The organism is Pelomonas sp. Root405 (genome assembly GCF_001425165.1).
Classification (GTDB): Bacteria; Pseudomonadota; Gammaproteobacteria; order Burkholderiales; family Burkholderiaceae_C; genus Pelomonas.
This window is the reverse complement of sequence record NZ_LMDU01000017.1, coordinates 57,672-113,390: the sequence shown is the minus strand read 5'-3', so window position 1 is coordinate 113,390 and position 55,719 is coordinate 57,672. Positions and strand designations below refer to the sequence as shown.

General features: G+C 67.8%; 53 protein-coding genes (2 of these 53 running past the window's edge). 43 read left to right on the top strand and 10 right to left on the bottom strand.

Going from position 1 to position 55,719, the window contains the following annotated elements; genetic code table 11:
- The 13 genes from ppsR to ASC81_RS24830 all read left to right on the top strand — a co-directional run.
- A protein-coding gene (gene ppsR, locus ASC81_RS24890; RefSeq protein ID WP_082536817.1) for a transcriptional regulator PpsR crosses the window boundary here: on the top strand, positions 1-749 show its 3' portion. 724 nt of this gene lie to the left of the window's left edge; only the last 749 of its 1,473 coding nucleotides appear in the window; the start codon falls outside the window, past its left edge; it ends in the stop codon at positions 747-749.
- A gap of 73 nt (positions 750-822) precedes the next feature.
- On the top strand, positions 823-1,701 hold the full coding sequence (chlG, locus tag ASC81_RS24885; RefSeq protein ID WP_082536816.1) for a chlorophyll synthase ChlG: 879 nt from the start codon (positions 823-825) through the stop codon (positions 1,699-1,701).
- Positions 1,698-4,199, top strand: a complete 2,502-nt coding sequence (locus ASC81_RS28025; RefSeq protein ID WP_235533776.1) for a geranylgeranyl diphosphate reductase — start codon at positions 1,698-1,700, stop codon at positions 4,197-4,199. Before chlG ends, ASC81_RS28025 begins: the two co-directional genes overlap by 4 nt.
- Positions 4,199-4,510, top strand: a complete 312-nt coding sequence (locus tag ASC81_RS24875; RefSeq protein ID WP_156392419.1) for a hypothetical protein — start codon at positions 4,199-4,201, stop codon at positions 4,508-4,510. Before ASC81_RS28025 ends, ASC81_RS24875 begins: the two co-directional genes overlap by 1 nt.
- Positions 4,507-4,809 (top strand): high-potential iron-sulfur protein, encoded by a 303-nt coding sequence (locus ASC81_RS24870; protein ID WP_056273662.1) that lies wholly within the window; start codon positions 4,507-4,509, stop codon positions 4,807-4,809. The genes ASC81_RS24875 and ASC81_RS24870 overlap by 4 nt, the downstream gene beginning before the upstream one ends.
- Before the next feature lie 20 nt (positions 4,810-4,829).
- Positions 4,830-6,119 carry a DUF3422 family protein gene (locus tag ASC81_RS24865; protein WP_056273659.1) on the top strand — a complete coding sequence of 430 codons (1,290 nt, stop codon included), beginning with the start codon at positions 4,830-4,832 and terminating at the stop codon, positions 6,117-6,119.
- 7 nt (positions 6,120-6,126) lie between these two features.
- A complete protein-coding gene (gene bchI, locus ASC81_RS24860) occupies positions 6,127-7,146 on the top strand; it encodes a magnesium chelatase ATPase subunit I (RefSeq protein WP_056273657.1) in 1,020 nt (339 codons plus the stop codon).
- 109 nt (positions 7,147-7,255) lie between these two features.
- On the top strand, positions 7,256-9,025 hold the full coding sequence (locus tag ASC81_RS24855) for a magnesium chelatase subunit D (protein WP_056273653.1): 1,770 nt from the start codon (positions 7,256-7,258) through the stop codon (positions 9,023-9,025).
- A gap of 52 nt (positions 9,026-9,077) precedes the next feature.
- On the top strand, positions 9,078-9,221 hold the full coding sequence (locus ASC81_RS28020; protein WP_235533774.1) for a hypothetical protein: 144 nt from the start codon (positions 9,078-9,080) through the stop codon (positions 9,219-9,221).
- A 369-nt stretch (positions 9,222-9,590) separates the two neighbouring features.
- Positions 9,591-9,917 carry a helix-turn-helix domain-containing protein gene (locus tag ASC81_RS24845; protein ID WP_056273651.1) on the top strand — a complete coding sequence of 109 codons (327 nt, stop codon included), beginning with the start codon at positions 9,591-9,593 and terminating at the stop codon, positions 9,915-9,917.
- Positions 9,910-11,163, top strand: a complete 1,254-nt coding sequence (locus ASC81_RS24840; protein WP_235533772.1) for a type II toxin-antitoxin system HipA family toxin — start codon at positions 9,910-9,912, stop codon at positions 11,161-11,163. Before ASC81_RS24845 ends, ASC81_RS24840 begins: the two co-directional genes overlap by 8 nt.
- Before the next feature lie 106 nt (positions 11,164-11,269).
- Positions 11,270-11,572, top strand: coding sequence for a hypothetical protein (locus ASC81_RS24835; protein ID WP_056273649.1), 303 nt, complete (start codon positions 11,270-11,272; stop codon positions 11,570-11,572).
- 190 nt (positions 11,573-11,762) lie between these two features.
- Complete coding sequence (locus ASC81_RS24830) at positions 11,763-12,092, top strand: SEC-C metal-binding domain-containing protein (protein ID WP_082536814.1); 330 nt, start codon at positions 11,763-11,765, stop codon at positions 12,090-12,092.
- Here ASC81_RS24830 and bchO read toward each other — a convergent pair.
- The gene (bchO, locus tag ASC81_RS24825; RefSeq protein WP_082536813.1) at positions 12,055-12,954 is read right to left on the bottom strand and encodes an alpha/beta fold hydrolase BchO; all 900 of its coding nucleotides are present in this window, start codon (positions 12,952-12,954) and stop codon (positions 12,055-12,057) included. The genes ASC81_RS24830 and bchO overlap by 38 nt on opposite strands.
- A gap of 47 nt (positions 12,955-13,001) precedes the next feature.
- On the opposite strand from bchO, the gene ASC81_RS24820 reads away from it, so the two are divergent.
- The 5 genes from ASC81_RS24820 to ASC81_RS24805 are packed head-to-tail and all read left to right on the top strand — an operon-like array spanning position 13,002 to position 17,508.
- Positions 13,002-14,582: a phytoene desaturase gene (locus ASC81_RS24820; RefSeq protein ID WP_056273639.1), complete on the top strand. Its 1,581-nt coding sequence runs from the start codon at positions 13,002-13,004 to the stop codon at positions 14,580-14,582.
- Positions 14,566-15,603, top strand: coding sequence for a phytoene/squalene synthase family protein (locus ASC81_RS24815; protein WP_056273636.1), 1,038 nt, complete (start codon positions 14,566-14,568; stop codon positions 15,601-15,603). Before ASC81_RS24820 ends, ASC81_RS24815 begins: the two co-directional genes overlap by 17 nt.
- Positions 15,600-16,895 (top strand): glutamyl-tRNA reductase, encoded by a 1,296-nt coding sequence (hemA, locus tag ASC81_RS24810; protein WP_056273635.1) that lies wholly within the window; start codon positions 15,600-15,602, stop codon positions 16,893-16,895. The genes ASC81_RS24815 and hemA overlap by 4 nt, the downstream gene beginning before the upstream one ends.
- Positions 16,896-16,899: 4 nt before the next feature.
- The gene (locus tag ASC81_RS28115; RefSeq protein WP_255354461.1) at positions 16,900-17,031 is read left to right on the top strand and encodes a hypothetical protein; all 132 of its coding nucleotides are present in this window, start codon (positions 16,900-16,902) and stop codon (positions 17,029-17,031) included.
- Between the two features lie 27 nt (positions 17,032-17,058).
- Positions 17,059-17,508 carry a BLUF domain-containing protein gene (locus ASC81_RS24805; protein WP_082536812.1) on the top strand — a complete coding sequence of 150 codons (450 nt, stop codon included), beginning with the start codon at positions 17,059-17,061 and terminating at the stop codon, positions 17,506-17,508.
- Between the two features lie 4 nt (positions 17,509-17,512).
- On the opposite strand, the gene ASC81_RS24800 is transcribed toward ASC81_RS24805, so the two are convergent.
- From ASC81_RS24800 to crtD, 3 genes are read right to left on the bottom strand one after another with little or no spacing between them, the layout of a single operon-like run.
- The gene (locus ASC81_RS24800) at positions 17,513-18,505 is read right to left on the bottom strand and encodes an NAD(P)H-binding protein (protein ID WP_056273629.1); all 993 of its coding nucleotides are present in this window, start codon (positions 18,503-18,505) and stop codon (positions 17,513-17,515) included.
- Positions 18,505-19,359 carry a carotenoid 1,2-hydratase gene (locus ASC81_RS24795; protein ID WP_235533770.1) on the bottom strand — a complete coding sequence of 285 codons (855 nt, stop codon included), beginning with the start codon at positions 19,357-19,359 and terminating at the stop codon, positions 18,505-18,507. Before ASC81_RS24795 ends, ASC81_RS24800 begins: the two co-directional genes overlap by 1 nt.
- 59 nt (positions 19,360-19,418) lie before the next feature.
- Complete coding sequence (gene crtD / locus ASC81_RS24790) at positions 19,419-21,035, bottom strand: 1-hydroxycarotenoid 3,4-desaturase CrtD (protein WP_056273626.1); 1,617 nt, start codon at positions 21,033-21,035, stop codon at positions 19,419-19,421.
- 89 nt (positions 21,036-21,124) lie between these two features.
- On the opposite strand from crtD, the gene ASC81_RS24785 reads away from it, so the two are divergent.
- The 14 genes from ASC81_RS24785 to ASC81_RS24720 all read left to right on the top strand — a co-directional run bounded on the left by ASC81_RS24785 (position 21,125) and on the right by ASC81_RS24720 (position 35,901).
- Positions 21,125-22,003, top strand: a complete 879-nt coding sequence (locus ASC81_RS24785; RefSeq protein WP_056273621.1) for a polyprenyl synthetase family protein — start codon at positions 21,125-21,127, stop codon at positions 22,001-22,003.
- A gap of 2 nt (positions 22,004-22,005) precedes the next feature.
- Positions 22,006-23,169, top strand: coding sequence for a methyltransferase (locus ASC81_RS24780; protein WP_056273619.1), 1,164 nt, complete (start codon positions 22,006-22,008; stop codon positions 23,167-23,169).
- A 105-nt stretch (positions 23,170-23,274) separates the two neighbouring features.
- Positions 23,275-24,228, top strand: coding sequence for a chlorophyll synthesis pathway protein BchC (bchC, locus tag ASC81_RS24775; protein ID WP_056273616.1), 954 nt, complete (start codon positions 23,275-23,277; stop codon positions 24,226-24,228).
- Positions 24,225-25,244: a chlorophyllide a reductase iron protein subunit X gene (locus ASC81_RS24770; RefSeq protein ID WP_056273614.1), complete on the top strand. Its 1,020-nt coding sequence runs from the start codon at positions 24,225-24,227 to the stop codon at positions 25,242-25,244. The genes bchC and ASC81_RS24770 overlap by 4 nt, the downstream gene beginning before the upstream one ends.
- Before the next feature lie 7 nt (positions 25,245-25,251).
- The gene (bchY, locus tag ASC81_RS24765; protein ID WP_082536811.1) at positions 25,252-26,742 is read left to right on the top strand and encodes a chlorophyllide a reductase subunit Y; all 1,491 of its coding nucleotides are present in this window, start codon (positions 25,252-25,254) and stop codon (positions 26,740-26,742) included.
- On the top strand, positions 26,742-28,226 hold the full coding sequence (gene bchZ, locus ASC81_RS24760) for a chlorophyllide a reductase subunit Z (RefSeq protein ID WP_056273608.1): 1,485 nt from the start codon (positions 26,742-26,744) through the stop codon (positions 28,224-28,226). The genes bchY and bchZ overlap by 1 nt, the downstream gene beginning before the upstream one ends.
- Positions 28,227-28,343: 117 nt before the next feature.
- The gene (gene pufB, locus ASC81_RS24755) at positions 28,344-28,493 is read left to right on the top strand and encodes a light-harvesting antenna LH1, beta subunit (RefSeq protein ID WP_056273605.1); all 150 of its coding nucleotides are present in this window, start codon (positions 28,344-28,346) and stop codon (positions 28,491-28,493) included.
- A gap of 23 nt (positions 28,494-28,516) precedes the next feature.
- Positions 28,517-28,741 (top strand): hypothetical protein, encoded by a 225-nt coding sequence (locus ASC81_RS24750; protein WP_056273602.1) that lies wholly within the window; start codon positions 28,517-28,519, stop codon positions 28,739-28,741.
- Between the two features lie 11 nt (positions 28,742-28,752).
- Positions 28,753-28,938 (top strand): light-harvesting antenna LH1, alpha subunit, encoded by a 186-nt coding sequence (gene pufA / locus ASC81_RS24745; RefSeq protein WP_056273600.1) that lies wholly within the window; start codon positions 28,753-28,755, stop codon positions 28,936-28,938.
- A gap of 106 nt (positions 28,939-29,044) precedes the next feature.
- On the top strand, positions 29,045-29,869 hold the full coding sequence (pufL, locus tag ASC81_RS24740) for a photosynthetic reaction center subunit L (RefSeq protein WP_056273597.1): 825 nt from the start codon (positions 29,045-29,047) through the stop codon (positions 29,867-29,869).
- Positions 29,870-29,881: 12 nt separating this feature from the next.
- Complete coding sequence (pufM, locus tag ASC81_RS24735) at positions 29,882-30,862, top strand: photosynthetic reaction center subunit M (protein WP_056273593.1); 981 nt, start codon at positions 29,882-29,884, stop codon at positions 30,860-30,862.
- A 187-nt stretch (positions 30,863-31,049) separates the two neighbouring features.
- Positions 31,050-32,150: a photosynthetic reaction center cytochrome PufC gene (pufC, locus tag ASC81_RS24730; RefSeq protein ID WP_082536810.1), complete on the top strand. Its 1,101-nt coding sequence runs from the start codon at positions 31,050-31,052 to the stop codon at positions 32,148-32,150.
- Positions 32,151-32,281: 131 nt separating this feature from the next.
- Positions 32,282-33,730, top strand: coding sequence for a PAS domain-containing protein (locus ASC81_RS24725; protein ID WP_056273590.1), 1,449 nt, complete (start codon positions 32,282-32,284; stop codon positions 33,728-33,730).
- Between the two features lie 35 nt (positions 33,731-33,765).
- Entirely contained in the window at positions 33,766-35,901 is a 2,136-nt protein-coding gene (locus ASC81_RS24720) for a GAF domain-containing protein (RefSeq protein ID WP_056273588.1), read from the top strand.
- Here ASC81_RS24720 and ASC81_RS24715 read toward each other — a convergent pair.
- The gene (locus ASC81_RS24715) at positions 35,898-36,539 is read right to left on the bottom strand and encodes a heme oxygenase (biliverdin-producing) (protein WP_056273585.1); all 642 of its coding nucleotides are present in this window, start codon (positions 36,537-36,539) and stop codon (positions 35,898-35,900) included. The two genes, ASC81_RS24720 and ASC81_RS24715, sit on opposite strands and share 4 nt — an antisense overlap.
- A gap of 312 nt (positions 36,540-36,851) precedes the next feature.
- Positions 36,852-37,586, bottom strand: coding sequence for a glycerophosphodiester phosphodiesterase (gene ugpQ / locus ASC81_RS24710; RefSeq protein WP_056273582.1), 735 nt, complete (start codon positions 37,584-37,586; stop codon positions 36,852-36,854).
- Between the two features lie 50 nt (positions 37,587-37,636).
- Here ugpQ and ASC81_RS24705 point away from each other — a divergent pair, with 50 nt between their 5' ends.
- The 3 genes from ASC81_RS24705 to ASC81_RS24695 are packed head-to-tail and all read left to right on the top strand — an operon-like array spanning position 37,637 to position 42,314.
- Positions 37,637-41,506, top strand: a complete 3,870-nt coding sequence (locus ASC81_RS24705; RefSeq protein ID WP_056273579.1) for a DUF3683 domain-containing protein — start codon at positions 37,637-37,639, stop codon at positions 41,504-41,506.
- The gene (locus ASC81_RS24700) at positions 41,503-41,865 is read left to right on the top strand and encodes a 2OG-Fe(II) oxygenase (RefSeq protein ID WP_056273577.1); all 363 of its coding nucleotides are present in this window, start codon (positions 41,503-41,505) and stop codon (positions 41,863-41,865) included. The genes ASC81_RS24705 and ASC81_RS24700 overlap by 4 nt, the downstream gene beginning before the upstream one ends.
- 5 nt (positions 41,866-41,870) lie before the next feature.
- Positions 41,871-42,314, top strand: a complete 444-nt coding sequence (locus ASC81_RS24695; protein ID WP_056273575.1) for an HIT family protein — start codon at positions 41,871-41,873, stop codon at positions 42,312-42,314.
- On the opposite strand, the gene ASC81_RS24690 is transcribed toward ASC81_RS24695, so the two are convergent.
- Positions 42,304-42,807 (bottom strand): hypothetical protein, encoded by a 504-nt coding sequence (locus tag ASC81_RS24690; protein ID WP_056273573.1) that lies wholly within the window; start codon positions 42,805-42,807, stop codon positions 42,304-42,306. The two genes, ASC81_RS24695 and ASC81_RS24690, sit on opposite strands and share 11 nt — an antisense overlap.
- Positions 42,808-43,246: 439 nt before the next feature.
- On the opposite strand from ASC81_RS24690, the gene ASC81_RS24685 reads away from it, so the two are divergent.
- Positions 43,247-45,067 carry a S8 family peptidase gene (locus tag ASC81_RS24685; RefSeq protein ID WP_056273952.1) on the top strand — a complete coding sequence of 607 codons (1,821 nt, stop codon included), beginning with the start codon at positions 43,247-43,249 and terminating at the stop codon, positions 45,065-45,067.
- An 88-nt stretch (positions 45,068-45,155) separates the two neighbouring features.
- Here the strand turns inward: ASC81_RS24685 and ASC81_RS27275 are convergent, their stop codons facing one another.
- The 3 genes from ASC81_RS27275 to ASC81_RS24675 form a co-directional block, all read right to left on the bottom strand.
- Positions 45,156-45,767, bottom strand: coding sequence for a hypothetical protein (locus ASC81_RS27275; RefSeq protein WP_156392418.1), 612 nt, complete (start codon positions 45,765-45,767; stop codon positions 45,156-45,158).
- Between the two features lie 442 nt (positions 45,768-46,209).
- Complete coding sequence (locus tag ASC81_RS24680; protein ID WP_162245963.1) at positions 46,210-46,869, bottom strand: PEP-CTERM sorting domain-containing protein; 660 nt, start codon at positions 46,867-46,869, stop codon at positions 46,210-46,212.
- A gap of 165 nt (positions 46,870-47,034) precedes the next feature.
- Positions 47,035-49,074 (bottom strand): M13 family metallopeptidase, encoded by a 2,040-nt coding sequence (locus tag ASC81_RS24675; RefSeq protein WP_056273569.1) that lies wholly within the window; start codon positions 49,072-49,074, stop codon positions 47,035-47,037.
- A 104-nt stretch (positions 49,075-49,178) separates the two neighbouring features.
- Here ASC81_RS24675 and pstS point away from each other — a divergent pair, with 104 nt between their 5' ends.
- From pstS to ASC81_RS24640, 7 genes are all read left to right on the top strand, one after another.
- Positions 49,179-50,225, top strand: coding sequence for a phosphate ABC transporter substrate-binding protein PstS (pstS, locus tag ASC81_RS24670; RefSeq protein ID WP_056273566.1), 1,047 nt, complete (start codon positions 49,179-49,181; stop codon positions 50,223-50,225).
- Positions 50,226-50,248: 23 nt separating this feature from the next.
- The gene (locus ASC81_RS24665) at positions 50,249-50,641 is read left to right on the top strand and encodes a gamma-butyrobetaine hydroxylase-like domain-containing protein (RefSeq protein ID WP_056273564.1); all 393 of its coding nucleotides are present in this window, start codon (positions 50,249-50,251) and stop codon (positions 50,639-50,641) included.
- A gap of 5 nt (positions 50,642-50,646) precedes the next feature.
- Positions 50,647-51,378, top strand: a complete 732-nt coding sequence (gene ubiE / locus ASC81_RS24660; RefSeq protein ID WP_056273559.1) for a bifunctional demethylmenaquinone methyltransferase/2-methoxy-6-polyprenyl-1,4-benzoquinol methylase UbiE — start codon at positions 50,647-50,649, stop codon at positions 51,376-51,378.
- 225 nt (positions 51,379-51,603) lie between these two features.
- Positions 51,604-52,602, top strand: coding sequence for an EpsD family peptidyl-prolyl cis-trans isomerase (locus ASC81_RS24655; RefSeq protein WP_056273556.1), 999 nt, complete (start codon positions 51,604-51,606; stop codon positions 52,600-52,602).
- Positions 52,603-52,607: 5 nt separating this feature from the next.
- Positions 52,608-53,438: a polysaccharide export protein EpsE gene (epsE, locus tag ASC81_RS24650; RefSeq protein ID WP_235533766.1), complete on the top strand. Its 831-nt coding sequence runs from the start codon at positions 52,608-52,610 to the stop codon at positions 53,436-53,438.
- 16 nt (positions 53,439-53,454) lie between these two features.
- On the top strand, positions 53,455-54,882 hold the full coding sequence (gene epsF, locus ASC81_RS24645) for a chain length determinant protein EpsF (protein WP_056273554.1): 1,428 nt from the start codon (positions 53,455-53,457) through the stop codon (positions 54,880-54,882).
- A gap of 23 nt (positions 54,883-54,905) precedes the next feature.
- Positions 54,906-55,719: the 5' portion of a polysaccharide biosynthesis tyrosine autokinase gene (locus ASC81_RS24640; RefSeq protein ID WP_235533765.1), read on the top strand. 62 nt of this gene lie beyond the right edge of the window; only the first 814 of its 876 coding nucleotides appear in the window; it begins with the start codon at positions 54,906-54,908; its stop codon lies beyond the right edge, outside the window.

Here is a 55,719-nt window from a genome sequence, read left to right as displayed (position 1 = left end):
ACATGCTGGTTCGCTTGGCCAATGGCCATACCGAGCTGAAGCTGGCCGCAACCGTCTTCAAGCAGGACAGCACCACCTCGCTGCTGGTACGCCTGTCGCCCACGGGTGCGCTGATCGTCGGCCCCGCTGCGAGCAATGCGCCGAACGTGCCGTCGCTGCTCGATGTCGTCAACGCGATGCCTGACGCCTTTGTGTTGACCGACATGCAAGGCCGCGTCCTTAGTGCCAACCAAGCCTTCAGCGACATGCTGCAGTTGGGCGTGGGCGAGTCTGTCGTCGGCCAGTCACTGGATCGCTGGCTGGGTCGCTCCTCGGTGGACCTGAATGTGCTGATCGGCAACCTGCGCCAGCACGGTGTTCTGCGGCTGTTCCCGACCACCTTGCGTAACGGCTACGGCGAGCCGGGCGCGGTCGAGATCTCGGCGGTGGCCGTGCCCGACGGCCCGCAGGCCTGCCTGGGTTTCTCCATCCGCGATGTCGCACGCCGCCTGCCGGCGGATGGGCGTTCCAGCCGTCAGCTGCCCCGCTCGGCCGAGCAGCTCACCGGCTTGGTGGGGCGCCTGCCGCTCAAGGACATCGTCGGCGAGACGACGGACCTGATCGAGCGCCTGTGCATCGAGGCGGCCCTGGAGCTGACCCGCGATAACCGGGCCTCTGCTGCCGAAATGCTCGGGCTGTCGCGGCAAAGCCTCTATGTGAAGCTGCGTCGTTACGGCATCCAGGACATGGGACCGGCCGGCGCCGAGTAGCGTCAGCGGGCCGTTCCTCCGGCCTGTGTAAATCTAGATTGACATTTGACTGCGTCAGCTCAGAATAGGCTGCATGCAGCGCCCCGCTCTTTCGGCTGTCGCCGAACTGCTCAAGCCCATCACCTGGTTTCCGCCGATGTGGGCCTTTGCCTGCGGGGTCGTGGCGTCGGGCATGCCCGTCGAAGGGCGCTGGCCGCTGATCGTCGCCGGTGTGTTGCTGGCCGGGCCTTTCGTCTGTGCCACCAGTCAGGCCGTCAACGATTGGTTCGACCGCCATGTCGACGCGATAAACGAACCGCAGCGCCCAATCCCATCTGGCCGCATGCCTGGCCATTGGGGCCTGTACATCGCGATCCTCTGGACGCTGCTGTCGTTGCTGCTGGCTTGGCAACTCGGCACGGCGGGCTTTCTGGCCGGCGTGGTCGGCCTTCTGCTGGCGTGGGCCTATAGCGCGCCGCCGCTGCGCCTCAAGCGCAATGGCTGGTGGGGCAACGCCGCCTGTGGCCTGTGCTACGAAGGCCTGGCCTGGATCACCGGCGCGGCCGTGATGGCCATGGGCACCTGGCCCGATGCCCGCTCGCTGACGCTGGCGCTGCTCTACAGCCTGGGCGCGCACGGCATCATGACCCTCAACGACTTCAAATCCATCAAGGGTGACCGGCAGATGGGAATCGACTCCCTGCCCGTCATGCTCGGCGCCTCGCGGGCCGCCTGGGTGGCCTCCCTGGTCATGGCCGCGCCTCAGGTGTTGGTGGCCCTGCTGCTCTGGCAGTGGGGGCAGGGCTGGCACGGGCTGGCCGTCGTCGGCCTGCTGGGTGTGCAGTTGCTGATGATGAAGCGCTTCGTCGCCAGCCCGTTGGAGCGCGCCGTCTGGTACAGCGGAGCCGGCGTTCCGCTGTACGTGTCGGGGATGCTGGTGAGCGCCTTTGCGCTGCGCGGGGTGGTGTCATGAGCAGCAGCTCATTCGGCTGGGCCAGCATCCTTCGCCTTGGCCTCGTTCAGGCCAGCCTCGGCGCCGTCGTCGTGCTGACCACGTCGACGTTGAACCGCGTGATGGTCGTGGAGATGGCGCTGCCGGCGCTGCTGCCGGGCCTGCTGCTGGCCCTGCACTACGTCGTGCAGGTCAGTCGTCCGCGCATGGGGCATGGCTCGGACCTGGGCCGGCGCCGCACGCCCTGGATCATGGGCGGCATGGTCACGCTCGCCGCAGGTGGCTGGCTGGCGGCGCTGGCCACGGTGTGGATGGGCAGCAGCACCGCCGGCGGCATCGCGCTGGCGGTGCTGGCCTACACGCTGATCGGCTTAGGCGTGGCCGCAAGCGGCACCTCGCTGCTGGCGTTGCTGGCCAAGCGCGCGCCGGCCGACAGGCGCGCAGCGGCGGCCACGACAGTCTGGATCATGATGATTGCCGGCTTCGTCGTGACGGCGGGCGTGGCTGGCAGCCTGCTCGACCCGTTCTCGGCCGAGCGGCTGCTGTGGGTCGCGGGCGGCGTGGCGGTGTCGGCCGTGTTGCTGACCGCGCTGGCGCTGATCGGCCTGGAAGGGGCGGCGCAACCGTCACCCCAGCCAGCCGTCGCCCTGTCCTTCAAGCAAGCCCTGCAGGACGCCTGGGCCGAGCCGCGCGCGCGGCGCTTCACCATCTTCGTCTTCGTGTCCATGCTGGCCTTCAGCATGCAGGACCTGATCCTGGAGCCCTTCGCTGGCCTGGTGTTCGGCCTGACCCCTGGCGCCACCACCAAGCTGTCCGGCACACAGCATGGCGGCGCGCTGGTCGGCATGCTGCTGGCCGCCGCGGCCGGCAGCCGCTGGGCGGGTCGGCAGTGGGGCTCGCTGCGCAGTTGGACTGTCTGGGGCTGTGCGGCCTCGGCGCTGGCGCTGGGCGGGCTGGTGTGTGCCAGCCTGGTGGGCCCGACCTGGCCGCTTCAGGCAAATGTCTTTGCGCTGGGCCTGGCGACCGGTGCGTTTTCCATCGCGGCCATCGGTTCCATGATGGGCCTGGCCGGTGCCGGTGACGCGCCGGAAGGCGGCCACGAGGGCGTGCGCATGGGCCTGTGGGGCGCGGCGCAGGCGATGGCTTTTGCGCTGGGTGGTGTGCTGGGCACCGCAGCCAGTGACCTGACGCGCTGGCTGCTGGCCGACGCCGGCATGGCCTATGCGCTGGTCTTCCTGCTCGACGCGGCGCTGTTCTTGTGGGCTGCCCGCCTGGCCGCGCGCGTGGAGCCTGAGCCAGGTCCGCGCGCATCAACTTGGGAGAGCGGTATGAACCTCAGCCAGCCGGTGGACTTTGATGCGGTGGTCGTCGGCGGTGGTCCTGCCGGCGCGACGGCGGCCGATGACCTGGCGCTGCAGGGCCTGCGCGTGTTGCTGCTCGACCGCGCCGGCCGCATCAAGCCCTGCGGCGGCGCGATTCCGCCGCGGTTGATAGCGGACTTCGCCATCCCCGAGCACATGCTGGTCGCGCGCGCCACAGCGGCGCGCATGATTTCCCCACGCGCGGTCGAGGTGGACATCCCCATCGAAGGCGGCTTCGTCGGCATGGTGGACCGCGAGCACTTCGACGAATGGCTCAGAGAGCGCGCCGCCTCGCATGGCGCCGTGCGCCGCACCGGCAGCTTCGAGCGCGTGGCCCGCGATCCGGACGGCATCAGCGTTCTGCACTACAGCGCCGACGGCGGGTCGCAAAGCGTGCGCGCCCGCGCCGTCATCGGCGCCGACGGCGCACGCTCGCAGGTGGCGCAGCAGTGCGTGCCCGGCGCAGACCAGGGCCGCTTCGTGTTCGCGTATCACGAGATCGTCGCCGTCCCCGACGTGGCGCCAGCCGGCTACCTTGGCAGCCGCTGCGAGGTGCATTACCGCGGCGAGCTGTCGCCCGACTTCTATGGCTGGGTGTTCCCGCATGGCGCCAGCGTCAGCATCGGCACCGGCAGCGCCGACAAGGGCTTCTCGCTGCGCCGCGGCGTGATGCAGTTGCGCGCCGCTGCCGGCCTGGCACATGCACGAACGCTCCGACGCGAGGGCGCGCCCATTCCGATGAAGCCGCTGCCGCGCTGGGACAACGGCCGCGACGTCGTGCTGGCCGGCGATGCCGCCGGTGTCGTCGCACCGGCGTCGGGCGAGGGCATCTACTACGCCATGCTCGGCGGCCGCCTGGCTGCCGAGGCGGTGCAGCAGCTGCTGCAGACCGGCGATGTGAAGTCGCTCGCCCTGGCCCGCAAACGCTTCATGCGTGAGCACGGCCGGGTGTTCTGGATCCTCGGCCTGATGCAGCGCTTCTGGTACAGCAGCGACAAGCGCCGCGAGCGCTTCGTCAGCATCTGCCGCGACCGCGACGTGCAGCAGCTCACTTTCGACGCCTACATGCACAAGCGCCTGGTGCGCGCGCGGCCCATGGCGCATGCGCGCATCTTCTTCAAGGACGTGGCCCACCTGCTCGGGTTGGCTCGCGTGTGATGGCCGACCTGATCGACGCCCAACTGCTGCTGTACCTGGTGGACCTGGTGCTGGCGGTCAGCCTGATCGAATTGCTCTGGCTTTGCCTGCGACGTCCTACGGGGCTGGCGAATCTGGCGCCCAATCTGCTCGCCGGGCTGAGCCTGACCCTGGCGCTGCGTCTGAGCCTTGTGGGTTCAGCGAGCGCCTTGATCGTGCTCTGCCTGACCGCCGCCGGCCTGTCCCATCTGCTGGACCTGCTGGCACGCCGACGCCACCCTGACGTCTTTTCAGCCATCCCGCCCACCGGGCAAGGAAAGCCAACACCATGAATTCACGCCGCCGTTTCATCCGCCTGATTCCCGCTGCAGGCGCCGGCTTGCTGGCCACCAGCGCCTGGTCCCAGGCCATGGTGGACGAGAAAGACCCGATGGCCGTCTCGCTCGGCTACGTGGCCGACGCCACCAAGGTCAACAAGGCCAAGTACCCCAAGTACGCGGCCGGCCAGCTGTGCGGCAACTGTGCGCTGTACCAGGGCAAGGCCGGCTCGGCCGCCGGGCCGTGTGCGCTCTTCCAGGGCAAGCAGGTGGCGGCCAAGGGCTGGTGCAGCGCCTACGCGAAGAAGCCTTGAGTGGCTGACAGCATCGCCGCATGAGGCTGCTGCCGGCCGATCTCCCCGAGCGAGCGGCCCTGTCGCTGGAGGTGCATGCGCGCCCCTCCGAGCCGCTGGCGGCGCCCGGCCGCGCAAGCTATGTGGCGGTGCTTGTCGACGCCGATGAGCGCGAGCGTGAGCTGGCGCATCTGGCCCGCCTGTGCCGCGCCCACGGCCAGCCTGCGCCGCCGCCGGATGCCGTGCATTGGAGCGGCCACATCGGCGACGTGCGGCTCAAGTGGGAGCGGCATGGCGAGTTCTCCAGCTACACGCTGCTGATGCCCGGGCGCGCTACCGTTCCCTTCGGCGACCCCCCGGCTGTTCATCTGCCACCCGGCTGGCTGGCCGCGGTGCCGGGCATGACGGCTTATGCCGGGCATGCCGAACTGTTGCAGGCCGAGGAGGCGCCCGAGGCGCTGTCCGAACTGCAGCAGGGTTTCTTCGGCGGGCGCCCCGTTGTGGGCAGCGCGGTCGGCGATGGGGCAGGCCTGGCCTATTCCGACTTCCTGATCCAGCCCGACGGCTTTGGCCGCCTGCTGCTGGTGGACCAGGGCTTCACGCCGCTGATGGCCGGCCGCATGTTGCAGCGCCTGTTCGAGATCGAGGCCTACCGCACGATGGCCTTGCTGGCCTTTCCGGTGGCGCGCCGGCTGTCGCCGCGCCTGCTGGCCATCGAGCGCGCGCTCGCCGGCCTGACCGACGACATTGCCCGCGACGGCGGCCGCGACGAGACCCTGCTGCACGAGCTGACGCGCCTGGCCGCGGAGATCGAGAGCGGCCTGTCGGCCAGCCAGTTCCGCTTCGGCGCCTGCCGCGCCTACGCCGAGCTGGTGCGCACTCGCATCGCCGAGCTGCGCGAGCGCCGGCTGCACGGTCTGCAGACTGTCGACGAGTTCATGTCGCGCCGCTTCGCGCCGGCCGTGGCCACCTGCGCGACCGTGTCGCAACGCATGCGCGACCTGTCCGAACGCGTCGCCCAGGCCAGTCATCTGCTGTCGACCCGCGTGGACATCGCTCGTGAGCACCAGAACCATGCGCTGCTGGCCTCGATGGATCGGCGGGCCAAGGTGCAGCTGCGGCTGCAGCAGACGGTCGAGGGCCTGTCCGTTGCCGCCATCGTCTACTACATGGCCGGCGTCGTGGGCTACCTCGCCAAGGGCGGGCAATCGCTGGGCGCCCCGCTCGACGTGGACCTGTTCGTGGGCCTGAGCGTGCCAGTGCTGGCGCTGCTGGCATTCCGGGCGGTTCGCCGTGCCCGGCGGCGTGCAAGTGACCAAGAGGCCGTCTGAGACTGCGATGAGCACACCGTTCCCCTTCTCGGCAATAGTCGGCCAGGACGAGATGAAGCTGTCCATCCTGATCGCCGCGGTGGAGCCGGCGATCGGCGGCCTGCTGGTGCTGGGCGACCGCGGCACCGGCAAGTCCACCGCTGTGCGCGGCCTGGCGGCGCTGCTGCCGAAGATGCGCGCCGTGCAGGGCTGTCGCTACCACTGCGACCCGGCGTCCTCATCTGCGTGCGAGGACTGCGCGCGGCTGAAGGCCGCCGGCCGTATTAAGACCGAGGACCTGCCGGTGCCCGTGGTGGACCTGCCGCTGGGCGCGAGCGAGGACCGCGTGCTCGGCGCGCTGGACCTGGAGCGCGCGCTCTCGCAAGGCATCAAGGTCTTCGAGCCCGGTCTGCTGGCGCGCGCCCACCGCGGTTTTCTCTACATCGATGAAGTCAACCTGCTGGAGGACCACCTCGTCGACCTGCTCATCGACGTGGCTGCGTCCGGCGAGAACGTCATCGAGCGCGAGGGCCTCAGCGTGCGCCACCCCGCGCGCTTCGTGCTCGTGGGCAGCGGCAACCCGGAGGAGGGCGAGCTGCGGCCACAGTTGCTGGACCGCTTCGGCCTGTCGGTTGAAGTGCGCACGCCCAGCGACATCGCCCAGCGCGTGGAGGTCGTGCGCCGCCGCGATGCCTTCGAGCGTGACCCCGTCGCCTTCACCACGACCTGGGCGAAGCAGGACGCCAAGGTCCGCCGCCAGATCCTGCAAGCCCGCGACCGGCTGACCGACCTGCGCGTGGGTGACGTCATCCTGCACCGCGCCGCCGAACTCTGCGTGGCCGTGGGCAGCGACGGCCTGCGCGGCGAGCTGACGCTCATGCGCGCCGCTCGCGCGCTCGCGGCGCTGCAGGCCGCGGCCGAGGTCACGCTCGACCACCTGCGCCAGATCGCCGTGCCTGCCTTGCGCCACCGGCTGCGCCGCAACCCGCTGGACGACACCGGTTCCGGCGAGCGCATCGAGCGTGCGGTCGCTGAGCTGTGGGCATGAAAGCGCATGGGTTCGTAGGTTGGGGTGAGCCCCGCGAACTCCGACGCCGACTGCATCGCTCGAAGTTGGGGTTCGCAAGGCTCACCCCAACCTACCCCGGCCACGCTGCATGACCGCCGCCGACCCCGCCACCCAGGCCACATGGTTGCTGGCGGTCGACCCAGCGGGCCTGGGCGGCCTGTGCCTGCGCGGCCCGGCCGGCCCGGCGCGCGACGCGCTGCTGGCCACCTTGCGCCTTGCGCTGCCTGCCGATACCCCCTGGCGCCGCCTGCCGCTGCAGGTCGACGATGAACGCCTGCTCGGCGGCCTTGACCTCGGCCTGAGCCTGGCCGCCGGCCGGCCCGTGGCGCAGGCCGGCTTGCTGGCCGAGGCCGCTGGCGGCGTGCTGGTGCTGCCCATGGCGGAGCGCGTCGATGCCGGGCTGGCGGCCAAGCTCGCGTCCGCGTTGGAACAGGGCTCGTCCCGCTTCTGCGTCGTGGCGCTGGACGAAGGCCAGTCGGCCGAGGAGCAGTTGCCGCATAGTCTGCTGGAGCGGCTGGCGTTGATCGCGAGCCCCGCAGCGCCCGACCTTGCGGCGGGCTTCGACCGGCTGGGCGAGGGTCAGGGCTTGCCGTTTGATCTGGTCGAAGCGCGGCAGCGGCTGGCCCGCATCCCTTACGACGACGCCACCGTGCAGGCGCTTTGCGGCACGGCCGCCGCGTTGGGTTTGCGGTCGCTGCGCGCGCCGTGGCAGGCCTGGCGCGCGGCTTGCGCGTCGGCGGCCATCGCGGGGCGAGATGAAGTGACGCAGGCCGATGCCGAACTGGCCGCGCGGCTGGTGCTGGCGCCGCGTGCGCGCGCCTTGCCGCAGTCGTCGGCGGAAGACGAGTCTGCACCCGAACCTGAGTCGTCCGCGCCGCCCGAGCTGAACCCGCTGGAGCCACAGCCCGAGGCCGAATCTGGCGACGCGCCACCGCCCGACCCGAGCGCCGGGGCGCAGCAGGCCAAGGCGGTGCAAGAGCAGATGATCGCCGCCACCCAGGCCGCCATTCCGCCCGGCTTGCTGGACAGCCTGGCCGGCACGTCCACCCAAGGCGGCGCAGGCGCCGGCCGGCGCGGTGCCGCCGCCCGCCCGGCGCAAAGCGGCCGGCCGCTGGCCTCGCGTCGCGGCAGCCTGCGCGCCAGCGCCCGGTTGGACCTGCTCGCCACGATGCGCGCCGCCATCCCCTGGCAGCGCCTCCGTCTGTTGGAGCGGGAGCAGCGAGGCCTCGGCCCGGCGCCGGCCCGCCTGCTGCTGTGTCGCGACGATTTCCACATCAAGCGCTACCGCCGCCCCGACGAGACGACCACCGTCTTCGTCGTCGACGCCTCCGGCTCCCAGGCGCTCAACCGCCTGGCCGAGGCCAAGGGCGCGGTGGAACTGCTGCTGGCCGACTGCTACGTGCGGCGCGACCGCGTGGCGTTGATCGCCTTTCGCGGCGATGGCGCCGAGGTGTTGCTGCCGCCCACCCGCTCGCTGGTCCACGCACGGCGTTCGCTCTCGGGCCTGCCGGGTGGCGGCGGTACGCCCTTGGCAGCGGGCATCGAAGCCGCATGGCTGCTCGGCAGCAGTCTGCAGTCGCGCGAAGGCGGCCGGGCCGTGCTCGTCTTCCTCACCGACGCCCGCGCCAACATCGCCCGCGACGGCAGCCCCGGCCGGGGCGCCGCCATGCAGGATGCGCTGGCCGCCGCCCGTCGCCTGCGCGCGGCTGGCCTGGCCAGCGTGCTCATCGACACGTCCCCCCGCCCCCAGCCCGCCGCGATGGCGCTGGCTCAGGCGATGGCGGCGCGCTATGTGCCGTTGCCGCAGGGGCAGGCGGTGGATGTTTATGCCGCGGTGGCGGTGGCGGTAGCGGTTTAACGGTCGGGTGGCAGCGCCATGTATTTCCGTCATGTCCCTTCAAGGATGGCCCATGAGCATCACCACCGTCTTCACCAACAACGGCTCCCACGCTGTGCGCTTGCCGGCGGACGCGCCGCTGACTGACGGCGTCAAGAAGGTGCAGGTGCACGCCCGAGGCCTCGAACTCATCATTTCGCCGGTGCGCCACAGCTAATACGAGTTCTTCAAGAACGGTCGCCGCGCCTCGGATGATTTCATGGCGACGCGCGCCGACCAGCAGCAGCCGAATCACGAGGCGCTCTGACGGCTGTGCCGCGATGTTGAAGTACCCGCGACACGAACTCCGCCATCTCTGTCATCAAGTGACGGGCAAATTCAACGACAACGCCGGCCGGCTGACCGTCTCTGCCATCACGTCGAGCGAGCTCGTGCCTCGACTCGGAGTCCAGCGGAGTCAGCTCAAGATGGTGTCGGCCAGGCGGTTGTGCAGGCTGCAGACCTGCTGTCCTTTCTGGCATTCGGTGGCATTGCAGTTTGTAAAACCAAAATTGCACAAAATAGGCTTCTTGTGTAATCTTGATTAATGCCTAAAGCCGCCTTTTCAGTAGCGAGCCTGCCCGGTCCTGTACAGATCTCCTTAGAAGTCCTTGGAGGCCATCTGCGGCTCGGCCGAAAGCGACGGAAGGAGTCGCTCCGCGCTTGGGCCTTGCGGATGGATGTCTCCGTTCCGACCTTGGCTGCAATGGAGAAAGGCGATCCACGCGTCAGTATGGGCGTGTATGCCACCGCTTTGTGGCTGCTCGGCCGAGATGGCGCGCTGCGGGATCTGGCGGCGCCAGAGCACGACGCCCAGGCTTTGGCGCAGGAGATCCTGGCCATTGAGAAGAAGGGGAGCCGACGCCGTGAATAGCGCCTACAAGCCGCAAGACACCATGAGCCTGTGGTGGCTTGGTGACGGGCCGGCGTCGCCGCGAAGCGTCGGCCAGATATTCCTGACCGAGGGCAACCGCAAAGTCGGCCTGGAGTATTCGGCCGACTGGCTGCGGTACGGCTTCCCCCTCAGCGAAGACCTGCCCTTGGGCCGCGGCGTCTACGTGCCCAAGGAGCGAGACATGGCTGCCGGCGCCGTTGACGATGCGCGCCCGGATCGCTGGGGCGAGCGTGTGATTCGCAACCTCTACAAACCCTCACGGCTGTCGGTGCTGGAGTACCTCTACTTTGCGGGCGATGACCGCTTCGGCGCGCTGGGTGTGTCGACAGATGCCGGCGGCTATCGGCCCAGCAGCGGGGGTGCCATCGCCAGCTTGGCGAACCTCGACGACATGCAGCGTGCGGTTGCTGCGGTCCTGGCCGACGAGAAGGTGGACGAGCGGTTGGTGCGCTTGGTCAAGCCCGGCCCGTCGTTTGGCGGCGCTCGGCCCAAGTCCTTGATCGAGATGGAAGGCGCGCAGTGGGTCGTGAAGTTCTCCGAAGGAGAGGACTTCAACACGGAGCTTGTCGAGCACGCCACCATGCGCCTGGCCAGCCAGTGCGGGCTGAACGTTGCGCAGACGCGCGCCCTTGCCTTGGCACGCGGGCACGCGATCGCAGTGAGGCGGTTCGATCGCTCCGGTGATACACGCTCGCATGTGATTTCGGCTAACACCGTGTTGCGTGCCAACGGCCTGCCCATGGGCTACCCCGAACTCGCGCAAAGCCTGCGTCGGATCGGCCGAGCGCAGGCCATTCGCGGGCAACAGAAGGAGTTGTTCAGCCGCATGGTTTTCAACATCCTGATGGACAACACGGATGACCATGAAAAGAACCACGCCTTTGTGCGCGCGGCAGACGGGTTCTACGACCTGTCCCCGGCCTATGACGTGGTGCCGTCGGTTCAGGGACTTGGTCAACAGCAGCTCAGGGTTGGCAAGGACCAAGCCGATGCGTCGATCGAAAATGCGTTGTCAGAGGCGCAAGCATTTGGGCTCACCAAGGACGTGGCGGTGGAGACTGTCACGGGCGTGGCAGTCGCTGTGGATGGATGGAAGGAGTTCTTCCGGGGGCTCGGCGTAAGCAAACGCGATTTGGACCAGATGACCCAATACATCGATGGCCCGAATCTGAAGGCGCAGCGCGCCGAGTTCATCGCCAGCAAAACGCCGGGCCTCTCCAGGTAGCGCGCTGGCGTCGGGCATGGACCCGCGCCAGGCTAGCCGGAGCCCCACGGCGTCGCCAAACCTGTAGCGCGCATCGAGGGCAGGCACGCTGCTCGATGAGTCGCCCATGTCGACATTGGCCAAGCTCGCCGAGCAGATCCATGCCGGCGAGGGCATCGAACTCATCTACTCATCGCTGTCTCAGACCGATAGCGCCGAGGGGCACACGCTGCTCATCGAGATCTACCGTGGCGCGGGGGAGCCATGGATTCTGGAGATTGAAGAAGAGATCGGCACGTCCACCGTGTGGAGCGACCACTTCGAGACCGACACCGCCGCCTTGGCTGCGGCGTTCGAGGCGACCGAGGCGGAAGGTGGGGTTCACGCTTCCGTGACCGACGAGCCCGAGCTATTGCGCCGGCTGTCGTAGATCGAGCACCCCGCGATGCAGCCCGGCATGCAAGACATGATGAAGCCGCTGTCGAAGGAGGAGCTTGAACAGCTGGACATGTTCCTGCTGGAGCTGGATGCCGAAGAGAACATGACGCTGGAGATGCTCTACGGCTATCGATGAGGAATTTGAGGATGCAGAAGCCTGGACCTTTGGCTTCACCGATGCCGTGAGCCTTAGCACTGCGGCTTGGCAGGCGCTATTCGATCACCCTGACCGCCGGGGTTGGTACCGGCCTATCGGCTTGCTGGGCGAAGTCGATTTCTCACCCGACCAGGATGAGCTGAGCCGCACCGCCGTGCAACGCGCGGCGCTGGCGGAGCAGGTCGAGGAGAGCCTGCTGAGCATCCACGGGTTCTGGCTGCTGTTGGGGCAAGCGGTTCTTGAGCGCGAGCCGGCACCGCGCATCAGCACCAAGGTCGGCCGCACCGAGCCGCGCCCCTGCGGCAGCGGCCAGAAGTTCAAGAGGTGCTGCGGGGCCGCGGCAGAACTGCACTGACAGTCCCCTCACGCGCATCGCAGGTCGCTTCCCGCAACGCCAACAGCAACGCATTGATCCGCTCCGGCGCCTCCTCATGCGCCAGATGCCCCAGCTCCGGCAGCGGATGAAAGCTCGCCCCCGGCAGCCACCGAGCCAGCTCCAGTGCCTGCACCGGCGCCACCGTGCGGTCGGCCAGGCCGGCCGCCAGCCACAGCGGCGTGTGCAGTTCGGCCAGGCGGGCCTGCAGATCATCCAGCTGCCAGCTCGCCAGCATGTCCAGCACGCCGCGCAGATGTTCGGGCTGCTTCAGCAGCTCGCGATAGTGCTGCACGCCGGCGTCGTCCAGGCGCGAGCCGGTGGAGGCGATCAGGTTGGTCAGTGCCCGGGGCTGGCCGGCGTGGCGGCTCACCCAGGCGGGCAGCCAGGCGCTGCGTGATGCGAGCTTGGCCACGGCCGGCGCCACCAGGCCCATCAGGCCGGGCAGCGGCTTCAGTGCGCCGTTGACAGCCAGCAGGCCGCGCGCTTGCGGCAGGCGGCCGTCCAGGTTCATCTGCACCATCACCGCCGCGCCAGCCGAATGCCCGGCCACCAGCGTGGGTTGCCAGTCCAGCGCGGTGAGCAGGTCGCCGACTGCAGCGGCCATGCGCGGCAGGCTGGCCTGGCGGTCGGCAAAGGCCTCGCTGCCGCCGTGGCCGGGCAGGTCGGGCACCAGCAGGCTGAAGTGCGCCGCCAGCCCGGGCAGGCAGGCGCGCCAAGACTGCAGCGACGAGCCTGTGCCGTGAAGCAGCAGCAGCCCCGGCCCCTCATTGCCCATGCGCAGCAGCCGCCAGCGCAATCCGCCGGCCTGCAGCTCCAAAGGCAGTGCGCTATCGCGACTCATCCTAAACCCGGTTGTAAACAAAACTAGACACTCGTAGTATCCGGCTCATGTTGACACATGGCCAGTCGCTTTCGCACGCCGCCGCAGGCGACCTGCGCCCGCACGCGCTGGTCATTGGTAGCGGCTTCGGCGGCCTGGCGGCGGCGGTGCGCCTCGGCGCGCGGGGCTACCGGGTGAGCGTGCTGGAAAAGCTCGATGCCCCCGGGGGCCGCGCCTACGTGCATAAACAGGACGGCTTCACCTTCGACGCCGGTCCCACCGTCATCACCGCACCCTTCCTGTTCGAGGAGCTGTGGGCGCTGTGCGGAAAGAAGCTGGCCGACGACGTCGACCTGCGCCCCGTGGCGCCGTTCTACCGCGTGCGCTTTTACGACGGCGCGAGCTTCGACTACAGCGGGGACGCCGAGGCCATGCGCGCCGAAGTGGCCAGGCTGGCGCCCGGCGACGTAGCCGGCTACGAGCGCTTCCTGGCGGCCAGCGAAGCGATCTACAAGGTGGGCTTCGAGCAGCTCGGCCACGTGTCCTTCGAAAGCTGGACGAGCATGGCCAAGGTGCTGCCCGACCTGCTGAAGCTGGAGGGCTTCCGCACCGTCTACGGCCTGGCTTGCAAGCACGTGCGGGACGAGAAGCTGCGCGTGGTGCTGACGTTCCAGTCGCTGTTGGTGGGCGGCAACCCGTTCTCCACGACGTCCGTCTATTGCCTGATCGCCTTCCTGGAGCGGCGCTTCGGCGTGCACTTCGCGATGGGCGGCACCGGCAGCCTGGTGCGCGGTCTCGTCGGGCTGATCGAAGGGCAGGGCGGACGGGTGCTGTGTGGCCAGTCGGTAGATGAAATACTGGTCGAGAACGGCGCGGCCTGCGGCGTGAAGCTGGCCGGCGGCCAGCGGCTGGCGGCCGACGTGGTGGTGTCCAACGCTGATGCGGCCTGGACCTACAAGCACCTGCTGCCCGGGCGCTACCGGCGTCGCTGGACGGACAACCGCATCGCCAAAGCGCGGTATTCGATGAGCCTGTTCGTCTGGTACTTCGGAACCAAGCGGCAATACCCGGATGTGGCCCATCACACCATTTCGCTCGGGCCCCGCTACGAGGGCCTGCTCGACGACATCTTCACGAAGAAGCACCTCGCCGCCGACTTCAGCCTCTACCTGCACCGCCCCACCGCGACGGACGCGAGCCTGGCCCCGCCCGGCTGCGACGCGTTCTACGTGCTGGCCCCGGTGCCTCACCTCGACGCCGGCGTGGACTGGCGCGAGCGCGCTGAGCCCTACCGCGCGGCCATCGCCAAGCGCCTGTCCGAGACGCTGCTGCCGGGGCTGGAGGACGAGGTCGTCAGCTCGCTGATGCTGACGCCGCAGGACTTTCAGGACCGGCTCAATGCCTACAAGGGCGCCGCCTTCGCGATGGAGCCGGTACTGACGCAAAGCGCCTGGTTCCGGCCCCACAACCGCAGCGAGGAGGTGGAGCGCCTCTACCTCGTCGGCGCCGGCACGCATCCCGGCGCCGGCCTGCCCGGCGTGCTGTCGTCGGCCCGCGTGCTCGATGCCATCGTGCCGCACGCGCGAGAACTGCCGCGCACCCATCAACTCCCGGCTGAGGAAGGCTTCGCCCATGTCCGACCTGCATGATTGCCCGCCGCTGCTCGCCGCGGATCTGGCCGCCTGCCGCGCCAGCCTCGCGCACAACTCCAAGACTTTTCACGCCGCCTCGCTGCTGCTGCCGCCTGCCGTGCGCGCACCGGCCACGGTGCTGTACGGCTTCTGCCGATTGGCAGACGACACGGTCGACGTGGAGGGCGGTCGGCGGCTGGCCATCACGCAGCTGCGCCGCCGGCTGGACCGGGTGTTCGAAGGCCGCCCGCAGCCGGTGCCTGCAGATCGCGCGTTGGCGGCCGTCGTCGCGCAGTTCGCCATCCCCCGCGCGCTGCTGGACCTGTTGCTGGAAGGCCTGTCGTGGGACGTCGAAGGCCGCGAGTACGAGACGCTGGACGACCTGCAGGACTACGCCGCCCGCGTGGCCGGTACGGTGGGTGCCATGATGAGTCTGCTGATGGGCGTGCGCTCGCCCGATGCGCTGGCGCGGGCCTGCGACCTGGGCGTGGCCATGCAGCTGAGCAACATCGCTCGGGACGTCGGCGAGGACGCCGCGATGGGGCGCCTCTACCTGCCGCGCCAGTGGCTGCGCGAGGCGGGCCTGGACCCGGCCGCCTGGCTGGCGGCGCCGCGCTTCTGCCCGTCCCTGGCCGGCGTGGTTCAGCGCCTGCTGGATGCCGCCGATGCGCTCTACGCCCGTGCCGCTTCCGGCGTGGCCAGCCTGCCGCTCGCATGCCGCCCGGGCATCAACGCGGCGCGGTTGCTATATGCCGCTGTCGGACATGAAGTGACGCGCGCCGGGTGCGATTCGGTCAGCCGCCGCGCGGTCGTGCCGCGCCGGCGCAAGCAGCGGCTGCTGTTTCAGGCCGCCATCAGCCTGTGGCCGGCGCAGGCGCGGCTGCACGCACCGCCCTTGCGCGCCAACCGCCCGTTGCTCGCCGCGGTCGCAGCCACGCCCGCGGCGGCGCCGGTCCGCAAGGTCGACTTCGTCATCGGCCTGTTCGACCGCCTGGGCCGGCAGGATCGCCAGGCGGGCATGGGCAGGAGCGTTGCATGAGTGTGCTGGCACTGGGCCTGAACCACGGCAGCGCGCCGCTCGATCTCCGCGGTCGCTTCGCCATTCCGCTGGAGGCGCTTGGGCGCAGCGTGCAGGGGCTGCGCAGCCACCTGGCGCGCGCCGAACCCGAGGTCGCCATCCTGTCCACCTGCAATCGCACCGAGTTGTACGTCGGCCTGCCGCCGACCGGCTGCCCGCGGCATGCGCTGGAGCTGGTGGAGCCCGCCATCGAATGGCTGGCCGAGCAGGGCGGCACGCGGCCCGACAACCTGCGCAGCCACAGCTACTTCCTGCAGGGGGCTGACGCCGCGCGCCATGCCTTCCGCGTCGCCGCAGGGCTGGACTCGATGGTGCTCGGTGAACCGCAGATCCTCGGCCAGATGAAGGTCGCCGTGCGTGAGGCCGACAGTGCCGGAGCGCTCGGCACCACGCTGCACCAGCTCTTCCAGCGCAGCTTCGCGGTGGCCAAGGAGGTGCGCAGCAGCACCGAGATCGGCACGCATGCGGTGAGCCTTGCGGCAGCGGGCGTGCGTCTGGCGCAGCAGGTGTTCGAGGACCTGCACGACACGCGCATCCTGTTCGTCGGCGCGGGCGAGATGATCGAATTGGCGGCGACTCATTTCGCTTCGCAGGGGCCGCTGCAGATGACCGTTGCCAACCGCAGCCGGGAGCGCGGTGAGCGTCTGGCGCAGCGGCTGGGTGCCGAGCGGCTGCCGCTGGCCGAGCTGGGCGAGCGCCTGCATGAGTTCGACATCGTCATCAGCTGCACCGCCAGCATGTTGCCGCTGATCGGCCTGGGCGCCGTGGAGCGCGCGATGAAGGCGCGCAAGCGCCGCCCGCTGCTGATGCTGGACCTGGCCGTGCCGCGCGACATCGAGCCCGAGGTGGCGCGGCTGGACGGGGTCTTCCTCTACACCGTCGACGACCTCGCCCGCCATGTGCAGACCAGCGGCGAGCGCCGCCAGGCCGCAGTGGCTCAGGCCGAGGCCATCGTCAGCGCGGGCGTGGACAGCTTTGCGCAATGGCTGGAGCAGCGCGCCAGCGTGCCGCTGATCCAGGCGCTGCAGCGCCAGACCGAAGACTGGCGCCAGACGGAGCTGGCCAAGGCCCGCCGCGCGCTGGCCAAGGGGCAGGACGTGGACGCCGTGATGGAGACGCTGTCGGCCGCACTGACGCGCAAGATGCTCCACGGCGCTTTAAGCGAGCTGCACGGCAGTGCTGGCCCTGCCCACCAGCAGTGGATGGACTCGGTGCAGCGGCTCTTCCTGCGGCCCGCCGCGGTGCGCGAGTGACCGCGTGAGCAGCCACTGGTTCGGCCTGATCGAGCTGCTGCTCGTCTTCGGCCTGGTCCTCGGCTGGGCCGGCTGGCAATGGTGGGACTGGCGGCGCTGGCGCAAGCGGCAGAAGTCGCGCGACCCGGACGAATAGCAGCAAGCGCAGGCTCAGGAGGGCGACATGCCTTATCAAGTGATCTATTCGTCCGCCTCGACGACGCCCATGCAGAGCGAGGACCTCGACGCACTGCTGGCGCAGGCACAACGCAAGAACGCCGCCGCCGGCATCACTGGCGCGCTGGTGTACGTGGACGGCTGCTTTCTGCAGGTGCTCGAAGGGCCGGCCGGGCCGGTGCAGACGCTGATGGACAGGATCCGCCGCGATCCCCGCCACGAAACCGTCACGGTGCTGCAGGCGCACGAGATCGGGGCCGCGGCGTTCCCTGACTGGACGATGGCCCATGTCGGCGCCACCGCCGCCGAGGTGGCCGCCTGGGCGGGCCTGAGCGCCAGGACGGAGCTGCCCGACACACTGGCCGAGATGGGTCGGGACCGCCAGCGGGCGATGCAGGCCTTGGACGGGATCCTGCGGGTGCTGGTGCGCACGCCCCCGCCAGCTGACCAGCAGTGAACCCTCAGAACACCGCGTGGTCGCCCCGTTCGGGCAACTGCTCGCTGCCGCCGGCCAGGTCGGCATAGAAGTCCGCCAATGTCTGTCGCCCCGTGGACGGCGTGGCGGCGGCGTCATAGCGGCCGGTGAGCGGGTCCAGCACCAGCATCGACTCGGTGGCGTAGTAGCGGCCGATGCGCGCCAGCTCGGCCTTCTCGGCGAGCTGGGGGGCGATGCGACCGAGGGCGGACAGCGTCGCGATGACGGCGTCCAGCAGCCCGACCGGCACGCTCTTGAAGCGCGGTTCGCGCCCCAGTGCTGCGAACAGCAGTTCGCCCTGCGCACGAGGCGTCAGCGCGGGCCCCGGACCGCCAATGGGCAGGATACGGTTGCGACGTTCGCGCAGGTGCAGGCCGTCGGCCAGGTAGTCCGCCAGATCCCCGTCGCTGATGGGCTTGCAGGCCGTCAGTTCGCCGCTGCCGAACACGAGAAAGGGCTTGCCCTGCCGGACGCGTTCCACCTGGCCCGACAGCGATTTGAAGAAAGCCGTCGGCCGCACGATGGAATAGGTGAGGCCCGAGTCGATCAACGCCTGCTCGAAAGCGAGCTTGGCCTGCTGGAAGGCGAGCCGGGGCCTTTGCACGCAGATCGCCGACAGCAGCACCATGTGGCCCGCCCCGGCCAGCCGAGCGGCGGCGAGCGCCTGCAGGTGGGCCTGGTGGTCGATGGCCCAGGCGTCGCGCGGCGCGCCGGTGCGTGAGGCCAGGCAGGACACCAGCGCGTCGAATCGCTCGCCACGAACGCCGTCGCGCTGCAGCGAGGCCGGGTCGCCCACATCTCCGAGGCGAACGACGGTGCCTGCCAGCAGCCGCTCGATGTCCCGCTGTTGCAGGCGTCCGCCCACGCCTGCGTTCGGGCGCACAAGACAGACGACCTCATGACCGCGCCGCAGCAGTGCCTTGGCAGTGGCCCGGCCGATGGTGCCGGTGGCACCGAGCAGCAGCACGCGTTGCGGCATCACGAGCTCGCGACCCAGCTCGGCCGGCGTGGCATTCGGAAGGGCAGTAGGGCCTGCACCCACGGCTGGCTGAAGCGTTGCAGCGACAGGCTCTCATGCACGGACAGCGCGCCGTCGTGCGCGTCGCGCAACAGCGAGCGGCTGTAGAACGGCCCGCTTTCCAGCGTGGCGAGCAGCTCGGGCGCCTGCGCTGCGCGCGTGCTGCGCGCCAGCCCCCAGGCGGTGCCGGGGAGGGCGCATGGAGGCGGCAAAGGGCGGGCGTGGATGCGGCCAGCGGCGTCGATGTCCAGCGCCACAGCTCGCTCGCTACCGTCGGCGCACTGCACCTCGTAGAGCACGCGGCTGGCGTGGTCGGGCAAGGCGCGGCGTGACCATTGCCAGCCGGTGAAGTCGCGCGCCAGCGGGCGCGCGCCGTGGTTCATGTCGAGGTAGGCGTCACCCTGCCAGCGCAGGCCCGGGGCGTCGAAGTCCAGCTCGATCCGTGCGCGCGGCGCCAGGGGTTGCCATCGGTGGCGCCCCGCGGCGTCGAGCGCGAAAGCTTTGCCGGGCAGTCGTTGCGGCTTCACCCGGATGTGGCCGTGCAGGCGGCGCGGCCACGGCGCCGTCCATTCGTCGACGTCGATGTGCAGCGCGCCGCCATCGGTCCAGGCCAGCCGGCTCGGGCCGATCTGCAGGTGCGCTTCGCTGCGCTGCAGCTGCGTGTCGCCGCGCTCGGTCATGGCCCACAGGCGCTGGTAGCGGCTGTGGCCGGGCGGGCGGCGGTAGAGCGACACGTTCAGCGCACAGTGCGCCTCGGGCCGCGCACCGCCGTCACCGTGGCGCTGCCGCGCCCAGGCGTAGTAGGGCGAGAACACGCTGCCGACAAAGGCGATCAGCGTCAGCGCGTGGGCGCTGCCGTCGGGCTGTGGGTCGCTCAGCGCGTCGAGGTACCACCAGGCATAAGCACCGGCGTCGAGCGCGAGGTCGAACGCAGGGCCGCGCTCACCTGCTCGGCCGCCAGCTGGCCCGAAAGCGCCGCCATCGGCACGCCCGGCCCCGGGTGCACCGAGCCGCCCGCCAGCCACAGCCCCGGCACCCGCGTGCGGCCATCCGGGCGCGCGAAGAAGCTCGCCTGCCAGCCCCGGCTGGCCGGTCCATACAGCGCCCCGCGGCTGCCCGGGAACATCTGCGCAAAGTCCTGCGGGCGCGTTAGCACCGGCGCCTGCGGGCTGTGCGACAGCCGCAGTCCCGCACGGCTCAGCTGTGTCCACATCTGCTCTTCGCATTGCGCGATCTCCTGTTGGGTGAGCTGGCGCCTTTCAGCGCTCGCTGGTGCGTTGACGAGGCACATCAGCCGCTCCGGCCGGCCTGCACCGTCCCGACCCGCCTGCAGCTGGCCATCGCGGTCCTGAGCGCACACGTAGACCGTAGGGGTTTGCGGCAGCCCGCCATTGGCGATGGCGTCGAACTCGGCGCGATAGTCCAGGGGGCGACCGAAGAACACGTTGTGATGGGACAGCTCGGCGCCTCTCGCTTCGGCCTCGAAGTGCCACGTCAGGGCGGACAGCGACGGACTGGGCGGGCTCGCCACCCACGGCCGGCCCAGCGCCTGTTGCACCTCTGCGCCGAGCAGGCCCTGGCCGAGCGCCTGGGCGTCGCCATTGAAGACGACCGCTGCGGCGTCCAGGCGCCGGCCATCCGCCAGCTCAACGCCTCTGGCCCGCCCGTCGGCGATCAGCAGGCGGCGCACCTCGCAGCCGTAGTGCAGCCGCACGCCCTGCTGCTGCGCGCAGCTCGCCAGCGCCTGCGTCAGCTGGAACATGCCGCCCTGCACCTGCCAAACCGCCTCGCGCTCCACATGGGCCACCAGCATCAGCGTGGCCGGCGCGTCGAAGGGCGAGGAGCCGCAGTAGGTGGCATAGCGGCCGAAAAGCTGTTGCAGGCGCGCGTCGTGGAAGTAGCGGCCCAGCTCGCGCCAAAGGGTCGTGAACGGGGAAATCTGCAAAAGCTGGCGCAGGCCCGGCAGGCCTTGCTGGCGCAGCACCCGCCAGGCCAGCGAGCCCGGGGTGGGGCGGCTGCTGCGCATGAAGGGGCGGTCCAGCGTGCGGTAGACGGCCTCGGCGCGCGCGCAGAAGGCGCGGTAGCGGCCGGCTTCTGCCGCGCTGCTGAAGGCGGTAATCGCCGCGACGCTTTGTTCCAGATCGGCCGCGAGGTCGAGCTGCTCGCCAGGCCCCCACCAGTGCCGGGCCAGCACGTCGCAGCGGCGCAGATCGAGGTGGCTGTCGAGCGACTGGCCCAGGCGGTCGAACAGGTCATCGAACACCCAGCGCATGGTCAGCACCGTGGGACCGGCATCCAGGACAGGACCGCCGGCGACCGCCACCTGCCGCATCTTGCCTCCAGGGGTTGCAGCCTTTTCGATGACCTCGACCGCGAAGCCCTCGCGGCCGAGCAGGGCCGCCGCCGCCAGACCGCCCACGCCCGCGCCAACGACGACCACACGCGGTGGCCGGGTGCCGTGGAAAGAAAGCGGCACTGCAGGAAGCCTCATTGACGCCCGTCCGCGATGTGTCTATTCTGATTTACACATGTTAGTGTAATTCGAGAGAAACAAGCCTCTCGTCGCTCAGAAAGGCGTTCATGTCCCCAGCAGACCGGATCGAGCAGGCCCTTCGGGCCAGCCTGGCGTCCAGCTTCCAAGCCGGGCATCCGCCCAGGCTGGCGGCAGCCATGCAGCACGCGGTATTCCCCGGGGGCGCCCGCATCCGGCCGCAGCTGACCATCGCCGTGGCGATGGCCTGCGGCGAGGACGACCGCGCGTTGACTGACGGCGTCGCGGCGGCCATCGAGCTGTTGCACTGTGCATCGCTCGTGCATGACGACCTGCCGTGCTTCGATGCTGCGGAGACGCGCAGAGGCAGGCCATCAGTGCACCGCGCGTTCGGCGAGCGATTGGCTGTGCTGGCGGGCGATGCCCTCATCGTGGCGGCCTTCGACGTGTTGGGCGGCAGCGCGCGGCGCCATCTGTCGCGCCTGCCCTTGGTGCTGCGCACGATCAGCCAAGGCGTCGGCATGCCCATGGGCATCGTGGCCGGTCAGGCGTGGGAATGCGAACCGCAGATCTTGCTCAGCGACTATCAGCAGGCCAAGACCGGCGCGTTGTTCGCGGCCGCCACGATGGCTGGCGCACAGGCTGCCGGTGCCGACGGCGCGCCGTGGCGGGCGCTGGGCGAGCAGCTCGGCCAGACGTACCAGGTGGCCGACGACATCCGCGACGTGCTGCTCGATGCCAGTGCCATGGGCAAGCCCGGGGGGCAGGATGTCGCCCTGGGCAGGCCCAGCACGGCGCGCGCGCTCGGGCTCGAAGGCGCGCTGGCCGAGTTCCACCGCCTGGTGCAGGCCACATTGCTGACGGTGCCGGTCTGCCCGGGCTCCGCACAGTTCAGGCAATTGATCCGGCAGGAGGCGAATCGCCTGGTTCCGCAACAGTTAGCGGAGCGCGTCGCGGCGGTGGCCTGAACATGGGCGCCCGGCTGATGCCTGCGGCCCACTGGAGCGATGCAGCGCTGGCCTGGCGCGATCGGCTGCTCGGCAGCGCGCGCTTTCGCCGCTGGGCCGAGGCGTTTGCGCCGACGCGCTGGATCGCCCGGCGCCGCGCAGCCCAGGTGTTTGACCTGGTCGCCGGCTTCGTCTACTCCCAGGTGCTGCTGGCCTGTGTGCAGCTGCGGTTGTTCGACCTGCTGCTCGTACGGGGGCCGCAGACGTTGGAGTCGCTGGCGGGCCAGTTGAGCCTGGCACCTGCAGCCACCGAGCGACTGGTGCTCGCCGCCGTGTCGCTGCGCCTGCTGGAGGTGCGGCCGCACGGGCGTTTCGGGCTCGGGCCGCTCGGGGCGCCGTTGGCGGGCAATGCCGGCCTGATGGCCATGATCGAGCACCACGGCGCGCTCTATCGCGACCTGGCTGACCCGTTGGCGCTACTTCGCGGTGAGCCGGGAGCGGGTCGGCTGGCAGGCTTCTGGCCCTATGCCGGCACCGAGTCACCCGACGCCTTGGGCACCGACGAGGTGGCCGCCTATTCGGCGCTGATGGCGGCTTCGCAGCCACTGGTCGCGGAGCAGGTGCTGCAGGCCTATCCCGTGCAGCGCCATCGCAGGCTGCTCGATGTCGGCGGGGGCGATGGCGCATTTGCGTGCGCGGCCGCGCGGCATGCGCCGCAGCTGCAGGTCCAGGTGTTCGACCTGCCCGGCGTGACGGCGCGCGCGCAGTCGCGCTTCGAGCAGGCCGGGCTGGCCCACCGTTGCAGTGCCCAGGGCGGTGACTTCTTTCGCGACACGCTGCCCGCAGGCGCCGACCTGATCACCCTGCTTCGCATCGTGCACGACCATGACGACGCCCGTGTGCTGCATCTGCTGCGGGCCGTGCGGCGGTCGCTCGCCGACGGCGGCTGCGTGCTGCTCGCTGAACCGCTCGCCGATACCGCAGGCGCCGAGGCCATGGGGCATGGCTATTTCGGCTTCTACCTGCTGGCCATGGGCCGCGGTGAGCCACGCACCGAGGCTCGACTGCGCGAACTGCTCGCTGAGGCAGGGTTCACCCGCGTCCGTCGATTGGCGACCCGCGTGCCGCTACAGGCGAGCGTTCTTGTCGCCGAGGCAGACCGCAGATCAAGTGTAAATCTGAGTTGACGTTTAACAATGTAAGCGTAGTATGACTCTCATGAGATCAAGAACCGCAGCCGCCAAGCCCCAGTGCCTGGGCCACCGCGGAAGTGCATCGCCGGAGGCAATCTGATGAACACCCTTGCCGTTGTCATCGACCGCCCCGAGCACCTCAGCCTTTCCCAGCTGCGCCTGCCGGTCATGGAAGACGAGGACGTGGTGGTGCAGGTCGAATGGAGTGGCATCAGCACGGGGACCGAGCGCCTGATCTGGACCGGCACGATGCCGATGTTCCCGGGGATGGGCTATCCGCTGGTGCCGGGCTACGAGGCAGTGGGCCGCGTCATTGCCGTGGGTCCAGCCAGCTCGCAGTGGGTGGGTCAGCGGGTCTTCGTGCCGGGCGCGCGCTGCTTCGGCGAGGTCAAGGGCCTGTTCGGCGGCTCGGCCTCGCGGCTGGTGGTGCCTGGTCAGCGCGTCGTGCCGGTTGATGAGCGCCTGGGCGAGCAGGCCGTCTTGCTCGCACTGGCTGCGACCGCTTATCACAGCGTGGCCGGTGGCGGGCAGGGCGAGCCGCACACGCCGCCCGACCTGATCGTGGGCCATGGCGTGCTGGGCCGCCTGCTGGCGCGCATGAACGTCGCAGCAGGCATCACCGATTTCACCGTCTGGGAAACCAACCCCACCCGTACTGAAGGCGCCGTGGGCTACACCGTGCTGCACCCGGATGACGACAAGCGCCGTGACTACAAGGCCATCTACGACGTCAGCGGCGATGCCGGCCTGCTCGACAGCCTGATCGGCCGACTCTCCTACGGCGGCGAGGTGGTGCTGGCTGGGTTCTATTCGCAGCCGCTATCGCTGAACTTCGCACCAGCCTTCATGCGCGAGGCGCGCATCCGGGTCGCCGCCGAATGGAAGCGCCCCGACATGCTGGCGGTTAACGCACTTCTGCATGCCGGCCGGCTGTCGCTCGACGGCCTGCTCACCCACAGCGAACCGGCCGAGAACGCCGGCAACGCCTATGCCCAAGCGTTCCGCGACGCCGGCTGCCTGAAGATGGTTTTGGACTGGAGACACCAAGCATGAGCACCTCAACGATCCCGGCTGAGGCGCCGGTGCGTTTCCAGCCCCGCCATGAAACCTTGCGCGCCGAGGCCGCCATCGAGCCCGATGCCGTCGCTACCGGCCCGGTCACCAAGACCACGCAGATCATCGCGATCTACGGCAAGGGCGGCATCGGCAAGAGTTTCACGCTGGCCAACCTCAGCTACATGATGGCCCAGCAGGGCAAGAAGGTGCTGCTGATCGGCTGCGACCCGAAGAGCGACACCACCAGCCTGCTGTTCGGCGGCAAGGCCTGCCCCACCATCATCGAGACCAGCTCGAAGAAGAAGCTGGCCGGGGAGGCAGTCGCCATCGGCGATGTCTGCTTCAAGCGCGACGGTGTCTACGCGATGGAGCTGGGCGGCCCCGAGGTCGGCCGCGGCTGCGGCGGCCGCGGGATCATCCATGGCTTCGAGACGCTGGAGAAACTCGGTTTCCACGACTGGGGCTTCGACTACGTGTTGCTGGACTTTCTCGGCGACGTGGTCTGCGGTGGATTCGGCCTGCCGATTGCGCGCGACATGTGCCAGAAGGTCATCGTCGTCGCCAGCAACGACTTGCAATCGCTCTACGTCGCCAACAACGTCTGCAGCGCGGTGGAGTACTTCCGCAAGCTCGGTGGCAACGTCGGCGTGGCCGGCATGGTCATCAACAAGGACGACGGCACCGGCGAGGCCACCGCCTTTGCCGCCGCGGCCGGCATCCCGGTGCTGGCGGCCATTCCCGCCAACGAGGACATCCGCCGCAAGAGCGCCAGCTACGAAATCATCGGCCGGCCCGGCACGCAGTGGGCGTCGCTGTTCGAGACGCTGGCCACGAACGTGGGCGAGGCGCCTCCCGTTCGGCCCAAGCCGCAGACGCAGGACCAGCTGCTGGGGCTGTTCTCCGCAGAGGTGACCGGCCGCGATTTTCAGATGGAGCCGGCCACGCTGTTCGACATGGTGGGCAAGACCGAACTGGTCAAGCCGACGCTCGAAGTGGTCTACGACGCCGCCTGAGTTCACCATGAGCAACTGCCACTCGACCCCCGAAATGGCCTTGGCTCAAAGCCAGACCCAGAGCGAAGCCACGCGCGTCACGCTGGAGCGCTACGCCGCCGACTATCCCAAGGGCCCGCATGACCAGCCGCAGAGCATGTGCCCGGCCTTCGGCGCACTGCGCGTAGGGCTGCGCATGCGGCGCACGGCCACCATCCTCAGCGGCTCGGCCTGCTGCGTCTACGGGCTGACCTTCACGTCGCACTTCTACGGCGCCAAGCGCAGCGTGGGCTATGTGCCTTTCAACAGCGAGAGCCTGGTGACGGGCAAGCTGTTCGAGGACATCCGTGAGGCCGTGCATGCGCAGGCGGACCCGGCCAAGCTCGATGCGCTGGTGGTAATCAACCTGTGCGTGCCGACCGCCAGCGGTGTCCCGCTGCAGTTGCTGCCCAAGCAGATCAACGGCGTGCGCATCATCGGCATCGACGTGCCTGGCTTCGGCGTGCCCACGCATGCGGAGGCCAAGGACGTGCTGGCCGGCGCGATGCTGAAGTACGCCCGCGGCGAGGCCGAGACCGGTCCGGTAAGTGCGCCCACCGGCTGGCAGGAGAAGCGCCAATCAGGTCGACCCACGGTCAGCCTGCTCGGCGAGATGTTCCCGGCGGACCCGGTCGTGCTCGGCATGCTGCTGGAGCCGATGGGCCTCGCCGCAGGACCGGTGGTGCCCACGCGCGAATGGCGCGAGCTCTATGCCGCGCTGGACTGCTCGGTCGTGGCGGCCATCCATCCCTTCTACACGGCCTGCGTGCGTGAGTTCGAGGCGGCCGGCCGGCCGGTCATCGGCTCTGCGCCGGTGGGCCATGACGGCACCGAGGCCTGGCTGCAGGCCATCGGCATGGCGGCCAACGTGCCGCAGGCCAACATCGACGCGGCCAAGCAGCGCTTCCTCCCGGCGATCAAGGCGGCGCTCGCCCGCTCCCCGATCAATGGCCGCGTGACGGTCAGCGGCTACGAGGGCTCGGAGCTGCTGGTGGCGCGCCTGCTGATTGAAAGCGGCGCCCACGTGCCCTACGTGGGCACCGCCTGCCCGCGCACGCGCTGGAGCGACCCCGACCGCGAATGGCTGCAGGCCCGTGGCGTCCACGTGCAGTACCGCGCCTCGCTGGAGCAGGACCTGGCGGCGGTGGCCGAGTTCAAGCCCGACCTGGCCATCGGCACGACGCCGGTCGTGCAGAAGGCCAAGCAGATGGCGCTGCCGTCGCTGTACTTCACCAACCTCATCTCGGCCCGCCCGCTGATGGGCCCGGCGGGCGCCGGTTCGCTGGCGCAAGTCGTTAACGCTGCCATGGCCAACAAGCACCGCTTCGACCAGATGCGCGAATTCTTCGGCGAGACGGGGCAGGGCGACCGCGCCGGCGTGTGGACCGAGACACCCGTGATGCACCCGGAGTTCCGCGCCGACACACGGCGCCAGGTCATCAAGATCCAGAAGCGTCGCAAGGCCGAGGAGATGGTCTGATGAACTTCGTTCTCGACCACGACCGTGCCGGCGGCTATTGGGGCGCGGTCTACGTGTTCACTGCCATCAAGGGCCTGCAGGTCGTCATCGACGGCCCGGTGGGTTGCGAGAACCTGCCGGTGACCTCGGTGCTGCACTACACCGACGCATTGCCGCCACATGAGCTGCCCATCGTTGTCACGGGCCTGGCCGAGGAGCAGTTGGGCCGCGAAGGCACCGAGGGCGCCATGAAGCGCGCGCACGCCGCGCTCGACCCTGACCTGCCCAGCGTCGTCGTCACTGGATCCATCGCCGAGATGATCGGCGGGGGCGTGACGCCCGAGGGCACCAACATCGCCCGCTTCCTGCCGCGCACCATCGACGAAGACCAGTGGCAATGCGCCAACCGCGCGATGTTCTGGCTGTGGACGGAGTACGGCGTCAAGAAGGTGCCGGCGCGCAAGCCTTTTGCCGAGCGACCGGCTGGCGAGAAGCCGCGGGTCAACATCATCGGCCCCTGCTACGGCCAGTTCAACAGCGCCAGTGACCTGCACGAGATCCGTCGCCTCATCGAGGGCATTGGCGCCGAGGTCAACATGGCCTTCCCTCTCGGTAGCCACGTGGCCGACGTGGCCCGGTTGGCCGACGCGGACGCGAATGTCTGCATGTACCGCGAGTTCGGTCGCATGCTCTGCGAGGCGCTGGACCGGCCCTATCTGCAGGCGCCCATCGGCCTGCACAGCACCACGGCCTTCCTGCGGCAACTCGGCGAATTGCTGCACCTCGACCCCGAGCCCTTCATCGAGCGCGAGAAGCACACCACCATCAAGCCGATCTGGGACCTGTGGCGATCGGTGACGCAGGATTTCTTCGGCACGGCCAGCTTTGCGGTCGTCGCCAGCGAAACCTATTCGCGCGGCCTGCGTCATTTCTTCGAGGAAGAGCTGGGCCTGCCCTGCAACTTCGCCGTCGCCCGCAAGCCCGGCGAGAAGACCGACAACGCCGCCATCCGTGCCCTCGTCCACGAGAAGCCGCCGCTGGTGATGTACGGCAGCTTCAACGAGCGGATGTACTTGGCCGAGGCGTCCAGCGCCGGGCCCATGAAGCCGGCCTTCATCCCCGCGTCCTTCCCCGGCGCGCTGATCCGCCGCGCCACCGGCACGCCGTTCATGGGCTATGCCGGCGCCACATACCTCGTGCAGGAGTTCTGCAACGCGCTGTTCGACGCGCTCTTCCACATCCTGCCGTTGGGCACCGACCTCGACCGCGCAGCGCCCACGCCCGCGCGGGCCGTGCCCGAGATGGACTGGAGCGACGGCGCCAAGGAATTGCTGGACGAACTGCTGGAGGCGCAGCCGGTGCTGGTGCGCATCTCGGCCGCCAAGCGGCTGCGTGACCGCGCCGAGGTGGCGGCGCGTGCGCGTGGTGCCGTGGCGGTGGGCGTTGAAGACATTGAAGGTCATACGCGGCAGCTGGCCGCGGCGGCCATCGGGGCGCTGGCTTGAACGCCTTCCCTGAACGACTTGCCGTGGGCTCGCAGCCTCGGAAGTCCCTGCCGCGCGGGACCTGCGCGGTGTTGGCCGAAGGAATCTTCCCCAGGTCATTGATGAGGAGCTATCGATATGGCTGAACACAGAACAGGCTCGTTGTCCGGGCTGACGGACAACGAGGCCCGGGAATTCCACGGCATCTTCATGACCAGCTTCATCGGCTTCACGGCGATTGCCGCGGTGGCCCATGTGCTGGTGTGGATGTGGCGTCCCTGGCTTTGAGCCTTGTTTGAAAGGTTGTCGCCATGGCTGAGATCACGACCGTTCCTGTGAGCCACCCTGCTGTGCAGGACTCCAAGACTTTCGAGGCGCTGTTCTTCGTGAGTTTTGTGCTCGTGTTCTTCATCGCGCTCGCTGCCCAGGTGTTGTTCCTGAAGTGGCGCACGTGGTTGCCTGGCGCCGAGGGCGAGAAATCGCTGATCAAGGGTGTGCGGTCGGGTGTCTATACCTTCCTGTCCCACCTGAACTAGGAGATAGAAGCATGTGGAAGATTTGGTTGCTGTTCGACCCGCGCCGAGCGCTGGTCGCGTTGTTTGCCTTCCTGTTCGTACTGGCACTGGTGATTCACTTCGTGCTGCTGAGTACCAACAAGTTCAACTGGCTCGACGGGCCCCGGACGCAGGCGGTGAGCCAGAACTCATCGATGCCTGCGCCAGCGCCGAAGTAGTCGTCGCGCTGATGAAAAACACGGCGCGGGCTCTGCCCCGCGTCGTGCCCTGAATGCACCGGAGACTCCACGTACCGCGGAGCCTTCTCCACCTGAGGTGGCAAGCATGGCCATGCTGAACTTCGAAAGAAAGTACCGCGTCCGCGGCGGGACCCTGTTGGGAGGCGACTTGCTCGACTTCTGGGTCGGACCCTTCTACGTGGGCTTCTTCGGTCTGACGACGGCATTCTTCTCGCTCGTCGGCATCCTGCTGATCGTCTGGGGCGCCTCGCAGGGCGGTACCTGGAACCTCTGGCAGATCAACATTGCGCCACCCGACCTGAAATACGGTCTCGGCATGGCGCCGCTGATGGAAGGCGGCCTCTGGCAGCTGATCACCGTCTGCGCCACCGGCTCCTTCGTGTCCTGGGCGCTGCGCGAGGTGGAGATCTGCCGCAAGCTGGGCATTGGCTATCACGTGCCTTTTGCCTTCGCGGTGGCCATCCTGGCCTATGTCACGCTGGTCATCATCCGGCCGCTGCTGATGGGCGCCTGGGGACATGGCTTCCCCTACGGGATCATGAGTCATCTGGACTGGGTCTCCAACACGGGCTACCAGTACCTGCACTTCCACTACAACCCGGCGCACATGCTGGCGGTGAGCTTCTTCTTTGCCACCACCTTCGCGCTGTCGCTGCACGGCTCTCTGATCCTGTCGGCCACCAACCCCGGCAAGGGTCAAGTGGTGAAGACGGCCGAGCACGAGAACACATTCTTCCGCGATGCCATCGGCTACTCGATCGGCACGCTGGGCATCCACCGGCTGGGCCTGTTCCTGGCTTTGTCCGCCGGCTTCTGGAGCGCCGTCTGCATCGTCATCAGCGGGCCGTTCTGGACCCGCGGCTGGCCCGAATGGTGGAGCTGGTGGCTCAACCTGCCGGTCTGGAAGTGAGGAGAACCCACCATGGCTGAATACCAAAACCTTTTCACCAGCGTCCAGGTCGCGGCGCCCTCGTACCCGGGCGTGCCGCTGGGCAGTGACGAGTACCAGCGCGAGGGCAAGGGGCTGCATTGGCACCTGCTGGGCCGCATCGGCGATGCGCAGCTCGGCCCCATCTACCTGGGCTGGCTGGGCGTGTGCTCGCTGATCTGCGGCTTCATCGCCATCGAGATCATCGGATTGAACATGTGGGCCTCGGTCGGCTGGGACCCGGTGCAGTTCGCGCGCCAGCTGTTCTGGCTGGCGCTGGAGCCGCCGCCGCCGGCCTACGGCCTGAGCCTGCCGCCGCTCAACCAGGGCGGCTGGTGGCTTCTGGCCGGCTTCTTCCTGACGGCTTCCATCCTGCTGTGGTGGGCGCGCATGTACCGCCGCGCGGTCAAGCTCGGCATGGGCACGCATGTGGCCTGGGCCTTTGCCGCGGCCATCTGGCTCTACCTGGTGCTGGGCTTTTTCCGCCCCATCCTGATGGGCAGCTGGGGCGAGGCGGTGCCCTTCGGCATCTTCCCGCACCTGGACTGGACAGCGGCCTTCTCGCTGCGTTACGGCAACCTGTTCTACAACCCCTTCCACATGCTCAGCATCGCCTTCCTGTATGGGTCGACGCTGCTGTTCGCGATGCACGGTGCCACCATCCTGGCGGTCAGCCGCTTCGGTGGCGAGCGAGAGATCGAGCAGATCACCGACCGTGGCACCGCCAGCGAGCGCGCGGCGCTGTTCTGGCGCTGGACCATGGGATTCAACGCGACGATGGAGTCGATCCACAAGTGGGCCTGGTGGTTCGCGGTGCTGTGCCCGCTGACCGGCGGCATAGGCATCCTGCTGACCGGCACGGTGGTGGACAACTGGTACCTGTGGGGCGTCAAGCACGGCATCGCGCCGATGTATCCGGCGGTGTTCCCGCCGGTGGCGGACCCGAGCCTGGTCGTGCCGGGGGTGCAGCCATGAGCCGGCTTCAATTCAGGCGCTGGGCGATCGGCGTGTCGGAGGGTCTCAGCCAGGGGCTGTGCGGCCCGGCGCTGTGTCAGGCCATCCAGGCGCATGTCCCGGCGCTGGCATCCGCTGTGCCGCCCGTATCACCCCCGCCAGGCGCCGCGCGCGCAGGTCGGGCTGCTTCCCAAACGGGAGTGCAAGCATGAACCGAATCCACTTGGCGCTGATGGGCCTGAGCGTACTTCTCGCCGGCTGCGAGCGGCCGCCGGTCGACACCGTGCAGCGTGGCTACCGCGGCACCGGCATGGAGCAGGTTTACAACCCGCGCCTGTTGGCCGAGCAAGCCGCCAACAACGAGGCGCCAGCGCCGCTGGAGCCGGCTTCGCCGGACGGGCCCAAGGCGAGCCAGGTCTACCAGAACGTGCAGGTGCTGGGCAACCAGAGCGTGGCGGAGTTCAGCCGCACGATGGTGGCGATGACCAACTGGGTGGCGCCCAAGCAGGGCTGCGTGCACTGCCACAACGCCGCCAACTTCGCCGACGATTCGCTCTACACCAAGGTCGTCGCGCGACGCATGCTCGTGATGACGCAAAAGATCAACAGCGACTGGAAATCGCATGTCGCCAAGACCGGCGTCACCTGCTTCACGTGTCACCGCGGCGAACCCGTGCCGAAGGAGGTCTGGTTCCAGCCGCTGATGCCCAAGGGCGCCAACGACTTTGCCGGCAACAAGGCAGGCCAGAACGCGCCGGCCGATAGCGTGGGCCTGAGCTCGCTGCCAAACGACCCCTTCACACCCTTCCTGCTCGGCGACGAGAACATCCGCGTGGCCGGCACCGAGGCGCTGCCCGCCGGCAACCGGCAGTCGACCAAGCAGGCCGAGTGGACCTATGGGCTGATGATGCACATGTCCAAGTCCCTGGGCGTCAACTGCACTCAGTGCCACAACACCCGCTCGCTGGGATCCTGGGAGAACAGCTCGCCGCCGCGGCTGAGCGCCTGGCATGGCATCCGCATGGCGCGCGAACTGAATCTGGAGCACATGGTGCCGCTGACCAGCACCTTCCCGGCCAACCGCCTGGGGCCGGGTGGTGATGTGGCCAAGGTCAACTGCGCCACCTGCCACCAGGGCGCGCACAAGCCGCTTTACGGCGCCGAGATGGCCAAGCATCACCCCGAACTGCTGATGACGGCCATGCCGGCCGCCACCGCCGCATCGGGCGTCGCCACCGTGACCCCCGATGACCTCAAGGCGCTGGAGACGCTGCCAGCCGCCGTGACCAAGCCAGCCGCCCCGGGATGAACCGCCCACACTGCATTTAGCCAAGTGCGGCACCCGACCGCGCCTACGATCAGCGTGTTTGTGATAATTCATGACGCCTTCACCGGGGCCAGCAGTTGCCCCGGGGCGTCATCACCTGATCGAGAACGCCGGTGCCCACGCCTCTTGAACCCGACCTCAGTGCCCTGTCGCCGCTGGCCAACGAGCTGGCGACGACGATTGCGCGGGTGGCCAGCGACATCGCCCTGGTCATTGACAAGGACGGCGTCATCTCGTCCGTCGCCGAAGGCGCGGCCGTGCAGGCGCATCGCTGCGGCGAGTGGGTCGGCCAGCGCTGGGTCGACACCGTCAGCACCAGCACCCGCTCCAAGATCCAGTCCCTGCTCGACGAGGTGAGCCAGAAAGGGATTGTGTCGCGGCGCCGCGAGGTCAGCCATCCGGCGCACCCGAACGCGGGTGGCGAGGAACTGCCCGTCACCTGGTCGGCCATCCGCCTGGGCGTCGACGGACCGGTGCTGGCCGTAGGCCGCGACCTGCGGGTCGTGGCCGCCATTCAGCAGCGTTTCGTCGAGGCGCAGCAAGACATGGAGCGCCATTACTGGAACCGTCGCCAGGCCGAGTCGCGCTACCAGCTGTTGTTCCAGGTCGCCAACGACGCCGTGCTGGCGCTCGACGCCAATACCCTGGTGGTGCTGGAGGCCAACGCCGCCAGTGCCGTGCTGCTCGGCCACGAGCTCAGCTTGATCCAAGGCAGGCCGCTGGTCGACAGCCTGCCCCCGTCGGCGCGAGTCGCCGTAGCCGAGCTGCTGGCGAATGCGCGCAGCACCGGTCGTGCCGGAGAGATACGGGTGCGCGCGCTCGCCACGGCCGGGGCGCTTGATATCTCGGCAACGCCGTTCCTCGTCGATGACCAGCAGCAACTGCTGCTGCGCGCCCGCCGCGATGAAGCGGTGGCGGGAACGGTGGTCGACTCGGCAGACAGCCTGGCGCTTTCGCGCATGGCCGAGTTTGTCGAGACGACGCCCGATGCGGTGGTCATCACCGATTCGGTGGGCAACATCCTGATGGCCAACCCGGCCTTCCTGCGTCTGAGCCGCTGCAGCGATGAAGTTCGGTTGCGGGGCCAGGCATTGCCGGCTCTGTTGCTTGACGCCGACGGCAGCTGGGCCAAGCTGGTGGCACGGGTGCGCGTGGCCGGCATGGTGTCCAACGCCGCGCTGGCGGTCGGGTCGCTGGACGGCAACCCGCAAGTCGTGCGGGTGTCCGCGGCGCTGATGGCAGAAAGCGAACAGGCCTGCCTGGGCTTCATCTTGCGGCCGGGCCACCGGCTGCCCGCGCATCTGGCAGGCGATGACGTGCTGGCCGGCCTGCTCGATCAGGTCGGGCGCGTGCCGCTGGCCGACCTGCTGGTGGAGGTGGCCCATCGGGCGGAGCGCCAGCTGATCGAAAGTGCGTTGCTGCGCACCGGTGGACAGCGCGCCACTGCCGCCGACGCTCTGGGCATGTCACCCGAGGCCTTGGAGCTGCGCATCCAGCGGCACGGCCTGTCCGGCATGGGCTATCCGACGGACGTCGTTGGCAAGCCGCCCCTGTTCAACTGAATCACTGACAGAAAACCCACAGCGACAGGGCAGCGATGCAAGCGGCACCCGCCTTCGGTCAGGCCGACCTCACCAACTGCGAACGCGAGCTCATCCATCTGGCCGGCTCTGTTCAGCCGCATGGCGCGCTGCTCGTGCTTGCCCAGGCGGATCTGCGCGTGCTGCAAGTCAGCGGCAATGTGGCGCGGCTGCTTGGCGTGGAACCCGACGCGCTGCTTCAGCGGCCACTCGCCGTGTTGGGAGGCGATATTGCCGACCGTGTGGCGCATCTGCAAGGCAATGCCGACCTGCGCGATGCCGTTGCGCTGCAATGCCGGATCGGGCCGTCGCTGCGCCGCTTCGACGGTGCCCTGCACCGGATCGCGACGGGCGAGCTGGTGTTGGAGTTGGAGCCTTCAACCAGCCTGCCCGACGGCGTTGAACTGCAAGACCTCGCGCCCCATGTCATGACCGAGACGCTGACCGCTGCCCTGCAGCGTTTTGGCGCCGCGCCCTCGGTCGGTGTGTTGGCGGACGCGGTCGTGGAGGTGCTGCGCCACCTGACCGGGTATGACCGGGTCGTGGTCTACAAGTTCGACCCCGACGGCCATGGCAAGGTCATTGCCGAGGCGCGCCACCCGCGGCTGGAATCACTGCTGGGACATCACTATCCGGCCAGCGACATCCCGCAACGCGCCCGCGCCCTTTACCTGCTCAACCGGGTGCGCATGCTGGTTGATGTCGATGCGGTGCAGTCGCCCTTACTGCCAGGCACGGGTGAGCCGCTGGACATGTCGCTTTGCCAGCTGCGAAGCATGTCGCCGCTGCACCTGCAATACCTGCGCAACATGGGCGTGACGGCCACGCTGACAGCCTCGCTCGTGCGTGAGGGCCAGCTGTGGGGGCTGATCGCGGCCCACCACTATTCGCCGCGCTATCTGCGCTGCACGGTGCGAGCGGCCGCCGATCTGCTGGCTGAGGTGGCTTCCACACGCATCTCGGCCATCGAAAACTACGCCCATGCCCAGGTCGCTCTGATGGTGCGCCGCCTGGAACAGCGCCTCGTCGAAGCCACGTCGACGGAAGGCGACTGGCGCTACGCGCTGTTCCGCAACCCGCGAACGCTGCTGCAGCCGTTGGAGGCCACTGGCGCCGCGCTGTTCTGCGAAGGCGAAGTGCTGACAACCGGCGAGGCGCCGTCGACGCCTGAACTGCGAGCGCTGCTGGACTGGGTGCAGGCCCAGCCACAGACTGGCGATGCTCCCTTTGCCTGCGCTTCGGTCGGCCAGGCTAACCCTGGGCTGGCCAGTCTTACGCCGACGGCCAGCGGCGTGCTCGCGGTGCGTCTGTCCACCAACAGCCCGGACTGGTTGATCTGGTTCCGCAAGGAGCAGCTGCAGAGCGTCACCTGGGCTGGCGACCCGTCCAAGCCCATGGTGGCCAACAACCCGCTGGAGCTGTCGCCCCGGCGCTCTTTCGCGGCCTGGTCTGAGATCGTGCGTGGCACGGCCGTGCCGTGGTCCACCACTGAGGTTGCGTTGGCGCGCGGCATCGGCGTGGCCCTGGTGGACATCATCGTGCAGGTGCACGCGGTGCGGCTGCTGATTGCCGAGCACCAGCTCGTGCAGATCCGCGGCGCCGTGGCGGGCTCGCGGGAACCGGTGCTGGTGGCCGATGCGAAGGGGGAGGCGGTGTTTGCCAACGATGCCCTGGTGGCCTTGCGCGGGCAGGGCGTGGACAAGGGCAGCGCCATCGCAGCGCTGTTCGCCGCGGCACCCGCCGTGCAGCAAGCGCTCGAGCACATGCGCGGCGTGCAAAGCGGATGGCGGCGGGAACTGGACTTCCTGACCCATGACGGCGGTGCCTTGCCGATGGCGGTGCATGCCGAGCCGGTGCATGGCCGGGACGGCAAGCTGCTGGGCTATGTGCTCACCCTCCTCGACTTGCGTGAGGCACGCCGTGCCGACACGGCGCGGCTGAATCTGGAAAGCGCCCTGCGCCTGGCCGCACAGGCGAGCCCCCTTGAGGCCGATGAAGTCATTTCAGCCATCCTGACCAACGCCAGCCTGGCGGCCATGGACATTGCCGATGCACGCGGCGGCCCGCCGGTGGCCCCGTTGCTGCAGGAGCTGGAAACTTCCACCCGCCGTGCGGCTGGGCTGTACGCGCAGATCCGCAGCTTTTCGGTTTAAGCCGGTACGTCGGCCTGCAGCTCTTCGAACATGCGCTGATGCAGGCGAAAGCCCTCGCAGGCTTCTGCCACAAAGGCGTCAACCTGCGGCGGCGTTAGGACCAACGCGTCCAGACCGGCGCGAAAGTCCTGCCTGAGCGCCTGAACCTGCTCGGCCGGGCCGAAATCATAGAAGGCCGTTCCTGCAGCGTCCGTCAACCCGAACTGTTGCCGCACCAGCCGGGCCAGCATCTGCCCGCCGTGCAGGTCGCCCAAGTAGCGCAGGTAGGCGTGTGCTGCCAGGGCTGTCGGGTCCGCCTTGGCCAGTGTGGTCAGGCGCAGCACGTAGACGCGACAGGCGGGAGTCAGGGCAGCATCGCGCCATTCGCCGGCCTGCAGCGCCTCCAGGTCCTGTTCCAGCGCCCGAAGGCGCCGCAGTTCAGGTCGCCAAAGCCTGGGATCCCACGCATGCTGGTCCAGCGCAGCTTCCAGCACCGCATAGATCGCATGGAGATGACGCAGCAATGCACAGTAGACCGAGAGGCTGGCTCTGCCGCGCAGCAGATCGGGCATCACACCGCTGCGCTCGGCCAGGGCGTGAAGGTCGCGTGTCTCTTCCTTCAGTCGCGCGGTCAGACTCGGACGGCTCGTCGTGTTCATCACCGGATGATGCCGCAGCGGCAGTGCTTGCGAACCTTACGGCGCCCGTGCCACCCGCTGGCGTCTTACCTGACCATTGCGTGTCGTCCTGCACGCGGGTTCATGTCCGCCTTGCACGATGTCACGCCCGCGGCGCAAAGCAACGGGAGCGATTTGTCCCCGCTTCCTCGAAGGAGACCCATCATGAGCGCGCTCATTCCTGTCTGGATCATTGGAGCCCCCCTGCTGATAGCCATCGTGGACCTCATCCGCACGCCAAAGCCTGGCGTCTGATACGCCGGTTGGTCGCGCCTCGGCGCGAGGTGACGCAGGTCAGCGCGGGTCGAGCGCGTCCACACGGTCGGTGATGAGGCCGTCGATGCCGTCGGTGATCAACCGTTCTGCCACCGCGCTGTCGTTGACGGTGTAGACCAAAGCCCGCCAGCCCTTGGCGTGCAGGCGATCGATCAGCGCCGAGTCCATCAGCCGCCAGTTGGTGATGACGGCGACGACACCCAACGCCTCGGCGGCGTCCTGCCAGCCGTCCCAGAGCTTGTCCAGCAGCAGCGCCCGGGGCAGGGCGGGGGCAGCGGCGCGGGCGCCCAGCAGCGCCTCGGTCTTGAACGAGCTGAGCAGCGGCGGCACCGCATTGCCAGCCCAGAGGCGCTCGGCCTCGCGCGCAGCCACCTCGCCGGTCAGGCGCTCGGCGCCCGGGCACGGCTTGATCTCGATGTTCAGCGCGCAGCCATTGGCCAGGCAGAAGGCGGCGATCTGCGCCAGGCGCGGCAGGGGTTCGGCGGCGAACGGCGGGCTGTGCCAGCCACCAGCGTCCAGGCGCGCCAGCTCGACCCAGTCGACGTCGGCCGGCGAGCCAAGGCCGCTGGAGGTGCGCTCCAGGGTGTCGTCATGCAGCAGGAAGGCTTCGCCGTCGCGGCTGAGCTTGACGTCGCATTCGAAGGCTCGGTAGCCGAAACCCACGCCGACCCGGAAGGCGGCCAGGGTGTTCTCCGGGGCCAGCTTGCCCGCGCCGCGGTGGGCGAGCCACAAGGGATAGGGCCAAGGCGTCATGCCAATGATTCTGAAGGGAAAACCCCCCTGCGATACGATCCTTTCCCTCTATGAATGCCCCGCATCCCCTGATGCCGGCCGCCGCTGACGCGACCGACACACTCCACGCCAGCGACCTGCCTCGCCTGCGCGAAATTCCCTACAACTACACCTCGTTCTCGGACCGCGAGATCGTCATCCGCCTGCTCGGCTCCCGGGCCTGGGAGCTGCTGGACATGCTGCGCGGCGAGCGGCGCACCGGCCGCTCCGCGCGCATGCTCTACGAGGTGCTGGGCGACATCTGGGTGGTGCAACGCAACCCGTACCTGCAGGACGACCTGCTCGACAACCCCAGGCGCCGCGGCCAGCTGATCGACGCGCTGCATCACCGCCTGTCCGAGGTGGAAAAGCGCCGCGATGCGGGTGCCGACGCGCAGCGCGACGCGGCCGTGGGTGAGCTGCTGCAAGCGGCGCGCGGCGCGGTGGCGGACTTCGCGACGATGTTCGAGCGCGTCTCAGTGCTGCGCAAACGCGCCTCCAAGACGCTGGCCAAGCACACGGCCAAGGACAACATCAAGTTCGACGGCCTGTCGCGCGTGTCGCATGTGACGGACGCGACCGACTGGCGCGTCGAGTACCCCTTCGTCGTCCTGACGCCCGATACCGAGGCCGAGATGGCCGGCCTGGTGGGTGCCTGCTTCGAGCTGGGGCTGACCGTCATCCCCCGTGGCGGCGGCACCGGCTACACGGGCGGCGCGATCCCGTTGGTTTGGAACAGCGCCGTCATCAACACCGAAAAGCTGGAAGCTTTGCGCGGCGTCGAGATGCTGGTCCTGCCGGGACTGGACCGCGAGGTGCCGACCATCTTCAGCGAGGCCGGTGTCGTCACGCAGCGCGTGGCCGACATGGCGGAGGCGAATGGCTTTGTCTTCGCGGTGGATCCGACCAGCGCCGAGGCCAGCTGCATCGGCGGCAATGTCGCCATGAACGCCGGCGGCAAGAAGGCCGTGCTGTGGGGTACCGCGCTGGACAACCTCGCGTCATGGCGCATGGTGACGCCCGAGGCCAAGTGGCTTGAGGTCGTGCGCCTGAACCACAACCTCGGCAAGATCCACGACGTGGAGCTGGCCAGCTTTGAGCTGCGCTACTTCGACGCCTCGGGAACCAAGCTGGAGAAGACCGAGCGCCTTGACATCCCCGGCCGCGTTTTCCGCAAGGAGGGCCTGGGCAAGGACGTGACGGACAAGTTCCTTGCCGGCCTGCCGGGCATCCAGAAGGAAGGCTGCGACGGCCTCATCACCAGCGCGCGCTGGATCGTGCACAAGATGCCGGCCCATGTGCGCACCGTCTGCCTGGAGTTCTTCGGCAACCCCAAGGACTGCGTACCCAGCATCGTCGACATCAAGGACTACATGTTCTCGATTGCCGACTCCGGTGTGCTCCTTGCAGGCCTGGAGCACCTGGACGACCGCTACCTCAAGGCGGTGGGCTACGCGACCAAGAGCAAGCGCGGCGGCCTGCCGAAGATGGTGCTGGTGGGCGACATCGTGGGTGACGACGCCGACGCCGTGGCGCGCGCCACCAGCGAAGTTGTCCGCCTGGCCAACGGCCGCTCGGGCGAGGGCTTCGTCGCTGTCAGTGCCGATGCGCGCAAGAAGTTCTGGCTCGATCGCAAGCGCACTGCGGCCATCAGCAAGCACACCAACGCGTTCAAGGTGAACGAGGACGTGGTGATCCCGCTGCACCGCATGGGCGAGTACACGCTGGGCATTGAGCGCATCAACATCGAGCTGAGCCTGCGCAACAAGCTCGAGCTCGTGACGGCGCTGCAGGCGCTGTTCACGACGGGCAAGCTGCCGCTGGGCAAGAGCGACGACGCCGGCGACATCCCGAGCGCCGAGCTGCTGGAAGACCGCGTGCAGCAGGCGCTTGCGCTGCTGCGCGAGGTGGGCGAGCTCTGGCAGGGGTGGCTGGACGGGCTGGACACCGGCTTCTTCGAAGGACTGCAGACCCACGAGCTGCGGGCGTCCTGGAAGACCCAGATCCTCAAGCCCCTGCAGGCCATCTTCAACGGCGCGGCCTTCGAGCCGTTGCTGGCCGAATGCAAGCGCATCCACAAGGAGGTGCTGCGCGGCCGCGTCTGGGTGGCCCTGCACATGCACGCCGGCGACGGCAACGTGCACACCAACATTCCCGTCAACAGCGACAACTACGAGATGCTGCAGACGGCCCACACGGCCGTGGCGCGCATCATGACGCTGGCGCGCTCGCTGGACGGCGTCATCTCCGGCGAGCATGGCATCGGCATCACGAAGCTGGAGTTCCTGACCGACGACGAACTGGCCAACTTCACCGCCTACAAGAAGCGGGTCGACCCGGAAGGCCGCTTCAACAAGGGCAAGCTGCTCCGCGATGCCGCACATCCGGCCGACTTGCGCAACGCGTACACGCCGTCCTTCGGCCTGATGGGGCATGAGTCGCTGATCATGCAGCAGAGCGACATCGGCGCCATCAGCGACTCGATCAAGGACTGCCTGCGCTGCGGCAAGTGCAAACCTGTCTGCGCCACGCATGTGCCCCGCGCCAACCTGCTCTACAGCCCGCGCAACAAGATCCTGGCCACCTCGCTGCTGGTCGAGGCCTTCCTGTACGAGGAGCAGACGCGCCGCGGCGTGTCGATCAAGCACTGGCAGGAGTTCGAGGATGTGGCCGACCACTGCACGGTCTGCCACAAGTGCGAAAGCCCGTGCCCGGTCAAGATCGACTTCGGCGACGTGACGATGAACATGCGCAACCTGTTGCGCAAGATGGGCCAGAAGAGTTTCCGGCCCGGCAATGCGGCCGCCATGTTCATGTTGAACGCGACCAACCCCGAAACCATCAAGCTGGCCCGCACGGCCATGGTGGGCATCGGATTCAAGGTGCAGCGCTTTGCCCATGACCTGTTCAAGCCGGCAGCGCGCAAGCAGACCAGCGCGCCCCCGGCGACGCTGAACAGCGCGCCGATCAAGGAACAGGTCATCCACTTCATCAACAAGAAGCTGCCCGGCGGTCTGCCCAAGAAGACGGCGCGCGCGTTGCTGGACATCGAGGACAAGGACTACGTGCCCATCATTCGCCCGCCATCGCTGGCGAGCGAGACGGAGGCCGTGTTCTATTTTCCCGGCTGCGGCTCGGAGCGCCTGTTCAGCCAGGTCGGCCTGGCCACTCAGGCCATGCTCTGGCATGCCGGCGTGCAAACGGTGCTGCCGCCCGGCTACCTGTGCTGCGGCTATCCGCAGCGCGGCTCGGGTCAGTTCGACAAGGCCGAGAAGATGATCACCGACAACCGGGTGCTCTTCCACCGCGTCGCCAACACGCTGAATTACCTCGACATCAAGACCGTGGTCGTCAGCTGCGGCACCTGCTATGACCAGCTGCAGGGCTACAAGTTCGAGGACATCTTCCCCGGCTGCCGGATCATCGACATCCACGAATACTTGCTGGAAAAGGGCATCACGCTCGGCTCCAAGACCAGCTACCTGTACCACGACCCCTGCCACTCGCCAATGAAGCTGCAGGAGCCGATGAAGACGGTGAAGGCGCTGGTGGGCGAGAACGTCGTCAAGAACGAGCGCTGCTGCGGAGAGAGCGGCACGCTGGGCGTGACCCGGCCCGACATCTCGACGCAGGTGCGTTTCCGCAAGGAAGAGGAGCTGCTCAAGGCCGAGACGGCGTTGCGCGACGCCGGCAAGGTCGGCGCCCAGGAGAACCTGAAGATCCTCACGTCCTGCCCGAGCTGCCTGCAGGGCCTCTCGCGCTACGGCAACGACCTGCAAAACGGCTTGCTGGAAGCCGATTACATCGTCGTCGAGATGGCACGCCAGATCCTCGGCGAGAACTGGATGCCCGAGTACGTCGCCAAGGCCAATAACGGCGGCATCGAGCGGGTGTTGGTGTGAGTTTGTCTGGCTACCTGCGCTCCGCCTTGCGGTGGCAGCGTGGGCGGCAGGGCAGCGGCTACGACAAGATGCTGCTGCTGACGGCGCCGTGGCCCTTGCCGTTCGACAGCTACCTGATCCGCTACCCGGCAGGCAGCGCCATCCCACCGCATACCGACCCCGTGCAGGCCGGGCGCCACTACCGGCTCAACATCGTGCTGAAGCGCTCGCCGCGCGGCGGGGAGTTCGTGTGCGCGACGCCGATCTGGCAGAGCCGGCGCATCAAGTTTTTTCGACCCGACGCGTGCGAGCATAGCGTCACCCGAGTGGAAGGTGGCAGCCGCTATGTGCTGTCCGTCGGCTGGGTACTGAAAGGCTGAATCAAATGACCTGCCCGCTGTGCACCACCGATGGCGGCCTTGTCATCGCCCGCACGACCCAGTTCCGGGTCGTGCGTGTCGTCGATGGCGACGAAGCGCGGCGTTTCCCGGCTTTCTATCGCCTGATCTGGAACCACCATGTCGCCGAGTTCAGCGACCTCTCGGTCACCGATAGACACGCCAGCATGGACGCTGTCACCGAGATCGAGCGGGTTCTAAGGTCTTTGCTGGCGCCGACCAAGGTCAACATTGCGAGCCTTGGCAATGTCGTGCCGCATCTTCACTGGCACGTCATCGCCCGCTTCGACTGGGACAGTCACTTTCCCGCACCCGTCTGGGCCGCCGCCCAGCGCGACGAGATCCCGGGCGGCGCGCAGGCGCGCCTGCCGGTGTCGCTGGCGGTAGTGGACGCCGCCATGCGCGAGGCGCTGCAAGTGTTCAGCGGCTGACCAGCGCGATGCGTGTGCCGGTGCGCTTGGCCTTCGCATATTGCGCAGCGCTGGCGGGCATGGCGGGATCGATGAAGTCGACGCTGAAGCTGTAGATCTGCGTGCCGCTGGTGGACTGCGGGCCGCAATCCAGACGGTTCACCGCGTTGCGAACCTGGCGCGCCACGATGTTGGAAATGCCCTTGGCTTCGACGCCGCTGACCTCGCCGTTCTCGAGGGCAAGCTGGACCTTGACTTCGCCGTAGCGGCCTTCGCGCAGCCATGTCAGGTCGAGTGCGCTTTGCAGCTGGTCCTCGATGCCCTGGCAGTTGGCATGCACGTCGTAGCGGATGGGCGCCTCGACCACGCGGCCGCTGATTTCGACGCGCCCCATCTCTTCGGTTTGGGCCAGCGCGGGACCGGCGGTGAGCGTCAGCGAGATGGCGCAGGCCAGGCCGGCGAACAGGCTGTTGAGAGACGGGGTGCGTTGGGCGATCGAGTAGCGAATGGACATGACGAGCTCCTTGGGGGTTGGGTCCGGAAATCGACGTGAATGACGTCGACCTGTGCTCAGGCTAGGTGCCAGACTTAGCGGGCCCAAGAAGCAAGCGATGAGTTGCCGGTGGCATGCGACGACTCGCAGAAAACCGCAGCTGAATTGCGTCGGGGCCAAATCACGTGTTTGAGCGTGTGCGTGCCATTCGTCACGGGGGTTGTCATCCGTGATTCCCCGCTCAGGTGACTTCTGTCACTGCGGCCAGTGACAAGGCTGGCTTCGTGCGACGAACACACTGGTCCTGCTTCGGATGGCGCCAGGCCGGTGGTGGGACGTTGAAGTTGTTGGGATGACGAGCCCAGCCGGCAAGCTGAAGAAAAACGGCGGCGCTTCGCGTGGAGATCCCATGGGCCGAGCCGGCATGCCGTCCGTCACGGTGACTTTTCGGAACTACCAAATGAGCTTTGTTTTTGCGAACCAGAGAACCCTGCTCGCGCTGGCCTGCAGCCTCGTCGCGGCCGGGTCAGTCCAGGCCGGCGTCTCCAACAGCCAAGTCGACCTCGGCATTGCCAGCATCGTCCAGCGGGCAGCGCCCGTCACCGATCGGCTGATCATTGGCTACCGTGATGCGTCCGAGGCCGACGCGTCCGACACCCGTGTGCTGCGCGCCCGCGGCATTGCCGCTCAGGCCATGTCGTCACGGGTCGCGGCGCTGAACGCTGCACTCGCCCTGCGTGGCGTGAAGGCCGGCCTGGTGCGCCAGATGGGCACCGGCGCCCACGTCTTCAAGCTCGACAAGGCGCTGTCGCACAGCGACCTTCAGCGCGTGGCCGCCGAACTCCAGGCCGCCGACCCCAACATCGCCTACGCGGAACCCGACCGCAAGATGTACCCGCTGCTGACGCCCAACGACACCAGCTACAACTCGCAGTGGGACCTGTTCGAGAACACCGGCGGCATCCGCGCGCCGGCGGCTTGGGACCTGGCCACCGGCTCCGGCGTCACCGTCGCTGTCATCGACACCGGCATCCGCCCACATGCCGACCTGTCTGGCCAGATCGTGGCCGGCTACGACATGATCAAGGACACCGCCGTCTCCAACGACGGCAATGCCCGTGACAACGACCCGAGCGACCCGGGCGACTGGACAAACGCCAACCAGTGTCAGGCGGGTGATCCGGCCAGCAACTCCAGCTGGCACGGTACGCACGTGGCCGGCACCATCGCCGCGCGCACCAACAACGGCGCCGGCATCGCCGGCATCGCCTTCAACGCGAAGGTGCAGGCCGTGCGCGTGCTCGGCACCTGCGGCGGCTACACATCCGACATCGCCGACGGCATGATTTGGGCCTCCGGCGGCACTGTCAGCGGCCTGCCTGCCAACGCCACGCCGTCCAAGGTGCTGAACCTGTCCCTCGGTGGTGGCGGCAGCTGCGACACGACGTCGCAGAACGCCATCAACAGCGCACGCTCGCGCGGCAGCGTCATCGTCGTGGCGGCCGGCAACGAGAACCAGAACGCCAGCAACTCCAGCCCGGCCAACTGCTCGGGCGTCATCGCCGTCGCGGCGACTGACCGCAACGGCGCGCGGGCCTACTACTCCAACTACGGCAACGTCGTGGCTCTGGCCGCACCCGGCGGCGATGTGCGCTCGTCAGCCAGCAACGGCATCCTGAGCACGCTCAATGCCGGCACCAAGGCGCCTGGGGCGGACAACTACGCCTACTACCAGGGCACGTCCATGGCCGCGCCGCACGTGGCTGGCGTGGCCGCGCTGATGCTGAGCGCCAAGCCCACCGCCACGCCCGACCAGATCAAGGCGGCCCTGCAAAGCAGCGCGCGCGCGTTCCCGGGCACTTGCTCGGGTTGCGGCACGGGCATCCTGAACGCGCAAGCGGCGGTCCAGGCCATCACCGGCACGGGCGGTCTGCCGACGGTCAACGAGACAGAGTCCAACGGCACCATCGGCACGGCCAACACCGTGTCGGCACCGGCCAACGTGGCAGGCACCATCGGCTCCAGCAGCGACACCGACTACTTCAGGGTGACGCTGCCGGCCGGCAAGACGCTGAGCGCAACGCTGAGCATGGGCAGCACGCCGGACTTCGACCTCTACGTGAAGAACAGCGCGGGCACCACGCTGGCCAAGAGCGAAAGGGCGGCCGGCTTGACCGACAGCACGTCGTATGCAAACGGCGGCTCCAGCGCCATCACGCTGTATGTGCAGGTGTTGCGCTACAGCGGCACGGGGGCCTACACGCTGAAGCTGCAGTGGTAAGCCGGCATCGCGTCTAAGCAGGCGCCGTTAAAAAACGGAGCTTCTCGGTCTTGTGCCGAGGAGTTCCGCGCACCTTCATTGAGGCGCGTCAAGCTGTGCGCCTTCGACGTCCCGTGAGCCATCCAACCATGCCCAAACCACCAGCCAGCATCGCAGCGGCGTCCAATTCTGGAACAGGCGCCGCGTGCCATTCGAGGGCGAGATGGGGCAGGTCGCCCGTCCTGGTCCAGGTGCCAGGATTCGCACCGTTGTAGTACAAGAATTCAGGCGTGATCCACTTGGCCGCAACCGCGCTGTCAGTCGTGTTGTCGGGGGGGGGTGCAGAAGGACCCGGATTAAATCTCGTGGTCATGCCTATATAGCCGTCGACCAGATAGCTGAAAGTTGCAAGATTCCAGTCTGTGACGTTGCCAGCTGCGTCGGTCTTGAAGAAGAAATCGGCTTGAGTGCCTAAGGTCGACTTCGTCAGTTCAACCGTTCCGTACGGCGCCAGACCCTTCTTTCCGATGACCCAATTTAGCAGCTGGGTTCCATTGTCGGAAAACTCGAGCTTCGCGTAGATTCCTGACTCCACGAAGCCATTCCACGGCTCTCCATCGAAGCGCATTGGATTGCCTTGATAGCTGTAGACAACTGCCCCATTGGCGCTTATTGCGCTCAATGTGAGACAGGCGACCGTAAGCCATGGCGTAAGTTTCATCGCAGTAGTCCCTGGTTGGTAAACGGGACAGCAGTGTTTTACTAACCCTTTGGTTGAGCGATCCCTAGATGACCAGTTGTCGCTGGCCCAAGCGCCACGTTCAGACGTTAACGCCCTCCCTCCGGACGATCTGCCCGCCCTTTTGCTCCATGGAAGCTGGACGCGTGTCACCAGACGGTGAACGCCGCCACCATCGCGCTGCCGGCTTGCTGCTGAACGTCGGTGCGCACGGGGCGTGTTGCTCATCGACGTCGGCACCTGTTACTTGGCTGGTGATTAATCAGCAACTCGTCGCGGACCTTGGTGAGGCAGACCAGCACGTTGCTGGTGAACAAGCGCTTTGCCGGCGTGCAGCCGCGAGTGCCGCTGTGCTTCGGGAAACCGGTGCGAAGCAGCCGGCCGTAATCCGAGGGCCGCTTCCGTCTGAGAACCCCGTCAAAGCTTACGTGCCACTCGGGCGGCTTAAGCGGATCGAGATGATCGACAAGCCCATCATCAGCAGCAGCACCGTTGTCGGCTCAGGGACCAGCGCGACGTCCACACGAAACGCGGGTGCAGTGGCGGACGAACTCAAATGCCATGTGTCCGATCCGGGAGGGGTCAACGGTGAATGCAAGATCGCCAGTGGGGCATTGACGCCAAACGTGTTGAACATCCACGCTGCCTCGGTAGCTGGCTCGATGGCCTCAATGCTGAACCAGTAGTTCGTTCCGGCAGACAGTGCGACGCCGATTCCTTGGAACGACACCTTTTGTACTTCGCGCTCGTTCGAGGCCGATACCAATGCTTGCCCCAGCACCGAGCCGGGCAGGCCAGCACTGTCAGCGCGTAGCTGGAAGTAGATTGGCGTGGCTGCGTCGTCCAAGCGCCATATCGCAGCGGAAAGCTCCGAGACCGTCCCCGACGCCAGCGAGGTGAACTGCGCGGCCGGGAGATTGTTGAAATCGAGCGACCCGTTCGCCCCGCCCCCTATGTTCCATCCGGCGTATGGGTCGAAGATGCCCGACGGGCCCATGGTATCGAACGCGATCGTCGAAGCCTTCGCAGTGCCAAGGCTGACGGCGAGCGCCACAGCCGCCCCTGCGAACGCAAGCTTCTTCATGAAGAGCCTCTCTTTCTCATCCGTGCCTCGGCTGAGGAGATCCATGTCGCAGCGCCGCCTTCGTAGCTCGCCTGTGGCCAAGACTAGCATCCAACGAGGCTCATCGGACGCTCGCTAAACAGCCCGGCCGGAATCAGCCGCCGCGCGGCGGTGGATGCGCCGACTTCACCAGACCGTCAGCGGGTCGGGCGCCACCATGCCGCTCCCGGCCTTGCACGAGAACGCCTGCGCGAAATACGGCGTATTGCTCATCGGTGTCAGCACCCGGTACTTGGCTGGCGAATGGCTGTCCGTGCGGATCTGGTTGATCAGGAACTCATTGCGGACCTTGGTGCGCCAGACCAGCGCGTTGCTGATGAAGAAGCGCTGGGCCGGCGTGTAGCCATCGATCTTCTTGTCCGCCGTACCGCTGCGCTTGAGCGCGCGCTGCAGGCCCTCGTAAGCGATGGGGAGACCTGAGATGTCCGAGATGTTCTCGCCCAGCGTCAGCCGGCCGTTGATGGTGTAGCCCGGCAGCGGCGAGATGGCGGCATAGCGCTCGGCCACCTTGTCGGCGCGGGCCTTGTAGCCGGCCGCGTCCGTCGACGTCCACCAGTCGGTCAGCGAGCCGCCGGCGTCAAAGTTGCGGCCGCTGTCGTCGAAGTGGTGGGTGATCTCGTGGCCGATGACCATGCCGATGCCACCGTAGTTCGTCGCGTCGTCGGCCGTCGCTGAGAAGAAGGGCGGCTGCAGGATGCCGGCGGGGAAGATGATCTGGTTGAGCCCGCCAGCGAAGGCGTTGACGATGTGCGGGCTGATGCGCCAGCGGCCGCGGTCCACCGGCGCGTCCAGATCCTTCATCTGGCGTTCGCTGTGCCACAGCGCCGTCTTAAGCCAGTTGCCAGCGTAGTCGGTGCTGTTGAGCTGCAAGCCTTCGTACAGCGGCCACTTCTCGGGCGCGCCAATCACCGGCTGCATGGCGGCCAGCTTTTCCAGGGCCTTGGCCTTGGTCGGCGGCGTCATCCATTCAAGCTTCTCGATGCGTTCCTTCATGCTGGCGCGGATGTCTTCCACCAGCAGCAGCGAGCGACGCTGCGCCTCGGGCGAGAAGGCGCGAGCGACGAAGAGTTCGCCCAGCGCCAGCGCCACCGGCTCGGTGCCGGTGCGGCCGCCAATCTGCAAGATGACGCTCTCGTTGCGCGGCGGCGGTGCCTGCAGCCCGGTGATGGCCTTGCCGCGGTATTCGAATGATGCGTTCGCATACGCCTTTGGCAGTCTCGGCGCGGTCGTGTCGAGCACGCGCAGCGCCAAATAGCTGCGCCAGACCTCCAGCGGCGTCTCGGCCGCCAGCTTGGCCACGCGCGTGGCGAACTCGGGCTGGCCGACGAGGAGGCGTTGCGGCATCTTGGCGCCGGCCGTCAGCACGGCCAGGTAGGCGCTCCAGTCCAGGCCGGGCGCGACGGTGGCTAGCTCGGCCGGGCTCATCGGGTTGTAGTTGGCGTTGGGGTCGCGCAGTCGGGCGCGCTCGCGGCTGACCTCGGCAAGCTGGGTCTCAAACGCCATCAGCGCGTCCAGCTCGGCATCACCGTTTGGGCGGCCCGAGGTGCCCAGCAGGGTCTTGGCAAACGCCCGGTAGGCGGCGCTAACGCTGCGGGTGCGCTCGTCGCTGCGGAAGTAATCGTCACGGTCTGGCAGGCCCAGACCCGACTGGCTGAGGCTCAGCACATGGCGGCGCGTGTCCTTGCGGTCGGGCTGCACGCTGTAACCCAGCGGCGCGCTGACGCCGCTGCGGGCCAGCAGGGCCAGCAGCGTAGGCAGATCCTCGCGTCGCTGCAGGCCGTCGATGCGGTTGAGCAACGGCGTGATCGACGACAGCCCGCGCGCCTCGATGGCGGCTTCGTCCATGCCGCTGGAGAAATACGCTGCAATGAGCTTGAGGCCGGGGGTCGTCTGCAGGGTGGGCTTGTCGGCCAGTTCCTTGAGCGCCTTCTCCAGCAGTGCGTCGTTCGCCTGGCGCAGCTGCTCGAAGCTGCCGATGCGGGCGCGGCTGGCGGGCAGCTCGGTAGCGGCCTCCCAGTTGCCGTTGACGAATGCGTAGAAGTCGTCGCAGGGCTGCACCTCCTTGGACAGGCCGCTCAGATCGAGGGCCTGGCTGGTGGTGACAGTGGCGGCCAGGCTGAGCAGGGTCGCTGCTTTGGCCAGGCGGTGGCGGTTGAATCGCGTCATGGAGGAAGAGGCGAGCGGTGGAAACGTGAGATTAGAGCGCCGCCCCGCCATGCCAGCAGGAAGACACAGGGCATCATTGAGGGTTTCTACCAAGCCGTCTGGCCATGCCCTTTCCCCTTCGTCTGATCTTGGCGCCCGTCGCCGCGTTGCTGCTGTCCACCACGGCATTTGCCCAGCCCGTGCAAGGGCAGGGCGCCTCTTTCCCGTCCAAGGTTTATGACGCTTGGGCGCGCGCCTTCCAGCAGGCGGGCGGAGGCGCAGTGACTTACAAGGCAACCGGCTCGGGGGACGGCATCAAGCAGATCAGCGCCCGCCAAGTCGATTTCGGCGGCACCGACGCGCCGCTTCCCGCCGCCGAGCTGGCCAGGCAGAAGCTGGTGCAGATTCCCATGCTCGTCGGTGGCGTCGTGCCGGTCGTGAACCTGCCCGGCCTCGGTGCGCCACTGCAGCTTGACGGCGAACTGCTGGCAGACATCTTCCTGGGCCGCGTCAAGCTCTGGAGCGACGCGCGCATCGCTGCGCTCAATCCGGGCGCCAGCCTGCCGGCCTGGCCGATCAAGCGCGTCGTGCGTGCCGACAAGTCGGGCACCAGCGACGGCTTCAGCCGCTACCTGGCCGGCGTTTCGGAGCGATTCAAGACCGAGGCCGGGGCCGGCCAGGCGCCGGCCTGGCCCGGCGAGCCGCTGAAGGCCGACGGCAACGACGGCATGGTGCAGGCGCTGCGGGCCACGGCGGGCGGCATCGCCTATGTGTCCTATGACCGCGTGCTGCGTGACAAGTTGGCTGCGGTGAAGCTGCGCAATGCGGCCGGCCGTTTCGTGGCGCCATCCGAGCGAGGCTTCAGCGCCGCGGTGCTGGAGAGCGACATGCACCGCCAGGGCGACGACCTGGCAACGTTGCTCAACCGGCCGGGTGCCGACGCCTGGCCGATCACGCTGACCAGTTTTGCCCTCGTCGACGCCGAGCCTGCGACCGGCGCCAAAGCGCTGGGTGCGCTGAAGTTCCTTTACTGGTGCTTCATGCACGGCGACGCCCTGACGCGCGGTTCCGGTTTTGCGCCTCTTCCCACCAACGTGCAGTCGCGCCTTGCCGCACGCTTCACGCAGGTGCGTCCCAAGGACGGGCAACTGCCGGCCTACCAGTCGTTCTGAGCTTCGCCACCTACACTGCCGGAATGGCATCGCCCACCGAGCTCACCGTCCACCAGCACTCGCGCGTGCTGGAGATCGCCTTCGACGATGGCGCGCGCTTTCGCATCCCGTTCGAGCTGATGCGGGTCTACAGCCCGTCCGCTGAAGTCATGGGCCACGGCCCGGGTCAGGAGACGCTGCAGACCGGCAAGCGCAGTGTCGTCGTCACCGGCATGGAGCCGGTCGGGCATTACGCCGTGCGACCGACGTTTTCCGACGGCCACGCCAGCGGACTGTTCACGTGGGACTATCTTTACAAGCTCGGCAGCCAGCAAGACCAGCTGTGGCGCGACTACGAAGCGCGCCTGGCTGCGGCCGGCAAGGTTCGCGATGAGCCGATGCCGGCCAAGGGCGGCGGCGCCTGCCACTCTCACTGAATCCCATGAGTCAAACGCATTTCGGTTTCAGCACCGTCGACGAGGACGAGAAGGCAACGAAGGTTCGCGGCGTCTTCGACTCCGTCGCCTCCAAGTACGACCTCATGAACGACGTCATGTCGGCCGGCCTGCACAGGGCATGGAAGGCCTACACCGTGCAGGTCGCCAACCTGAAGGCCGGCGAGCGGGCGCTGGACATTGCCGGCGGCACGGGTGACCTGTCGCGCGCCTTTGCCCGCAAAGTCGGCGAGACCGGCATGGTCGTCCACACAGACATCAACGAAGCCATGCTGCGCCAGGGCCGCGACCGGTTGCTGGATGAAGGCCTGATCCTGCCCACCAGCCTGGCCGACGCCGAGAAGCTGCCGTTCAAAAGCGAGAGCTTCGACCTGGTGAGTGTCGCGTTCGGCCTGCGCAACATGACGCACAAGGACCTTGCCCTGGCCGAGATGTGCCGCGTGCTCAAGCCGGGCGGCCGCCTGCTGGTGCTGGAGTTCTCCCGCATCGCCGAGCCGCTGCGCAAGCCCTACGACTGGTACTCCTTCAACATCTTGCCCAAGCTGGGTTCGCTGTTTGCTGGTGATGCTGAAAGCTACCGCTATCTGGCCGAGTCCATCCGCATGCACCCCGACCAGGCCACGCTCAAGGCCATGATGAAGACGGCCGGCTTCGGCCACGTGGACGTGCACAACCTCAGCGCCGGCATCGTCGCCCTGCACGCCGGCATCAAGTGCTAACCAGCAAACGGACCGCGCCGTGACGGCGCTATCCTCGGCCGACTGAATTGCTCCCCCCAGAACGTGGGGGTCTCGGGAACTTCCGGCTTGATTTCGCTCTAACGCAGGCGGCTCACGAACCCAGTAATGGGGGCGTGGCGCCCACAGAAGCGACATATCGCACCACTACACTCGTTCGTTCACTGGGCGGGGAGCCCTTCCTCCACATAACAAGGACCTCATCAGATGGCAAAGCGACTCATCAATCACCGGGCCTCCCTGCTGCTGGCCATCGTCGCATCCGCGGCCTTGCTGACCGCCTGCGGTGGCGACAAGAGTGACAAAGCTTCCCAAACGGCGGCCAAGGTCAACAAGGAAGAGATCACCGTCCACCAGATCAATTTCGTGCTGCAGCGCCAGCCCGGCCTGAAGCCCGAACAGGCGGAGACGGCCAGCCGCCAAGTGCTGGAACGCCTGGTCGACCAGGAACTCGCGGTGCAGAAGGCCCAGGAGCAAAAGCTCGACCGCGACCCGCGCGTGGTGCAACAGATCGAGGCCGCCAAGCGCGAAATCATTGCGCGCGCCTACGCCGAGCGCGTCGGCGAGTCGGTCTCCAAGCCCAGCAACGACGAGATCGCCAAGTATTACAACGACAAGCCGGGCCTGTTCAAGGATCGCCGCATCTACAGCCTGCAAGAACTGCAGATCGAGGCCAAGCCCGAGCAGTTCGAAACCATCCGCGCCAAGCTGGCCGCGGCCAAGAACCTCAACGAGTTCGCCGAGTACCTGAAGTCGGCCGAGATGCGCTTCAACGGCAACCAGGCCGTGCGTGCAGCCGAGCAACTGCCGCTGGCCAGCCTGGACGCCATCTCCAAGATGAAAGACGGCGATTCGATGATCAGCCAGAACCCCAACGGGTTGACGGTGCTTTTCCTCGTTGGCTCGCGCAGCCAGCCTGTCGATGAGGTGCGCGCCCGCCCGGCCATCGAAGCCTTCTTGCTGAACCAGCGCAAGGCCGAGGCCGTGCAGAAGGACATCAAGGCACTGCGCGACACCTCCAAGATCGAATACGTCGGCAAGTTCGCCGAGCCCGCTCCTGCCGCAGCTGCTGCGACCCCGACGACGCCGGCTCCCCTGGCGCCTGCCGCTTCCGAAGTCCCGGTGTCTACAGCGCCGGTCGCTCCCGCGCCGGCAGCGAGTGGCCTGGATCCTGCTTCCATCTCCAAGGGCATGGGCCTGAAATGATGCGTATGAAAAAACTGCTTCTCGCCACCGTTCTCGGCCTGGCTGCCCTGGGCGCACAGGCTCAGACCGCGGCCACTCGGCCGGCAGCACTGGCCGCGGCCGTCTCGCCCGAGTACCGCCTCGGGTCTGGCGACGTCATCCGCATCATGGTCTACCAAAACCCGGACCTGACGCTCGAGACCCGCGTCTCCGAGACCGGCGTCATCAGCTTTCCGCTGTTGGGCAATGTGCGCATCGGCGGCCTCGGCGTCAGCGCGGCCGAGAAGCTCATCGCCGACGGCCTGAAGAACGGCAACTTCGTCAAGTCGCCCCAGGTCACCCTGACGCTGCTGCAGGTCAAGGGCAACCAGGCCAGCGTGCTCGGCCAGGTCAACCGGCCGGGCCGCTATCCCATCGAGACGGCCGACATGCGCGTGACCGATCTGCTGGCCAACGCCGGCGGCGTGGCCACGACCGGCGGCGACATGCTCGTGCTCAGCGGCGTCCGCAACGGCAAGCCCTTCCGCATGGAGATCGATCTTCCCAACGTCTTCAGCGCCGACCAGAACCGTGCCAACGACGTACTGATCCAGAACGGTGACGTGCTCTGGGTTGATCGCTCACCGCTTGTGTACATCTATGGTGAAGTGCAGCGGCCCGGCCCCTTCCGTCTGGAACGTGGCATGACGCTGATGCAGGCCCTGGCGGCCGGCGGTGGCCTGACCCAGCGTGGTACCGAGCGCGGCATTCGCGTGCACCGCAAGGGTGCTGACGGCAAGGTCCAGGTGATTCAGGCCGCGCTGGACGATGGCGTCAAGGACGGCGATGTCGTCTACGTCAAGGAAAGCCTGTTCTGATTTCCAGGGGCCACGCATGACATTCCGCCAATTCCTTTCGATCCTGGTTGCCCGCAAACGGCTGTTCATCGCCATCCTGCTGGGCGTCCTCATACCTGCTGTGGCGCTGAGCTTCCTGCTGCCCAAGCGCTACACCGCGGTGGCCAGCGTCGTGGTCGACGTCAAGCCCGATCCTCTGTCTGCCATCGCGTATCAGTCGCTGATGACGCCGGGCGTCATCGCCACGCAAATCGACATCCTTCAGAGCGAGCGCGTGGCACGCCGCGCAGTGCGCACGCTCCGGTTGACCGAAGTGCCGCAGGTCCGGCAGCAATGGCAAGAAGCGCAAAACGGTGAAGGCGACATCGAGACCTGGCTGATCGACCGCCTGCAGCGAGACCTCGACGTCAAGCCGGGCCGCGAAAGCAGTGTGATCAACGTGTCGTACGTTGCGCCGGACCCCAGGTTTGCCGCCGCGTTGGCCAACGCCTTCGTGCAGGCCTACATCGAAACCTCGGTCGAGCTGCGTGTCGACCCCGCCAAGCAGTACAGCAGCTTCTTTGACAGTCGCGCCAAGGAGGCGCGTGAGGCCCTCGAGAAAGCACAGAGCAAGCTCAGCGCTTTCCAGAACGAGCATGGCCTCATCATGACGGATGAGCGTCTGGACGTTGAGAACCAGCGACTCAACGAGATTTCCAGCCAGCTCGTCATGGTGCAGTCGCTGTCTGCCGAAGCCAGCAGCCGCCAGGCCCAGGCCAACGCCGGCTCCGGCGACAAGATGTTCGAGATCACCAGCAACCCGGTGGTTGCATCGCTGCGTGCGGACATGTCGCGCTCTGAAGCGCGCCTGCAGGAGATCAGCGCACGCCTGGGTGACAAGAATCCCCAGGTCATCGAGCTGAAGGCGAGCATCAACGAGCTGCGCCAGCGCATCGATGCCGAGGTCAAGCGTCTGACCGCGGGCGTCGGCATCAGCGGCAACATCAGTCGCCAGCGCGAGGCACAGCTGCGGGCTGACCTGGAGGCGCAGCGCGCCAAGGTGCTCAAGCTGAAGCAGGTGCGGGACGAGGGCGCGGTCATCACCCGGGAAATCGAGAACGCGCAGCGCAACTACGACAACATCATGCAGCGCCAGTCGGTGACCAGCATCGAGAGTCAGGCAACCTCCAGCAATGCCAGCGTCCTCACCTCGGCGTCGGCGCCCATCGAGGCCTCTTTCCCGAAGATCCCGCTCAACATCGCGCTGGGCATCTTCGTTGGCGCCCTGCTGGCGGTCGGCGTGGTCATGGCTGCCGAGCTGCGCGACCGTCGTGTGCGCGAGATTGATGACATTCAAGAACTGCTGGGTCTTTCGATCATCGGCGTGCTGCCAGGTCCGAAATCCAAGCGCTCGATTGGGTTCGCTGCTGGCGGGGCGCAACGCCAGCGACTTCTCGGCTCCGCGCCTGTGTCCAAAGCCGCCTGACGAGTCGACCAATGCAAAACAACATGAGCAGCCGTTCCGCAGAAGAGGTCCGTCCCTCGGCCCTGCATGACCGATCCATCGGCGACATCATTGCCGAAGCCAACAACCTCACCACCGAACAGGTGGAGCGCATCCTGGCCCACCAGAAGTCGCACGGCCTGCGCTTCGGCGAGGCGGCCGTGTCGCTCGGGCTGGCCAAGGGCGAGGATGTGCTGTGGGCGCTGAGCCAGCAGTTCCACTATCCCTATGCCGCCGGCGGCGGGCCGGCGCCCAACGATGAACTCGTGCTGGCTGCCAAACCGTTCAGCGACCAGGCCGAGTCTTTCCGTGTGCTGCGCAGCCAGATCAACATGAAGCTCTACCCGGCCGATGCGCCGCGGCGGGCCATTGCGGTGATCAGCGCGGACGACGGGGACGGCAAGACCTTCTTTGCCGCCAACCTCGCCATTGCATTCAGTCAGCTGGGTGGCCGCACCTTGCTGGTAGACGGCGACATGCGCAGCCCGCGACAGCACGAAATCTTCGGGCTGGAAAACAGCTCCGGCTTGTCGGGCATCCTGTCGGGACGTTCCGAAACCAATGTGATCCGGCCCATCCGCGATTTGCCGAGCCTCTTCGTGATGCCGGTCGGCACTTTGCCGCCCAACCCGACGGAGTTGGTCGAGCGCCCCGCGTTTGCGCTGCTGATGCGTGAGCTGGTGTCCAAGTTCGATCACGTCATCGTCGATACGCCGGCCGCCATCCACGGCGCCGACTACGCCGTCATCGCGGCGCGTTGTGGCGCGGCGCTGGCCATTGCGCGCAAGGGTGTAACCCGCGTCACCGCGTTGAATGGTC

What these genes read in the sequence shown, in the direction of transcription:
- bchZ (WP_056273608.1), top strand. Translation starts at nt 26,742, where the DNA reads ATGAACTTCGTTCTCGACCACGACCGTGCCGGCGGCTATTGGGGCGCG.
- pstS (WP_056273566.1), top strand. Translation starts at nt 49,179, where the DNA reads ATGCCCTTTCCCCTTCGTCTGATCTTGGCGCCCGTCGCCGCGTTGCTG.
- pufA (WP_056273600.1), top strand. Translation starts at nt 28,753, where the DNA reads ATGTGGAAGATTTGGTTGCTGTTCGACCCGCGCCGAGCGCTGGTCGCG.
- ASC81_RS24750 (WP_056273602.1), top strand. Translation starts at nt 28,517, where the DNA reads ATGGCTGAGATCACGACCGTTCCTGTGAGCCACCCTGCTGTGCAGGAC.
- ASC81_RS24680 (WP_162245963.1), bottom strand. Translation starts at nt 46,869, where the DNA reads ATGAAGAAGCTTGCGTTCGCAGGGGCGGCTGTGGCGCTCGCCGTCAGC.
- bchY (WP_082536811.1), top strand. Translation starts at nt 25,252, where the DNA reads ATGAGCAACTGCCACTCGACCCCCGAAATGGCCTTGGCTCAAAGCCAG.
- ASC81_RS24665 (WP_056273564.1), top strand. Translation starts at nt 50,249, where the DNA reads ATGGCATCGCCCACCGAGCTCACCGTCCACCAGCACTCGCGCGTGCTG.
- ASC81_RS24715 (WP_056273585.1), bottom strand. Translation starts at nt 36,539, where the DNA reads ATGAACACGACGAGCCGTCCGAGTCTGACCGCGCGACTGAAGGAAGAG.
- ASC81_RS24685 (WP_056273952.1), top strand. Translation starts at nt 43,247, where the DNA reads ATGAGCTTTGTTTTTGCGAACCAGAGAACCCTGCTCGCGCTGGCCTGC.
- bchC (WP_056273616.1), top strand. Translation starts at nt 23,275, where the DNA reads ATGAACACCCTTGCCGTTGTCATCGACCGCCCCGAGCACCTCAGCCTT.
- ASC81_RS24655 (WP_056273556.1), top strand. Translation starts at nt 51,604, where the DNA reads ATGGCAAAGCGACTCATCAATCACCGGGCCTCCCTGCTGCTGGCCATC.
- ASC81_RS28020 (WP_235533774.1), top strand. Translation starts at nt 9,078, where the DNA reads ATGAGCATCACCACCGTCTTCACCAACAACGGCTCCCACGCTGTGCGC.
- ASC81_RS24870 (WP_056273662.1), top strand. Translation starts at nt 4,507, where the DNA reads ATGAATTCACGCCGCCGTTTCATCCGCCTGATTCCCGCTGCAGGCGCC.
- ugpQ (WP_056273582.1), bottom strand. Translation starts at nt 37,586, where the DNA reads ATGACGCCTTGGCCCTATCCCTTGTGGCTCGCCCACCGCGGCGCGGGC.
- ASC81_RS28025 (WP_235533776.1), top strand. Translation starts at nt 1,698, where the DNA reads ATGAGCAGCAGCTCATTCGGCTGGGCCAGCATCCTTCGCCTTGGCCTC.
- epsF (WP_056273554.1), top strand. Translation starts at nt 53,455, where the DNA reads ATGACATTCCGCCAATTCCTTTCGATCCTGGTTGCCCGCAAACGGCTG.
- ASC81_RS24820 (WP_056273639.1), top strand. Translation starts at nt 13,002, where the DNA reads ATGTTGACACATGGCCAGTCGCTTTCGCACGCCGCCGCAGGCGACCTG.
- ASC81_RS24845 (WP_056273651.1), top strand. Translation starts at nt 9,591, where the DNA reads ATGCCTAAAGCCGCCTTTTCAGTAGCGAGCCTGCCCGGTCCTGTACAG.
- hemA (WP_056273635.1), top strand. Translation starts at nt 15,600, where the DNA reads ATGAGTGTGCTGGCACTGGGCCTGAACCACGGCAGCGCGCCGCTCGAT.
- ASC81_RS24770 (WP_056273614.1), top strand. Translation starts at nt 24,225, where the DNA reads ATGAGCACCTCAACGATCCCGGCTGAGGCGCCGGTGCGTTTCCAGCCC.
- crtD (WP_056273626.1), bottom strand. Translation starts at nt 21,035, where the DNA reads ATGAGGCTTCCTGCAGTGCCGCTTTCTTTCCACGGCACCCGGCCACCG.
- ASC81_RS24865 (WP_056273659.1), top strand. Translation starts at nt 4,830, where the DNA reads ATGAGGCTGCTGCCGGCCGATCTCCCCGAGCGAGCGGCCCTGTCGCTG.
- ASC81_RS27275 (WP_156392418.1), bottom strand. Translation starts at nt 45,767, where the DNA reads ATGAAACTTACGCCATGGCTTACGGTCGCCTGTCTCACATTGAGCGCA.
- ASC81_RS24805 (WP_082536812.1), top strand. Translation starts at nt 17,059, where the DNA reads ATGCCTTATCAAGTGATCTATTCGTCCGCCTCGACGACGCCCATGCAG.
- ASC81_RS24875 (WP_156392419.1), top strand. Translation starts at nt 4,199, where the DNA reads ATGGCCGACCTGATCGACGCCCAACTGCTGCTGTACCTGGTGGACCTG.
- chlG (WP_082536816.1), top strand. Translation starts at nt 823, where the DNA reads ATGCAGCGCCCCGCTCTTTCGGCTGTCGCCGAACTGCTCAAGCCCATC.
- epsE (WP_235533766.1), top strand. Translation starts at nt 52,608, where the DNA reads ATGAAAAAACTGCTTCTCGCCACCGTTCTCGGCCTGGCTGCCCTGGGC.
- ASC81_RS24855 (WP_056273653.1), top strand. Translation starts at nt 7,256, where the DNA reads ATGACCGCCGCCGACCCCGCCACCCAGGCCACATGGTTGCTGGCGGTC.
- pufC (WP_082536810.1), top strand. Translation starts at nt 31,050, where the DNA reads ATGAACCGAATCCACTTGGCGCTGATGGGCCTGAGCGTACTTCTCGCC.
- ASC81_RS24675 (WP_056273569.1), bottom strand. Translation starts at nt 49,074, where the DNA reads ATGACGCGATTCAACCGCCACCGCCTGGCCAAAGCAGCGACCCTGCTC.
- ASC81_RS24690 (WP_056273573.1), bottom strand. Translation starts at nt 42,807, where the DNA reads ATGTCCATTCGCTACTCGATCGCCCAACGCACCCCGTCTCTCAACAGC.
- bchO (WP_082536813.1), bottom strand. Translation starts at nt 12,954, where the DNA reads ATGAGTCGCGATAGCGCACTGCCTTTGGAGCTGCAGGCCGGCGGATTG.
- ASC81_RS24800 (WP_056273629.1), bottom strand. Translation starts at nt 18,505, where the DNA reads ATGCCGCAACGCGTGCTGCTGCTCGGTGCCACCGGCACCATCGGCCGG.
- ASC81_RS24720 (WP_056273588.1), top strand. Translation starts at nt 33,766, where the DNA reads ATGCAAGCGGCACCCGCCTTCGGTCAGGCCGACCTCACCAACTGCGAA.
- ASC81_RS24705 (WP_056273579.1), top strand. Translation starts at nt 37,637, where the DNA reads ATGAATGCCCCGCATCCCCTGATGCCGGCCGCCGCTGACGCGACCGAC.
- ASC81_RS24785 (WP_056273621.1), top strand. Translation starts at nt 21,125, where the DNA reads ATGTCCCCAGCAGACCGGATCGAGCAGGCCCTTCGGGCCAGCCTGGCG.
- pufB (WP_056273605.1), top strand. Translation starts at nt 28,344, where the DNA reads ATGGCTGAACACAGAACAGGCTCGTTGTCCGGGCTGACGGACAACGAG.
- bchI (WP_056273657.1), top strand. Translation starts at nt 6,127, where the DNA reads ATGAGCACACCGTTCCCCTTCTCGGCAATAGTCGGCCAGGACGAGATG.
- ASC81_RS24695 (WP_056273575.1), top strand. Translation starts at nt 41,871, where the DNA reads ATGACCTGCCCGCTGTGCACCACCGATGGCGGCCTTGTCATCGCCCGC.
- pufL (WP_056273597.1), top strand. Translation starts at nt 29,045, where the DNA reads ATGGCCATGCTGAACTTCGAAAGAAAGTACCGCGTCCGCGGCGGGACC.
- ASC81_RS24835 (WP_056273649.1), top strand. Translation starts at nt 11,270, where the DNA reads ATGTCGACATTGGCCAAGCTCGCCGAGCAGATCCATGCCGGCGAGGGC.
- pufM (WP_056273593.1), top strand. Translation starts at nt 29,882, where the DNA reads ATGGCTGAATACCAAAACCTTTTCACCAGCGTCCAGGTCGCGGCGCCC.
- ASC81_RS24815 (WP_056273636.1), top strand. Translation starts at nt 14,566, where the DNA reads ATGTCCGACCTGCATGATTGCCCGCCGCTGCTCGCCGCGGATCTGGCC.
- ubiE (WP_056273559.1), top strand. Translation starts at nt 50,647, where the DNA reads ATGAGTCAAACGCATTTCGGTTTCAGCACCGTCGACGAGGACGAGAAG.
- ASC81_RS24780 (WP_056273619.1), top strand. Translation starts at nt 22,006, where the DNA reads ATGGGCGCCCGGCTGATGCCTGCGGCCCACTGGAGCGATGCAGCGCTG.